The sequence below is a fragment of the Salinicola lusitanus genome, assembly GCF_003206045.1.
Taxonomy (GTDB): Bacteria; Pseudomonadota; Gammaproteobacteria; order Pseudomonadales; family Halomonadaceae; genus Salinicola; species Salinicola lusitanus.
The window spans coordinates 1-50,400 of record NZ_PZJM01000011.1 but is presented as its reverse complement, the minus strand read 5'-3'; the positions used below and the strand labels follow the sequence as shown (position 1 = coordinate 50,400).

The 50,400-nt window shown below is 64.1% G+C and carries 52 protein-coding genes and 1 other RNA gene; 18 read left to right on the top strand and 35 right to left on the bottom strand.

The features are described 5' to 3' along the window. Positions 1-11 precede the first annotated feature (11 nt). From DOM45_RS16785 to DOM45_RS16770, 4 genes are all read right to left on the bottom strand, one after another. Positions 12-965 carry a Nudix family hydrolase gene (locus DOM45_RS16785; RefSeq protein ID WP_110602384.1) on the bottom strand — a complete coding sequence of 318 codons (954 nt, stop codon included), beginning with the start codon at positions 963-965 and terminating at the stop codon, positions 12-14. Between the two features lie 78 nt (positions 966-1,043). Beyond that, on the bottom strand, positions 1,044-2,252 hold the full coding sequence (gene argJ, locus DOM45_RS16780; protein ID WP_110602383.1) for a bifunctional glutamate N-acetyltransferase/amino-acid acetyltransferase ArgJ: 1,209 nt from the start codon (positions 2,250-2,252) through the stop codon (positions 1,044-1,046). 48 nt (positions 2,253-2,300) lie between these two features. After that, positions 2,301-5,048 (bottom strand): preprotein translocase subunit SecA, encoded by a 2,748-nt coding sequence (secA, locus tag DOM45_RS16775; protein ID WP_110602381.1) that lies wholly within the window; start codon positions 5,046-5,048, stop codon positions 2,301-2,303. An 87-nt stretch (positions 5,049-5,135) separates the two neighbouring features. Next, a complete protein-coding gene (locus DOM45_RS16770) occupies positions 5,136-5,483 on the bottom strand; it encodes a hypothetical protein (protein WP_110602379.1) in 348 nt (115 codons plus the stop codon). A gap of 146 nt (positions 5,484-5,629) precedes the next feature. Here DOM45_RS16770 and DOM45_RS16765 point away from each other — a divergent pair, with 146 nt between their 5' ends. Beyond that, complete coding sequence (locus DOM45_RS16765; protein ID WP_342588728.1) at positions 5,630-6,031, top strand: DUF721 domain-containing protein; 402 nt, start codon at positions 5,630-5,632, stop codon at positions 6,029-6,031. Between the two features lie 133 nt (positions 6,032-6,164). On the opposite strand, the gene lpxC is transcribed toward DOM45_RS16765, so the two are convergent. The 16 genes from lpxC to rsmI form a co-directional block, all read right to left on the bottom strand. Continuing rightward, on the bottom strand, positions 6,165-7,076 hold the full coding sequence (lpxC, locus tag DOM45_RS16760) for a UDP-3-O-acyl-N-acetylglucosamine deacetylase (RefSeq protein ID WP_110602376.1): 912 nt from the start codon (positions 7,074-7,076) through the stop codon (positions 6,165-6,167). Between the two features lie 114 nt (positions 7,077-7,190). Then, entirely contained in the window at positions 7,191-8,360 is a 1,170-nt protein-coding gene (ftsZ, locus tag DOM45_RS16755; protein ID WP_110602374.1) for a cell division protein FtsZ, read from the bottom strand. 30 nt (positions 8,361-8,390) lie between these two features. Further along, positions 8,391-9,662, bottom strand: a complete 1,272-nt coding sequence (gene ftsA, locus DOM45_RS16750) for a cell division protein FtsA (protein WP_110602373.1) — start codon at positions 9,660-9,662, stop codon at positions 8,391-8,393. Between the two features lie 340 nt (positions 9,663-10,002). Further along, entirely contained in the window at positions 10,003-10,722 is a 720-nt protein-coding gene (locus DOM45_RS16745) for a cell division protein FtsQ/DivIB (RefSeq protein ID WP_110602372.1), read from the bottom strand. Positions 10,723-10,816: 94 nt separating this feature from the next. Further along, positions 10,817-12,226: a UDP-N-acetylmuramate--L-alanine ligase gene (gene murC, locus DOM45_RS16740; protein WP_110602394.1), complete on the bottom strand. Its 1,410-nt coding sequence runs from the start codon at positions 12,224-12,226 to the stop codon at positions 10,817-10,819. Between the two features lie 34 nt (positions 12,227-12,260). Beyond that, complete coding sequence (gene murG, locus DOM45_RS16735; protein ID WP_110602371.1) at positions 12,261-13,346, bottom strand: undecaprenyldiphospho-muramoylpentapeptide beta-N-acetylglucosaminyltransferase; 1,086 nt, start codon at positions 13,344-13,346, stop codon at positions 12,261-12,263. Further along, a complete protein-coding gene (gene ftsW, locus DOM45_RS16730) occupies positions 13,343-14,554 on the bottom strand; it encodes a putative lipid II flippase FtsW (RefSeq protein WP_240612436.1) in 1,212 nt (403 codons plus the stop codon). The genes murG and ftsW overlap by 4 nt, the downstream gene beginning before the upstream one ends. Then, a complete protein-coding gene (murD, locus tag DOM45_RS16725; protein ID WP_110602369.1) occupies positions 14,548-15,966 on the bottom strand; it encodes a UDP-N-acetylmuramoyl-L-alanine--D-glutamate ligase in 1,419 nt (472 codons plus the stop codon). The genes ftsW and murD overlap by 7 nt, the downstream gene beginning before the upstream one ends. A gap of 4 nt (positions 15,967-15,970) precedes the next feature. Continuing rightward, complete coding sequence (gene mraY, locus DOM45_RS16720; protein WP_110602368.1) at positions 15,971-17,053, bottom strand: phospho-N-acetylmuramoyl-pentapeptide-transferase; 1,083 nt, start codon at positions 17,051-17,053, stop codon at positions 15,971-15,973. A 9-nt stretch (positions 17,054-17,062) separates the two neighbouring features. Then, the gene (locus tag DOM45_RS16715) at positions 17,063-18,418 is read right to left on the bottom strand and encodes a UDP-N-acetylmuramoyl-tripeptide--D-alanyl-D-alanine ligase (protein WP_110602367.1); all 1,356 of its coding nucleotides are present in this window, start codon (positions 18,416-18,418) and stop codon (positions 17,063-17,065) included. After that, positions 18,415-19,968 carry a UDP-N-acetylmuramoyl-L-alanyl-D-glutamate--2,6-diaminopimelate ligase gene (locus tag DOM45_RS16710; RefSeq protein ID WP_110602365.1) on the bottom strand — a complete coding sequence of 518 codons (1,554 nt, stop codon included), beginning with the start codon at positions 19,966-19,968 and terminating at the stop codon, positions 18,415-18,417. Before DOM45_RS16710 ends, DOM45_RS16715 begins: the two co-directional genes overlap by 4 nt. Further along, a complete protein-coding gene (locus DOM45_RS16705; protein ID WP_110602364.1) occupies positions 19,965-21,683 on the bottom strand; it encodes a peptidoglycan D,D-transpeptidase FtsI family protein in 1,719 nt (572 codons plus the stop codon). Before DOM45_RS16705 ends, DOM45_RS16710 begins: the two co-directional genes overlap by 4 nt. Beyond that, positions 21,680-22,009 (bottom strand): cell division protein FtsL, encoded by a 330-nt coding sequence (gene ftsL, locus DOM45_RS16700; protein ID WP_110602363.1) that lies wholly within the window; start codon positions 22,007-22,009, stop codon positions 21,680-21,682. Before ftsL ends, DOM45_RS16705 begins: the two co-directional genes overlap by 4 nt. An 8-nt stretch (positions 22,010-22,017) precedes the next feature. Beyond that, positions 22,018-22,998 carry a 16S rRNA (cytosine(1402)-N(4))-methyltransferase RsmH gene (gene rsmH / locus DOM45_RS16695; RefSeq protein WP_110602390.1) on the bottom strand — a complete coding sequence of 327 codons (981 nt, stop codon included), beginning with the start codon at positions 22,996-22,998 and terminating at the stop codon, positions 22,018-22,020. 32 nt (positions 22,999-23,030) lie between these two features. Further along, positions 23,031-23,381, bottom strand: an RNA gene (rnpB, locus tag DOM45_RS16690) — RNase P RNA component class A. A gap of 166 nt (positions 23,382-23,547) precedes the next feature. After that, positions 23,548-24,402 (bottom strand): 16S rRNA (cytidine(1402)-2'-O)-methyltransferase, encoded by an 855-nt coding sequence (gene rsmI / locus DOM45_RS16685; RefSeq protein WP_110602361.1) that lies wholly within the window; start codon positions 24,400-24,402, stop codon positions 23,548-23,550. 240 nt (positions 24,403-24,642) lie between these two features. Between rsmI and DOM45_RS16680 the strand changes: the two genes are divergently transcribed. The 4 genes from DOM45_RS16680 to DOM45_RS16665 are packed head-to-tail and all read left to right on the top strand — an operon-like array spanning position 24,643 to position 28,035. After that, positions 24,643-26,511, top strand: coding sequence for a penicillin-binding protein activator (locus DOM45_RS16680; RefSeq protein WP_157958459.1), 1,869 nt, complete (start codon positions 24,643-24,645; stop codon positions 26,509-26,511). Next, the gene (locus tag DOM45_RS16675; protein WP_110602359.1) at positions 26,495-26,863 is read left to right on the top strand and encodes a YraN family protein; all 369 of its coding nucleotides are present in this window, start codon (positions 26,495-26,497) and stop codon (positions 26,861-26,863) included. Before DOM45_RS16680 ends, DOM45_RS16675 begins: the two co-directional genes overlap by 17 nt. An 18-nt stretch (positions 26,864-26,881) precedes the next feature. Beyond that, positions 26,882-27,475 (top strand): phosphoheptose isomerase, encoded by a 594-nt coding sequence (locus DOM45_RS16670; protein WP_110602357.1) that lies wholly within the window; start codon positions 26,882-26,884, stop codon positions 27,473-27,475. A gap of 5 nt (positions 27,476-27,480) precedes the next feature. After that, positions 27,481-28,035, top strand: coding sequence for a BON domain-containing protein (locus DOM45_RS16665; protein ID WP_110602356.1), 555 nt, complete (start codon positions 27,481-27,483; stop codon positions 28,033-28,035). Positions 28,036-28,125: 90 nt separating this feature from the next. Here the strand turns inward: DOM45_RS16665 and DOM45_RS16660 are convergent, their stop codons facing one another. From DOM45_RS16660 to zapE, 5 genes are all read right to left on the bottom strand, one after another. Beyond that, a complete protein-coding gene (locus tag DOM45_RS16660; protein ID WP_110602354.1) occupies positions 28,126-28,620 on the bottom strand; it encodes a ClpXP protease specificity-enhancing factor in 495 nt (164 codons plus the stop codon). A gap of 36 nt (positions 28,621-28,656) precedes the next feature. Further along, positions 28,657-29,283 (bottom strand): glutathione S-transferase N-terminal domain-containing protein, encoded by a 627-nt coding sequence (locus DOM45_RS16655; RefSeq protein ID WP_110602353.1) that lies wholly within the window; start codon positions 29,281-29,283, stop codon positions 28,657-28,659. Between the two features lie 166 nt (positions 29,284-29,449). Then, positions 29,450-29,839 carry a 30S ribosomal protein S9 gene (gene rpsI, locus DOM45_RS16650; RefSeq protein ID WP_087717922.1) on the bottom strand — a complete coding sequence of 130 codons (390 nt, stop codon included), beginning with the start codon at positions 29,837-29,839 and terminating at the stop codon, positions 29,450-29,452. A gap of 11 nt (positions 29,840-29,850) precedes the next feature. Continuing rightward, the gene (rplM, locus tag DOM45_RS16645; RefSeq protein ID WP_110602351.1) at positions 29,851-30,279 is read right to left on the bottom strand and encodes a 50S ribosomal protein L13; all 429 of its coding nucleotides are present in this window, start codon (positions 30,277-30,279) and stop codon (positions 29,851-29,853) included. A 211-nt stretch (positions 30,280-30,490) separates the two neighbouring features. Next, the gene (gene zapE, locus DOM45_RS16640) at positions 30,491-31,666 is read right to left on the bottom strand and encodes a cell division protein ZapE (RefSeq protein ID WP_110602348.1); all 1,176 of its coding nucleotides are present in this window, start codon (positions 31,664-31,666) and stop codon (positions 30,491-30,493) included. A gap of 188 nt (positions 31,667-31,854) precedes the next feature. On the opposite strand from zapE, the gene DOM45_RS16635 reads away from it, so the two are divergent. Further along, positions 31,855-32,307, top strand: coding sequence for a Z-ring associated ZapG family protein (locus DOM45_RS16635; RefSeq protein WP_110602347.1), 453 nt, complete (start codon positions 31,855-31,857; stop codon positions 32,305-32,307). A gap of 53 nt (positions 32,308-32,360) precedes the next feature. Here the strand turns inward: DOM45_RS16635 and DOM45_RS16630 are convergent, their stop codons facing one another. Continuing rightward, positions 32,361-33,119 (bottom strand): Nif3-like dinuclear metal center hexameric protein, encoded by a 759-nt coding sequence (locus tag DOM45_RS16630; protein ID WP_110602345.1) that lies wholly within the window; start codon positions 33,117-33,119, stop codon positions 32,361-32,363. A 207-nt stretch (positions 33,120-33,326) separates the two neighbouring features. Here DOM45_RS16630 and DOM45_RS16625 point away from each other — a divergent pair, with 207 nt between their 5' ends. Then, positions 33,327-34,610 (top strand): Do family serine endopeptidase, encoded by a 1,284-nt coding sequence (locus DOM45_RS16625; RefSeq protein WP_110602344.1) that lies wholly within the window; start codon positions 33,327-33,329, stop codon positions 34,608-34,610. Between the two features lie 75 nt (positions 34,611-34,685). On the opposite strand, the gene hisD is transcribed toward DOM45_RS16625, so the two are convergent. From hisD to DOM45_RS16580, 9 genes are all read right to left on the bottom strand, one after another. Then, positions 34,686-35,996, bottom strand: a complete 1,311-nt coding sequence (gene hisD / locus DOM45_RS16620) for a histidinol dehydrogenase (RefSeq protein ID WP_110602388.1) — start codon at positions 35,994-35,996, stop codon at positions 34,686-34,688. An 84-nt stretch (positions 35,997-36,080) separates the two neighbouring features. Then, on the bottom strand, positions 36,081-36,725 hold the full coding sequence (gene hisG / locus DOM45_RS16615) for an ATP phosphoribosyltransferase (protein WP_110602342.1): 645 nt from the start codon (positions 36,723-36,725) through the stop codon (positions 36,081-36,083). A gap of 17 nt (positions 36,726-36,742) precedes the next feature. Beyond that, on the bottom strand, positions 36,743-38,005 hold the full coding sequence (murA, locus tag DOM45_RS16610) for a UDP-N-acetylglucosamine 1-carboxyvinyltransferase (protein WP_110602340.1): 1,263 nt from the start codon (positions 38,003-38,005) through the stop codon (positions 36,743-36,745). A 55-nt stretch (positions 38,006-38,060) separates the two neighbouring features. Continuing rightward, a complete protein-coding gene (locus tag DOM45_RS16605; protein WP_110602339.1) occupies positions 38,061-38,315 on the bottom strand; it encodes a BolA family protein in 255 nt (84 codons plus the stop codon). 141 nt (positions 38,316-38,456) lie between these two features. Beyond that, complete coding sequence (locus tag DOM45_RS16600) at positions 38,457-38,819, bottom strand: STAS domain-containing protein (RefSeq protein ID WP_110602338.1); 363 nt, start codon at positions 38,817-38,819, stop codon at positions 38,457-38,459. Then, complete coding sequence (locus tag DOM45_RS16595) at positions 38,816-39,508, bottom strand: MlaC/ttg2D family ABC transporter substrate-binding protein (protein ID WP_425353340.1); 693 nt, start codon at positions 39,506-39,508, stop codon at positions 38,816-38,818. The genes DOM45_RS16600 and DOM45_RS16595 overlap by 4 nt, the downstream gene beginning before the upstream one ends. Positions 39,509-39,549: 41 nt before the next feature. Then, positions 39,550-40,011, bottom strand: a complete 462-nt coding sequence (mlaD, locus tag DOM45_RS16590) for an outer membrane lipid asymmetry maintenance protein MlaD (RefSeq protein WP_110602336.1) — start codon at positions 40,009-40,011, stop codon at positions 39,550-39,552. Then, a complete protein-coding gene (gene mlaE, locus DOM45_RS16585; RefSeq protein WP_110602334.1) occupies positions 40,008-40,790 on the bottom strand; it encodes a lipid asymmetry maintenance ABC transporter permease subunit MlaE in 783 nt (260 codons plus the stop codon). The genes mlaD and mlaE overlap by 4 nt, the downstream gene beginning before the upstream one ends. After that, positions 40,787-41,602, bottom strand: a complete 816-nt coding sequence (locus tag DOM45_RS16580) for an ATP-binding cassette domain-containing protein (RefSeq protein WP_110602332.1) — start codon at positions 41,600-41,602, stop codon at positions 40,787-40,789. The genes mlaE and DOM45_RS16580 overlap by 4 nt, the downstream gene beginning before the upstream one ends. A 252-nt stretch (positions 41,603-41,854) precedes the next feature. Here DOM45_RS16580 and DOM45_RS16575 point away from each other — a divergent pair, with 252 nt between their 5' ends. The 11 genes from DOM45_RS16575 to DOM45_RS16525 form a co-directional block, all read left to right on the top strand. After that, positions 41,855-42,832 carry a KpsF/GutQ family sugar-phosphate isomerase gene (locus DOM45_RS16575; protein WP_110602330.1) on the top strand — a complete coding sequence of 326 codons (978 nt, stop codon included), beginning with the start codon at positions 41,855-41,857 and terminating at the stop codon, positions 42,830-42,832. A 96-nt stretch (positions 42,833-42,928) separates the two neighbouring features. Beyond that, a complete protein-coding gene (gene lptC / locus DOM45_RS16570; protein ID WP_110602328.1) occupies positions 42,929-43,525 on the top strand; it encodes an LPS export ABC transporter periplasmic protein LptC in 597 nt (198 codons plus the stop codon). Then, the gene (gene lptA, locus DOM45_RS16565; protein WP_110602327.1) at positions 43,522-44,052 is read left to right on the top strand and encodes a lipopolysaccharide transport periplasmic protein LptA; all 531 of its coding nucleotides are present in this window, start codon (positions 43,522-43,524) and stop codon (positions 44,050-44,052) included. Before lptC ends, lptA begins: the two co-directional genes overlap by 4 nt. Positions 44,053-44,144: 92 nt before the next feature. Continuing rightward, complete coding sequence (gene lptB, locus DOM45_RS16560) at positions 44,145-44,870, top strand: LPS export ABC transporter ATP-binding protein (RefSeq protein WP_110602325.1); 726 nt, start codon at positions 44,145-44,147, stop codon at positions 44,868-44,870. Positions 44,871-45,009: 139 nt separating this feature from the next. After that, positions 45,010-46,437 carry an RNA polymerase factor sigma-54 gene (locus tag DOM45_RS16555; protein WP_110602324.1) on the top strand — a complete coding sequence of 476 codons (1,428 nt, stop codon included), beginning with the start codon at positions 45,010-45,012 and terminating at the stop codon, positions 46,435-46,437. A gap of 119 nt (positions 46,438-46,556) precedes the next feature. Further along, a complete protein-coding gene (gene hpf, locus DOM45_RS16550; RefSeq protein WP_071232900.1) occupies positions 46,557-46,865 on the top strand; it encodes a ribosome hibernation-promoting factor, HPF/YfiA family in 309 nt (102 codons plus the stop codon). Between the two features lie 9 nt (positions 46,866-46,874). After that, the gene (gene ptsN, locus DOM45_RS16545) at positions 46,875-47,354 is read left to right on the top strand and encodes a PTS IIA-like nitrogen regulatory protein PtsN (protein WP_110602385.1); all 480 of its coding nucleotides are present in this window, start codon (positions 46,875-46,877) and stop codon (positions 47,352-47,354) included. 3 nt (positions 47,355-47,357) lie between these two features. Beyond that, the gene (gene rapZ / locus DOM45_RS16540; RefSeq protein WP_110602322.1) at positions 47,358-48,302 is read left to right on the top strand and encodes an RNase adapter RapZ; all 945 of its coding nucleotides are present in this window, start codon (positions 47,358-47,360) and stop codon (positions 48,300-48,302) included. Next, positions 48,289-48,558 (top strand): HPr family phosphocarrier protein, encoded by a 270-nt coding sequence (locus DOM45_RS16535; RefSeq protein ID WP_110602320.1) that lies wholly within the window; start codon positions 48,289-48,291, stop codon positions 48,556-48,558. The genes rapZ and DOM45_RS16535 overlap by 14 nt, the downstream gene beginning before the upstream one ends. A gap of 100 nt (positions 48,559-48,658) precedes the next feature. After that, complete coding sequence (gene mgtE / locus DOM45_RS16530) at positions 48,659-50,014, top strand: magnesium transporter (RefSeq protein ID WP_110602318.1); 1,356 nt, start codon at positions 48,659-48,661, stop codon at positions 50,012-50,014. A 57-nt stretch (positions 50,015-50,071) separates the two neighbouring features. Continuing rightward, the coding region (locus tag DOM45_RS16525) for an acyl-CoA thioesterase (protein ID WP_110602317.1) at positions 50,072-50,400 on the top strand (329 nt) is incomplete at its 3' end.

The following is a 50,400-nucleotide window of genomic DNA, read 5'->3' as shown; positions in this document are numbered from 1 at the left end:
TGGCTCGTGGCTCAGGAGTCGTTACGCCAGAAATCGCGAATCGATGCGATGCCCTGGGCCCCGACGGCCCGCGCCTGATTCGCGTGGTGACGCGTCATCCCGCCCAACGCGAAGACCGGCATCGCCGCCATCTCCACCATCTGCTGGAAATCGTGCCACCCGATCGTCACCGCTTCCGGGTGCGACGGGGTCGGCGCCAGCGGCGAGAGAGTGACGAAGTCGCAGTCGATCTGCCCGGCCTGGGTCAGTTGCTCCTCACCATGCGTCGAGGCGCCCAGCCACTTGTCGCTGGGGACCGGGCGCCGCTTGAGCTCCATCAGCCTGGCACTGGTCAGATGGATACCGTCGGCATCGACCCGCTGCAGCCACTCGGGGTCGGCGTTGAGCAGCAACTTGGCACCATGGCGGCGGCAGAGCGCCAGGGTCTTCTCGGCGCGGGCCTGGTAGGCAGCATCATCGAGCCCCTTGGCACGCAACTGCACCAGACGAATATTGTCCTCTTTCAGAGCACGCTCGAGCCGGTCGAGAAAGACGGCGTCGTCCGCCTCCTCGGCGGTGATGAGATACTCCTGGGGCAGCGCCACCGCGCGCAGAATCGGCAGATTGGCCGCCGGAAAGGCGTAACTGGTCAGATCGTCGACCTCGACCCACCGCACCGGTTGCCCTTCTCTCCCGTACGGGTCGCCTTCGTACTCGCGCACCTGCCAGACATCCAGCAGGATGTGCTTGTCGGCATATTCGTGATGCACGCGAATCAGCGGCTGGGCGCGCAGGATCTGGATGCCGAGCTCTTCGCTCAGCTCCCGCTTGAGCGCCTCGAAGCCGGTCTCGTAGGGGGCAAGCTTGCCCCCCGGGAATTCCCACAGACCGCCCTGGTCGACCGTTGCCGGACGCCTGGCAATCAGCACTCGCCCGTCGCCTCGGATGACGGCGGCAGCCGCTACATGGACCCGTCTCTTGATCATCTTGCTAAGTCTCTCGCACCACTTCAGTGTTTGACGGCGATATCCGGCTTCGGGATAGCGCTCTCCGTCAGAAAGCGTTCAACTGCGGTAATCCGCGTTGATCGATACGTAATCGTGGGACAGGTCCGATGTCCAGATCGTGGCGCTGGCATCGCCGCGACCGAGGCGAATGCGAATGATGATCTCTTCCTGCGCCATCACCCGACTCCCCGCCTCTTCCGTGTAGCTGTCGGCGCGACCACCATGCTCCACCAGACGTTCTCCACCGAGATCGATGATGACGCGCTCGACATCCAGATCCTTCACCGGCGCACGCCCGACGGCAGCCAGGATTCGACCCCAGTTGGCATCGCTCGCGTAGAGCGCGGTCTTGACCAGCGGCGAATGGGCGACCGTGAACGCCACCGCCCGCGCCTCGTCGACGCTCTCCGCCTGCTCGACCTGCAGCGTGACGAACTTGGTCGCCCCTTCTCCATCGCGGATGATCGCCTGCGCCAGCTCGACGAGCACCGATGTCAGCGCATCGCGGAACCGGCGCTCATCGTCGGCCGACTCGATGCGCGGACCGCGACCGGTGGCGATCAGGGTGCAAGCGTCGTTGGTGGAGGTGTCCGAATCGACGGTGATCGAGTTGAAGGAGACCTGCACCGCCTCGCGCAGCCACTGCTGGAGCCGCTCCTGATCGATCGCCGCATCGCAGGCAACGAAACCGAGCATGGTCGCCATGTTGGGCTGGATCATGCCGGAGCCCTTGCTGATGCCATTTATAGTGACCGTGCCGCCACCGATCTCGACCTGGGCCGACGCGCCCTTGATGCGGGTATCGGTGGTCATGATGCCCTCGGCGGCGAGCGCCCAGCCATCGGCATCCCGCGCGGCCAACGCGGCGGACAGCGCGTCCGTGATCCGACTCACCGGCAGCGGCTCTCCGATCACCCCGGTCGAGAACGGCAGCACGTGCTGGCTCTCGACGCCGGCCAGCGCCGCCAGCGCGCGGCAGCAAGCCTCGGCATCGTCAAGCCCCTTCGCGCCGGTGCCCGCATTGGCATTGCCGGTATTGATCAGCAGGAAACGTGGCGTCGTCTGCTGCAGGTGATCCCGAGCGACGTGCACGGGTGCGGCGCAGAATGCGTTGCGGGTGAACGTGGCAGCGACGGAGGCGCCCTCGGGCACCTCGATCACGACCAGATCGCGCCGGTTCGGCTTCTTGATACCCGCCATCGCGGTACCCAGGCGCACACCCTCGAGCGCCGGCATCCGGGGAAACTGTGATTTACCTACAGCCATTCCATTCTCCTCGGCGAGCACGGACCCTGCCCGCGCCCTTGGCCATTCTCAGCTCAGCGCACCATGGCACTGCTTGTACTTCTTGCCGGAACCGCACGGGCAAGGATCGTTGCGCCCGACCTTCGGGCCTTCACGGCGAACCGGCTGGGCACCATCCTCGGCCGGCGCGGCTTCCGTTTCCGCTTCCGCCCCTTCGGCCGTCTGCTGGGCGGCGGCGACCGCGTCCTCATGGACGGACTGGCTGGCCGCCTTCTCCCGCTCGAGCGCTTCGCGACGCTGACGCTCCAGGTCCTCGACCTCTTCCTGGCGACGCACCTGCACGTGGCTCAGGATGCGGGTGACGTCATGCTTGATGTTGTAGAGCAGAGACTGGAACAGCTCGAAGGCTTCGCGCTTGTACTCCTGCTTCGGGTTTTTCTGGGCGTAGCCGCGCAGGTGGATACCCCGACGCAGATGATCCATCGACTGCAGATGCTCCTTCCAGCGCGTATCCAGCACCTGCAGCATGACCTGCTTCTCGAAGCGCTGCATCATGTCGACACCGATCGCGTCGACCTTGGCGCGATACTGCCCCCGATGCTGGTCCAGCAGGCGCTGGCGCAGCACCTCCTCGTTGAAGTTGTCGTCCTCTTCCGCCCACTGCACCAGCGGCAGGTCGATATTGAACTCCTGCTTGAGCTGATCCTGCAGCCCCGCCAGTTCCCACTGCTCCGGCAGGCTCTGCGGCGGCACGTAGTCGGAGATCGTCTGCTCGAGCACTTCGTCGCGGATGCTGGCGACATTGTCGGAGATCTCGTCGGCGGCGAGGATGTCGTCCCGCTGCTCGTAGATGACCCGGCGCTGGTCGTTGGAGACGTCGTCGTACTCCAGCAGCTGCTTACGGATGTCGAAGTTGCGGCCTTCGACCTTCTTCTGCGCCCGCTCGACCGCGTTGGAGACCATCTTGTGCTCGATGGCTTCGCCCTCCTCGAGCCCGAGCGCGCCCATCAGGCGTTGCACCCGGTCGGAACCGAACAGCCGCATGAGGCTGTCTTCCAGCGACAGGAAGAACCGCGTCGAGCCCGGATCCCCCTGACGCCCGGCGCGGCCACGCAGCTGGTTGTCGATCCGCCGCGATTCGTGCCGCTCGGAGCCGATCACGTGGAGGCCACCGGCCTCGAGCACGGCATCGTGGCGCTGCTGCCACTCAGCCTTGATCGATTCGATCTGCGCCTCGCTGGGGTCCTCGAGCCTGGCGACTTCCGCTTCCCAGTTGCCGCCGAGCACGATATCGGTGCCACGGCCCGCCATGTTGGTGGCCAGCGTGACGGCACCGGGGCGACCCGCCTGAGCGATGATCTCGGCCTCGCTGTCGTGCTGCTTGGCGTTGAGGACGTTGTGAGGAATCTGCTTCGCCTGCATCAGCTTGGAGAGATACTCCGAGGTCTCGATGGACGCGGTACCCACCAGCACCGGCCGCTTGGCCTCGCGCTGGGTGTTGACGTCCTCGATGATCGCGGCGTACTTCTCCTCGGCGCTCAGATAGACCAGATCGTTCAGATCCTGGCGCGCCAACGGACGGTTGGTGGGGATCACCAGCACGTCGAGGCCGTAGATATGGTTGAACTCGAAGGCCTCGGTATCGGCAGTACCGGTCATCCCGGCCAGTTTCTCGTAGAGGCGGAAATAGTTCTGGAAGGTGGTGGATGCCAGCGTCTGGCTCTCGCGCTGGATCGTCACCCCCTCCTTGGCCTCCACCGCCTGATGCAGACCTTCCGACCAACGGCGCCCTGGCATGGTACGACCGGTGTGCTCGTCGACGATCACCACGTTGCCGTCCGAGACGATGTAGTCGACATCGCGATGGTAGAGGCAACGAGCCCGCAACGCCGAATGGATATGCTGCAGCAGCCCGAGATTCTGGACGGCGTAAAGCGAGTCTTCCGACTTGAGCAGGCCCGCCTCCCGCATCAGCTGCTCGACCTGCTGGTGGCCTTCCTCGGTCAACTCCACCTGCTTCTGCTTCTCGTCGATCAGGAAATCGCCGGTGGTCGGGTCCTCTTCGTCGGTACACTGATTGAGCTGCTTGGAGAGCGCGTGAATCGTGCGGTAGAGCTCGACGTTCTCCTCCACCGGGCCGGAGATGATCAGCGGCGTGCGCGCTTCATCGATCAGGATCGAGTCGACCTCATCGATGATCGCGTAGTGGAGCGGTCGCTGGACCTTGTCCTGCAGCGAGAAGGCCATGTTGTCGCGCAGATAGTCGAAGCCGTACTCGTTGTTGGTCCCGTAGGTGATATCGCAGGCATAAGCCTGCTTCTTCTCCTCGTTCGGCTGGCCGGAGGCGATGACCCCGACACTCAGGCCGAGGAATTCGTAGAGCGGGCGCATCCAGTTGGCGTCGCGGCTGGCCAGATAGTCGTTGACCGTGACCACATGCACGCCTTTCTCCAGCAGCGCGTTGAAGTAGACCGACAACGTCCCGACCAGGGTCTTGCCCTCACCGGTCTTCATCTCGGCAATCCGGCCCTCGTGCAGCGCCATGCCGCCAACCATCTGGACATCGAAATGACGCATGCCGAGGACGCGCTTGCTCGCCTCGCGGACGGTAGCGAACGCTTCCGGCAGCAGGGATTCGTGCTTCTCGCCATCGGCCAGGCGTCGGCGAAACTCGGCGGTCTTGGCCTTGAGTGCCGTGTCATCGAGCGCTTCGAACTGGGCTTCCAGCTCGTTGATCGCCGCCACCTGCTTGCGCATGCGCTTGACGTCGCGGTCGTTCTTGGACCCGACCAGCTTGTGTAGTATTGCATTCAACATGATCTATTCCTGCGTGCCCCTGAGGCAGCCATGCGACGACGAGGTCGGCACCGGCTGCCAGTGATGATGAGATAGCGATAGCGGTCATCAGGCAGGCACGGGCGGGCCTCGGCGGGACAGGACGTCCAGGGCGGCGCTGGGGACAACCAGGGGTTCGAGGTGGGCTCGCTTCGGCTGCGGCAAAGGCGCCGTGGTGCGCGGATGCAGGGGACGCTTGGCGGCGATGCGCGCGACCCGCCGGGACTCGGCCCGAATGGCCTCCGGGGCCATCAGGTAGACTTGCGTCAGGCGCTCGGCCAGCCGCATCGCCTCGGCGTGCATCAAGCCCGCAGGCAGCAGGCAGCCGACCAGCACACTGGCCAGCCACCAATGGGCTCGCTGCCGGGGGCGCCAGATGGCGCCACGCTGACCGGACTGCGCTTTGACCGAAGTCATGCTGTCGACGAACTCCGCGCCGTGATAGGTTTAGCGGGTCTTTCCCCACCGCGTGCAAGCCGATGAGTATAAAGGCTAAGCGTTTACGAGCCCAGCCCGTTTCCCGACTCCTTGAGCAACCGGGGGGATTGGGCGACGTGATGCGCATGGCGACGTTGATCGAACGCGCCCAGAACCACCTGAGACGGCAACTCCCACCGGACGTGGCCGAGCATCTCTATGTCGGCGGCTACCGCAACGGCGTGCTGACGCTGATCACCGACCGCGCCGCCTGGTTGACGTGGCTGCGTTACGAACAGCCTCGCCTGCTGGCGTTGCTGCATCAACTGCCCGGCTTCGAGGCGGTCATGAAATTCTCGCTGAAGGTACGCCCGATCCGGCCGGTCAAGGCACTACCACGGCAGACGCGTCGACTGTCGCCGGCCGGCGCCGACGCCCTGTCCCACTGCGCGGAGGGCCTGGAAGACTCTCCGCTCAAGCGCTCGTTGAATCGCCTGGCCTCACACGCCCAGAGCGCACCGGAATCGGACGACGGCCCCGCGACCTGAACCGGGCCGCACGCTCATCCCCGCCATCACGCTGAGTGGCTAGGCACCGAAGGATTCGCCGTCCACAAACGACGACGCCGATCCTGGGATCGGCGTCTAATTCAGCGACAAGAGCCGAAGCTCTCGGGAAAGCTCAAGCCATGGCTGGGGCGGCGTAGGAGATCGGCGCCGATTGCGAGGTTTCCTCGAAAGTCACGATCTCGTAAGCCTCCGGGTGGGCCAGCAACTCACGGCAGAGCTGATTGTTGAGCCCGTGGCCGGACTTGTAGCCCCGGAACTCACCGATCAGACTGTAACCGAGCTGATAGAGGTCGCCGATCGCATCGAGCATCTTGTGCTTGACGAACTCATCGTCGTAGCGAAGGCCATCCTGGTTCACGATGCGGTAGTCGTCGACGACGATGGCGTTGTCGAGACTGCCCCCCAACGCCAGGTTCTGCGAGCGCAGGAACTCCAGGTCGCGCATGAAACCGAACGTGCGCGCTCGCGACACCTCCTTGACGAAGGAAGTCGTGGAGAAATCGACCGTCGCGGTCTGCTTCTGCTGCTCGAAGACGGGGTGATCGAAATCGATCGCGAAACTGACCTTGAATCCGTCGTGGGGCAGAAACGTCGCCTGCTTGCCATCGTCGTTGACGGTCACTTCGCGCTTGATACGGATGAACTGCTTCGGCGCCGACTGTTCGGCGATACCCGCCGACTGGATCAGAAAGACGAACGGACCGGCGCTGCCATCCATGATCGGCACTTCGGGGGCACTCAATTCAACGTAGGCGTTGTCGATACCCAGGCCGGCGAATGCCGACATCAGATGCTCGACCGTGGCGACCTTGACGCCATCCTTGGACAGCGCCGTGCAGAGATTGGTGTCGGTAACGCTTTCGGCGTGTGCCGGAATATGCACCATCGGATCGAGGTCGGTGCGCACGAAGACGATGCCCGTATTGGGCGCCGCGGGACGCAGTGTCAGATACACTTTTTCTCCGGAATGGAGTCCTACGCCAGTGGCGCGGATCGTGTTCTGCAGCGTTCGTTGTTTGATCATGGGCATCGACCTGACAGTCAAATGGTTTGGAAACGGTGTTCACTATAACACCAAACCATGGGCCCACCAACCATATCGATGTGACAAAATGATGATGGGCAGTCAATTAGTCTATCAATCCGCCTGACGACGCAAGAAAGCCGGGATGTCGAGATAGTCGTCCATATCCGACGTCTTGCGCTTCTCCTGCTGGGACTTCTTCGCGGCGGCCTCCTGCTCCGCGCGCGCGGCCTGCTGACGCATGACCGCCGGCTGCTGAAGCTTGCGGTAATCGGTCGTTTCCGGACGCGAAGCCGCCGTTTCACGGGGAACGGCTTTCTCCTTCTGGGCATCCAGTCCGGCAGCGACGACGGTTACCCGCAGTTCGTCGGACATCTCCATATCGATGGCGGTACCCACCACGATAGTGGCGTCCTGGGAAGCGAACTCCTGAACGGTCGCGCCCACATCGTTGAATTCACCGATGGAGAGATCCGGACCGGCGGTGATGTTGACCAGAATGCCTCGCGCACCGTGCAGATCGATATCTTCGAGAAGCGGGCTGCGAATGGCTTTCTCGGCGGCTTCCCGGGCGCGATTTTCCCCCGTCGCGGCACCGGTTCCCATCATCGCCATCCCCATCTCGGACATCACCGTGCGCACGTCGGCGAAGTCGACGTTGATGATACCCGGGCTGGTGATCAGCTCGGCGATACCCTGAACCGCCCCCAGCAGCACATCGTTGGCGGCACTGAAAGCGGTCAGCAGGCTGGCATTCTTGCCCAGCACCGACAGCAGCTTTTCGTTGGGGATGGTGATCAGCGAATCGACGTACTCGGAAAGTTCCTTCATCCCCTCTTCGGCCGCGCGCATGCGCTTCGGCCCTTCGAACGGGAACGGACGAGTGACGACGGCGACGGTCAGAATGCCGAGTTCCTTGGCCACCTGAGCGACCACGGGCGCTCCACCGGTACCGGTGCCGCCGCCCATGCCGGCGGTGATGAAGATCATGTCCGCGCCCTGGAGCATCTCGGCGATGCGGTCACGATCCTCCATGGCTGCCTGGCGGCCAACATCGGGGTTTGCCCCGGCCCCCAAGCCCTTGGTGATCTCGCCACCCAGTTGAAGAACGGTCTTGGCCGCCACGCGCTTGAGCGCCTGAGCATCGGTGTTGGCGCAGATGAACTCGACGCCTTCGATGTTACTCTCGACCATGTGGTTGACGGCGTTGCCGCCGCCGCCGCCGACACCGATGACTTTGATGACTGCACTACTAGAAGGTGCGTTATCTACCAGTTCGAACATTGCCCCGTCTCCAAGACCGCTTGCGGCCTGTCAGAAATTTCCTTTAAACCAGCCTTTGAGTCGCTCCAGCGTCGAAACCTCATCCCTGGTTGCGCGCCGGGGAAGTGAGTCTTCCCTTAGAGGCTGGGCTGATACTGCGCGAGAGTGCTTGGCGTCTTTCATTCCGTAGAGTAGCAAACCTACCCCCGTCGAATAAATCGGGTTGCGTACCACATCCGCCAAGCCACGGACGTTGTATGGGCAAGCGATGCGGACCGGCATGTGGAATATCTCTTCCGCCAGCTCGACCACCCCCTCCATTCGAGAGGTGCCCCCCGTCAATACGATCCCAGCTGCCACGAGGTCTTCGTAGCCACTGCGACGCAGCTCCTCGCGCACCAGCGTGAAGAGCTCTTCGTAACGTGGCTCCACGACTTCCGCCAGAGCCTGCCGGGAGAGATCCCGAGCCGGCCGGTCGCCAACGCTCGGGACCTTGATCATTTCGTCGCTGCTCGCCAGTTGCGTCAGCGCACAGGCGTATTTGACCTTGATGTCCTCGGCGTACTGAGTCGGCGTGCGAAGCGCCATGGCGATATCGTTGGTTACCTGATCGCCGGCGATCGGAATCACGGCGGTGTGCCGAATGGCGCCCTCGGTAAAGACGGCGATATCGGTCGTCCCGCCACCGATATCGACCATGCACACGCCGAGCTCCCGCTCGTCCTCGGTCAGCACCGCGTGGCTGGAGGCCAGCTGTTCGAGAATGATGTCATCCACTTCCAGGCCACAGCGGCGAACGCACTTCTCGATGTTCTGGACGGCGTTCATCGCGGCAGTCACCAGGTGAACGCGAGCTTCGAGGCGAACGCCAGACATCCCCAGCGGCTCGCGAATACCCTCCTGGGTATCGATGGCGAACTCCTGGGGGATCACGTGCAGCACGCGCTGCCCTTCGGAAATGGCGCGTGCACGGGCGGAATCGATGACACGATCGATGTCGGCAGGCGCGACTTCCCGCTCCTTGATCGCCACGACGCCATCGGAATTCATCGAACTGATGTGGCTGCCAGCGATACCGACGTAGACCGAATGGATGTCGCAGCCTGCCATCAGCTCGGCTTCTTCCACGGCGCGCTGAATCGACTGAACGGTTGATTCGATATTGATCACGACACCCTTTTTCATGCCACGCGAGGGGTGTGAACCAATCCCGGCAATTTCCAACCCGCCATCATCGGTGGGTTGCCCCACGATGGCGACCACCTTGGATGTTCCGATATCCAGCCCGACCACCATATTGGAAGCGTTGGATTGTCCTGCCATAGGTCGGGGTCGCTCCTCAAACTTCACCGATAAACCGGATAAAAATGGGCCAACAAAGATTCGTGCTTATTATAGGAACAAGACGACCCTTTTCACCAGCCCATTGCTGAAACAAAAGCCACATTAAGCCCTTTTTCTTTAAAAGGGAAATAAGGAAGGAGTGTGGCCGCTATTAACCCGGTGTGAAAACAGCGGCCCTTCGGCGATAGCAGGGGTTAAGCGCACAGTCCGGAGGGTAAGAAGCCATCGCTCGCGGCACCCTCATCTTCTCAGATCGCGATGCCGGAAGCGGCGCCAGCCGCGGGATCCAGCGCGACTTCCAGCCCCGGATGGCACCGACCTAGTGGTTGGAGTCGGCGGCCGTTTCACCGTGTCTCGCCACCGAGACGCCATTGGGATAACGAAGATCGATGTAGCGTATCTGCGACGCCTCCTGTCCCAACTGTCGTTTCCATGCGGCAATAAAACGAGCCAATCGCGCGTCCAAGTCCGTCCGACCGAGAATAACCCAGACACCATCATTGACCTGAAAGCGCCAGGCGCCCCGTGGCTCGAGCCTCAACTGCGTGATCGAGAGGCCAAGGTCGGAAAGCGTACGGCGCAGGGAGTCGTAGTAACCCAGGACTTCGCGCCCCGTCCCATCGGGCCCACCGAGATCGGGAAGACGACGCCCAAGATCGCTGACCGGCCCCGGCGAGAACGGCTGCCCACGGTTGTTCAGCAGCAGCTCGTCGTTCCAGCGCGCCACGGGATCCTGCTCGTAAAGCACGAAGCGCAGGGTGTTGGGCCACTCGCGAGAGACGGTGACTTCCCGCAGCCAGCCAATCTTGCGCGCTTCGGTGCGCAGGTCGCTCAAGGAGAGGGAGAGCCAGGTATGGCCGCGCACCAGAGGGGCCAGCTCTTTCTGCAAATAAGCGGCACTGACGTAGTTCAGGTCACCGCTGATCGAAACCCGGGCGATCGGCTTGTCCAGCCACAACCACAATGCCCTGCCGCCGGCACCGATGAGGACGACGATCATGAGTATGCCGAGCAGCGTACCCCGCGCGCTGGAGTTCATGACGCCCGCCCTGCCGAGGCCTCGGCCCCGCACCGCTCGCAACGCTCCGGTCGCGCCATGACGCACCCGCTCTCTTCCGGCAAGACCATTAGCCTCAAAGGACCACCTCGTCGAGCTTGAGCGCACAATGCGCGAGCCCTTGGGCAATACCGCCGATGTCACCGGCCCCCTGGGTGATCAGGATGTCGCCAGGGCGCAGCACGCGCGCGAGGATACCCGGCAACGCCGACTTCTCCTCGATGAATAACGGATCGACCTGACCACGCTGGCGAATCGAGCCCGCCAACATCTTCCCTTCCGCGCCGGGAATCGGTGCCTCGCCGGCGCTGTACACGTCGAGCAGCAACAGGGTATCGACACCGGAAAGCACCCTGACGAAGTCTTCGTAGAGGTCTCGCGTGCGGGTATAGCGATGAGGCTGATAGATCATCACCAGCCGACGCTGCGGCCAGCCGGCACGAACGGCGCGAATCACCATCTCGACTTCGCGCGGGTGGTGGCCGTAATCGTCCACCAGCATCACCTCGCCGCCCTGCGGCAACGGATAGTGACCGTGGACCTGGAAACGGCGACCGACCCCGCCGAACGAGGCAAGGCCCCTGACGATATCGTCGTCGCCGACACCGGCGTCGGTGGCCACCGCGATCGCCGCGAGCGCGTTCAGGGCGTTATGGGTACCCGGCATCGACAGGGTGATGGCCAGCGCCGCGAAATCGGCGGGACGTTCGGCGACGAACCGGATGGTATCGGCGGTCTGTTCGAAGTCCCGAATACGATAATCGGCGTCTTCGCTGAACCCGTAAGTGACGAATTGGCGCTGAACCTGCGGCAGCAATTCCCGTACGTTGTCATCGTCGAGGCAGAGCACGGCCCGACCGTAGAAGGGCAGATTGTGCAGGAATTCGATGAAGGTCGTCTTCAACCGGGAAAAATCGCCGTCGTAAGTCGCCATATGGTCGGCGTCGATATTCGTCACGATCGCCGTCATCGGCTGCAGGTGCAGGAACGAAGCATCGGACTCGTCGGCCTCGGCAACGAGGAAGTCCCCGGCGCCCAGGCGGGCGTTGGTTCCCGCGCTGGTCAGCTTGCCGCCGATGACGAACGTCGGGTCGAGCCCCGCCTCGGCGAACAGCGTCGACAGCAGGCTCGTGGTCGTGGTCTTGCCGTGGGTGCCGGCAACGGCGATACCGTGACGGAAGCGCATCAGCTCGGCGAGCATCTCGGCACGACGCACCACCGGCACGCGGTGCTCGCGCGCCCACTGGATTTCGGGGTTGGTCGGATCGACCGCCGTCGATACCACGATCACGTTGGCACCTTCGGCGTTGACCGCCGCATGGCCGATGGCGACACGGATGCCACAGTCGCGCAGATGGTGGGTGACCGCCGACTCCCTCAGATCACTGCCACTGACTTCGTAGCCTTCGTTGGCCAGCACCTCGGCGATGCCGCACATCCCAGCCCCGCCGATGCCGACGAAATGGATGCCTCGGATGCGTCGCATGCCGAGATGCGATCGCGCCGGACGCGTCTGAATGCTATCGCTCAAAACCGATCTCCATGCAGCCGTCTACCAGGCGCTCGACGGCATCGAGGTGGGCAACCCGACGTGCCTGAACCGCCATTCTCGCCAGCACGACAGGCTGCAAAAGTGACTCGAGCACCGCCTGTAAGCGTTCAGGGGTGAGCTCGGCCTGCTGTATCAATTCCGCGCCACCGGCTTCGACGAGGTGACGCGCGTTATGGGTCTGGTGATCATCGACGGCGTGCGGGAACGGCACCAGCAAGGCGGGCTTGGCCGCCGCGGAGAGTTCGGCGATGGTCAGGGCGCCCGCTCGACAGACGATGACGTCCGCCCAGTCGTAGGCGACAGCCATGTCGTCGATGAAAGCGCTCACCTCGGCCTCGACGCCCGCCGCTCGATAGGCCTCCCGCGTCACGTCATCCTTGTCGCGCCCTGCCTGATGACGCACCTGCGGGCGCCGTGCGGGATCCAGCCCCGCCAACGCGACGGGCAGCTTCTGATTGAGGGACTGTGCCCCGAGGGACCCCCCCAGGACCAGCAGTCGCAACGGCCGGTCGGCCATCTGCTCGTCCGTCCGGGGCGTCTCCCCCAGCTGTGCGATGTCGTCGCGCACCGGGTTGCCGACCACCTCGGCCTTGGCCGACGGGAAGGCACCAGGGAAGGCGGCGTAGACTCGCGTCGCCAGATGCGCCAAGGATCGATTGGTCAATCCGGCAATGGCGTTCTGCTCGTGCACCACCAGCGGCTTCCCGCTCAGACGCGCAGCCAGGCCTCCGGGGCCACTGGCGAAACCGCCAAGTCCGACGACGAGCTGCGGGTCGAAGCGCTGTATCACCCGCCGGGCCTGCCAGATCGCGCGGCTCAACCGCCACGGGATCGCCAGCCAGCCACTCAGGCCATTGCCTCGCAACCCGGAAACCGCAATGCGATGCAACGGGATGTCGGCGGCGGGAACGAGACGATTCTCGATGCCTCGGGGGCTCCCCAGCCACTCGACCGTCACTCCACGCTCACGCAAGGCCTTGGCCAGCGAGAGCGCGGGCACGACGTGCCCACCGGTACCGCCCGCCATGATCAGAACGCGCCGTGCAGCACTCATGAGGTCGACTCCTCGGCCTGGGGGCCTGGCTGTGCAGCGGGCCCGGCCTTGGCCTCCGCTCGGCGCTGCAGCCGCCTGACCTCCGCGTCGACGCGAAACAGGATGGCCATCATGACGCCGCTGATGATGAGACTCGACCCGCCGTAACTCAGGAGTGGCAGCGTCAACCCTTTCGTCGGCAACATACCCGAGCTCACGGAGATGTTGATGAATGCCTGGGCGCCGATGACCAACGCAATGCCGTAACACAGGTAGGCCGCGAACGGGATACCGATCAATTCCGCCTTGCGCCCGATCCTGAAGGCTCGAAAGACCAGCAGGGCGAAAAGCAGGATCACCGCCATGGCACCGAACAGACCCAGCTCCTCGGCCAGCACGGCAAACACGAAGTCGGTGTGAGCCTCCGGCAGGTAGAACAGTTTCTGGACACTGTTACCCAGCCCCAGACCGAACCAGTGCCCGCGCCCGAAGGCGATCAGCGCCTGGGTCAGCTGATAGCCTGTGTTGTACTGATCCGCCCAGGGGTTGGCAAAGCTGGTGATACGCTGCAAACGATAGGGTTCCGCCACCGCCAGCATGACGGCACCCGACCCCACCACGGCCAGAATCAGCAGAAATCGCCACAGCGGCGCGCCGGAGAGCAGCAGCATGCCCATGACGCAGCCGGTCAACACGACGACGGCGCCATAGTCCGGCTCGAGGATCAGCAGAAAGCCGATCAGCGCCATCACCGCCAGCGGCCGCATGAAGGCGCCCCAGGTGCGACGCACGTCCGGCAGGTAACGCTCCAGATAGCCGGCGATATAGACGATCAGGCACAGCTTGGCGACTTCCGAGGCCTGGATATTGATGATGCCGAGCGGAATCCAGCGCCGGCTGCCGTTGATTTCACGGCCGACGATCAGCACGACGAACAGCAGCAGCAGCGCCACGATCAGCATCATCGGGCCTTTTTGCCGCCACCAGTCCAGAGGCAGGCGCACGGCGACGAGGCCGACACCGATCGCGGCGAGCACGAAGATGCCGTGACGAATACTGAAATAGTAGGGGTTGCCGGTCAGGCTCGCGGCGATCTCGGTGGATGCCGAGGTCACCATCACCCAGCCGATCAGCATCAGCGACAGCGTCGCCAGCAGCAGCCAGCCGTCGAACGACTGATGCTTGGTGGTCAATCGCGCCTGGGACGTCTTCATCATGGCCTTCAGCATGCGGCTTCCTGCCCTTGTCCGAGCGATCCTTGATCCAGCAGGGCGCGGAACGCCTCGCCGCGCGCCAGGTAGTTGGGGAACTGGTCGAGACTCGCGCAGGCGGGCGACAGCAGTACGCAGTCCCCCGGCTCGGCGATCGCCGCTGCGCGCCGCATGGCTTCTGCCAGCGTGCCGACCCGCCAGATGGCGACTCGCGGTTCGAGCGCGGCCGCCAACTGCGACGCATCCTGACCGAAGACGATCGCTTCCCGCGCGTAGTGCGCCAACGGTTCGGCCAGCGGCGTGAAGTCGGCGCCCTTGCCGACCCCACCGCCCAACCAGACCAGCTTGCCGGTCAGCGTCTGCCCGACGCCGGCGATCGCCGCCAGGGTCGCGCCCACGTTAGTGCCTTTGGAGTCGTTGATCCAGCACACCCCATTGCGCTCGGCGACGATCTCGCCACGGTGCGGCAGGCCGGCGAAACCGGTAAGGACGCTCCGCATCACCTCCCGGGAGATCCCGATGACATGCCCGATCGCCATCGCTGCCAGCGCATTGGCCTGGTTGTGACGCCCCGCCAGACGCAATTCGCCGACCGGCATCAGCGGTTCGCGGCCGTGGCAAAGCCACTCGCCGGCCTCGCCCGCCACCGCCGAGATCCCCCACTCGCCTTCATTGGGAGAATGCGTGGTGAAACGCTCGCAGCTCAACGACGCCTGCTCCGGCCAGGTGGCCGCATCATCCGCGTTGACGACGGCATGCGCGGCGCCCTCGAAGATCCGCGCCTTGGCCCGGCGGTAGCCAGCCATGTCGCCATGGCGATCGAGGTGATCCGCCGAGAGATTCAGAAACGCCGCGCAGGCCGCCCCCAATCCGGCGAGCGTTTCCAGTTGAAAGCTCGACAGCTCCAGCACGAACAGCTCCGCCTCCTGGTGATCGATCAGCAGATCCAGCGCGGCATCCCCGAGATTGCCACCGACCGCGACGCGCCTGCCCGCCTGCCGCGCCATCTCGCCCACCAGCGTGGTCACGGTCGACTTGGCATTCGAGCCGGTGATGGCGACGATCGGCGCCTCGCAGTGCCGTGCGAAGAGAGAGATCTCACCGACGACACGATCCCGGACGGCACCCAGGCCGGCACGCTCGAGATCGACGCCGGGACTGACGACGATTTCGGCGAATGCCTCCAGGTCCAGCGACTCGAGGCTACCCAGGTGAAGCTCGACCGCCGGATGGGCCGCGCGGAAAGCCTCGAGTCCCGGCGGCGCGGCGCGGGTATCGGCGACCATGAATCGCTCGCCACGGCGAGCCAGGAATCGGGCGATCGCACGACCGGAGATCCCCAGCCCGACCACTAGGGTCGACGGCCTCCCCGCGGTGGAAGGGGCTCCCGGAGCAGAGCCAGCCGGGTCGACAGAGAGCGGATCGGTCATGGCTTCAACGCAGCTTCAATGTCGCCAGCCCCAGCAGGACCAGCATGACGGTGACGATCCAGAAACGCACGATGACCCGGGGCTCCGGCCATCCCTTCAGCTCGAAATGGTGGTGCAGCGGCGCCATGCGGAAGATGCGCCGACCGGTGAGCTTGTAGGACCCCACCTGCAGGATGACCGACACCGTCTCCATGACGAAGACGCCCCCCATGATGAACAGGACGATCTCCTGGCGCACGATGACGGCAACGATGCCCAGCGCCGCGCCCAATGCCAGCGCACCGACGTCACCCATGAACACCTGGGCGGGATAGGTGTTGAACCACAGAAACCCGAGGCCGGCCCCGGCGATGGTGCCGCAGAACACGGCCAGTTCGCCGGCCCCCGGCACCTCGGGTATATGCAGGTAGTTGGCGAAGAGCGCGTTGCCGCTGGCGTAGGCGAAGACCGCCAGCCCCATGGAAACCAGTACCGTCGGCATGATCGCCAAGCCATCGAGACCATCGGTCAGGTTGACCGCATTGGAGCTGCCGACGATGACCAGATAGCTCAACACGATGTAGAACAGGCCCAGCGGGATCACCACGTCCTTGAACAGCGGCACGATCAGACTGGTCTCCACCGGACTCGCCGCGGTGAAATAGAGGACCAGGGACGCGCCGAGACCGATCACCGACTGCCAGAAATATTTCCAGCGGGCCGGCAGGCCGCGCGGATTCTTCTCCACCACCTTGCGAAAATCGTCGACCCAGCCGATCGCGCCAAAACCCAGCGTGACCGCCAGTACCAGCCACACGTAATGGTTGGTCAGGTCGCCCCACAGCAGCGTGCTGATCGCGATGGAGATCAGGATCAACGCCCCGCCCATGGTCGGTGTTCCCGCCTTGGACAGGTGGGACTGGGGACCATCGTCCCTCACTGCCTGGCCGATCTGGCGTTCGACCAGGCGACGAATCATCTGCGGTCCCATCCACAGACTGAGAAACAACGCCGTCAACGTGCCCAGGATCACGCGCAGGGTCAGATAGCCAAAAACATTGAAAGCACTTTGAAAATGGGTAAGCAGTTCAGCCAGAAAAAGCAGCATGAGTCAGATTCACCTTGAGGCATCATCACGCAGTACGGCAACGAGTCGTTCCATGCCGGCACTGCGAGAACCCTTGACCAGTACGCTGGCCCGGGAAGGAAGCTGATCCTGGGCGAAACGCTCTAGCGTCGCCCAGTCATCGAAATGACGGCCTTCGTTGCCGAAAGCCTCCGTTGCGGCACGGGCGGGTTCGCCGTACGTGCCGAGAAAATCGAGTCCGAGCTCGCTCGCCAACTGACCGATCTCGGCGTGCAGACGCTCGCTCTCGGCGCCCATCTCGCCCATGGGGCCGAGGAAACACCAGCGCGGCGCCGGCAGTGATGCCAGGGTCTCGAGTGCCGCGCGCATGGCGCCGGGGTTGGCGTTGTAGGTGTCGTCGATCAGGCGACTATCACGCACCCCATCGATCACCTGCATGCGCCCCGGCATGCTCCGACACGCCTCGAGCCCGGCCACGATCTCCGCGGCATGGAGCCCCAGCGCCTGTGCCGCGGCTGCCGCGGCCAGCGCGTTGCGCACATTGTGTCGCCCCATCAGGGCCAGCGAGACGCGTACCGATGTCTCGCCCGGCAGAGAAAGCGTGAAAGCATAACGCCCACCCGCATCGCACACCAGATCACGGGCGGTGACGCTGGCGTCGCTCTCGATGCCGAAGTCGATCACTCGGGCACGTCCCGCCAGGGCTCGCCATACCGGAAAATAGCGCTCCTCCCGATCGAGGACCGCGCAGCCATCCGCGGCCAGGCCAGCGAGAATCTCTCCCTTGGCCTGAGCGATCTGGCCCATGCCGCCAAATTCGCCGACATGGGCTCCGGTGACATTGGTAATGATCGCCACCTGCGGCTTGGCCAGCGCGGTGGTCCAGGCAATCTCGCCGAGATGATTGGCACCCAGCTCGACGGCCGCGTAGCGGTGTTCGGCGCCAAGTTCGAGCAGCGTCAGCGGCGCGCCGATGTCATTGTTGAGATTGCCGCGGGTGGCCAGCGTCGGCGCTCGTCGCGACAGAATCGATGCCAGCATCTCCTTGACCGTGGTCTTGCCGCTGTTGCCGGTCACCGCAACCAGCTTGCCACCCCACTCGAGCCGGTGCGCCCGCGCCAGCAACCCCAACGCGAGCCGAGTATCGGGCACCTGAATCTGGGCCAGGGGATCGGCGACCGGACGTGAGACGACAGCCCCCACCGCCCCTTTTTCACGCGCCTGGGCAAGAAAATCATGGGCATCGAAACGGTCACCCTGCAGCGCCACCAGCAGATCGCCAGGTAGCAGCGCGCGGGTGTCGGTGACGACCCGGAGCACCTCGGCGTCGACGCCCACCAGATCGGCACCGAGGCGCGCCGCAATGCCACTGAGTCTATCGCTCATGCGGACGTCTCCCGCAGGCGAAGGCAACGGCTCGCCACCTCGACATCGCTGAACGGCTGGCGGATACCGGCGATCTCCTGATAATCCTCGTGGCCCTTGCCCGCGATCAGCACGATGTCCTCGTCTCCCGCCGCCGCGACAACCCGCTCGATCGCCGCTTCCCGCCCCTCGACCGACCAGCTCTCCGCCCGAGCTTCCGGCGATAGCCCGGCCGCAATCTGGTCGCGAATGGCTTGCGGGTCTTCGCTCCGAGGATTGTCGTCGGTGACGACGATGCGATCGGCCAGCTTCTCGGCGATGGCCGCCATCAGGGGACGCTTGCCGCTGTCACGGTCCCCGCCACAACCGAACACGCACCACAAGGCGCTGCCTTGGCGGCCCGGCAGATGGTCACGCAGCGCGGAAAGCGCATTCTCCAGCGCAGCCGGCGTGTGAGCATAATCCACGACCACCACCGGCGCCTTGCCGGCGTCGTCCCGCGGCAACCGTTGCATACGCCCCGGCACCGGCTGGAGCCCGGAGGCGGCTTGCCAGAGAGATGCCAGGGGATAGCCCAGGCCATGGAGCGTGGCGATCGCCAGCAGCGCGTTGTCGAGGTTGAAGCGCCCCATCAACGCCAGTTCGAGGACGCCTTCATTCTCCGGCGTGGCGACAATGGCGCGCAGACCGTTGGGAAGCGCTTCGCAATCGACGACGCGCAACGTGGTGGCCTCGCCGCCGCCGGTCGCCAGGACCCGAGTACCGTCCGGCAGCCCCGCCAGCATCAGGCGAGCCAAGGGATCGTCACCATTGACGACGGCCAGTCGAACCGAGCCCCGCCTGAACAGCCGGGCCTTGGCGGCGGCGTAGGCCGCCATGCTGCCGTGATAGTCCAGGTGATCGCGACTCAGGTTGGTGAAGACCGCGGCATCCACTCGGGTATCACCGAGTCGCTCTTGGGCCAGCGCGTGCGATGACACCTCCATGGCAACGATCTCGACCCCGTCGCTGGCCAGCTCGCCGAGCATCTGCTGCAGGACCAGCGGGCCTGGGGTGGTCTGCACCGCGGCGCGAACGTCGCCGGGCCGGCCGTATCCCAGCGTACCGATCACCGCAGCCGGAGTGCCGAGAGCTTCCAGCAGCGTCGCGATGTAATACGTGACCGAGCTCTTGCCGTTGGTACCGGTGACACCAATCAGTTGCAGCGACTCCGGCACCGCGAAAAGCCGTCGGCCCAGCGCGGCCAGCCGAGACGTCAATCCGGGCAGGGCGAGAACGCGCTCGTCGGCGGCCCACTCTTCCGCCAGCCCTTCGGCCTCGCAGAGCACGCCGGTGGCCCCGGCATCGAGCGCCCTGGAGATGAACTCGCGTCCATCGACACTGACACCCGGCACCGCCAGGAACAGGTCACCCTTCTCGACCTGACGACTATCCTGCGTCAGCGTCACTTCGGCTGTCGCCGAGAGCCAGGCGGCGAGTCGCTCGGGCGGCGCAGGTCTGTCCGAAGGCGCGGCGACATCGGGCCAGAGTTCGGTCAGCGCGGTCGCGAGCCGCGCGGCATCGATTCTCATGGCGCGGTTTCCTCCTGCGGCGCATCGGGCGGCACGTCGAGCAGACGCAAGGCGCTGCCAACGACGCGGCTGAAGACGGGAGCGGCGACCAGGCCACCGTAGTAGTCGCCCTTCTTGGGATTGTCGATCATCACCACGGTGACGATACGCGGATTCGAGGCCGGGGCAATACCGGCAAACAGCCCCCGGTACTCGGTCTCCTGATAGCCGGTACTGGTAACCTTGCGCACGGTGCCGGTCTTGCCCGCGATCTGGTAGCCGGGAACCATCGCCAGGTGGCCACCGGCGTTGGGCTGCACGATCTTTTCCATCATCGCCAGTAGCTCGTGCGCCACCGTGGCCGAGATCACCTGCTCGCTCTCCGGCTCGCCGTTGAGCTTGAGCAGCGAGGGAGAAAGCCGCTTGCCATCGTTGGCGATAGCGGTATAGGCGCTGGCCAGCTGCAGCGGCGTCACGGCAACGCCGTAGCCGTAGGCCATCGCCGCCTGGGCGCTGCGCGGCAGATTGGTCGGCGATGGCAGGCTACCGCTATTTTCGCCAGGAAATCCGGTGCCGGGCGACTGGCCCAGGCCGAGTTCGCGATAGCGATTCCAGATCGCGTCCTTGGGCAACTCCAGCGCGATGTGGGACATGCCGATGTTCGATGAGTGAAGCAGGATGCCGGCTGGTGACAACTTGCCGTAGTTACGGAAATCGCGAATGGTATAGCCATCCACCACCATCCAGCCCGGCGAGGTGTCGATGATGCTCTCCGGCGTGAACTTGTCGGAAGCGAGTGCCGCCGACATGGCGAGCGGCTTCATCACCGACCCAGGCTCGATCGCATCGGTGATGGCCTGGTTGCGCAGCCCACGGACGTCGACGTCACTGCGATTGTTGGGGTTATAGGAGGGCAGGTTGGCCATCGCCAGCACTTCGCCGGTACGCGCATCCAGCATGACCAACGAACCGCCATCGGCGTCGTTGTTGCGGATTCCCGCCGCCAGTTCACGATAAGCCATGTACTGCAGGCGCAGGTCGATCGACAGCGTCAGGTCGCCCCCCGGCTTGGCCTCGTCAATCAGGTGGAGATCACGAACCAGATGCCCCTTGCGATCCTTCAGCACCCGACGCTTGCCCGGCTGGCCGGTCAGATAGCGGTTGTAGGCGAGCTCGAGCCCTTCCTGTCCCTTGTCGTCGACATTGGTCACGCCGACGAGCTGCGCCGCCACTTCCCCCGCCGGGTAATAGCGCTTGTACTCGTCACGCGAATAGACCCCAGGCATCTGCAGATCCAGCGCCGGCTTGGCAGCGGCGGGCGTCAGCTGGCGACGCAGGTACATGAATTCGTGGTCCGAGTAGCGGGAAATGCGATCCTGCAACTGCCCGGGATCCACCTTGAGCGCCTTGGCCAACAGCGTCTGCTGGATCGGATCCTTCGGCAGCTCCTGAGGGTTCGCCCACAGCGTGATCACCGGTGTGGAAATGGCCAGAGGATCGCCGTTGCGGTCGCTGATCATGCCGCGGTGAGCGCCGATGGTCTCGACGCGCAGGGTCCGAGCATCCCCCTGGTTCTGGAGGAAACTGCGATCGATGACCTGGAGATAGACCACTCGGCCGACAAGCGCGGATAGCGCGACGAGGATGACCAACAGCATGAACCAGTAGCGCCCGGCGCCCAGGGGGGCATCCGGCCGGCGAGTCCTGGCTGTCGCAGCGCGTCTGGACGCACTCATGGATGAATCACCTTCACTTCATCGACACTGGGGACACGCATGTCCAGCCGTTTACTGGCCAGTGACTCGATCCGGGCCGGAGAGGACCAGGTACTCTCCTCGAGCAGCAGCCGTCCCCATTCGGTCTGTAGCGAGTCGCGCTGGTTCTCCAGCTTCTGCAGTCGCGCGTACTGGACCCGGGTCAGGTGAGAGGTGCTGATGATGGCCAGCGCCGTTATCAGCAGCGCGATGATGACCATGCCCAGCAAAGCGGAACGCAGGTCCAGGCGTCGAGCGAATGGCCAGTTGCCCACTCCCAACCCATTGCGTCGTCCTTGAACGGCCATGTTGCTCCCTATTCCAGCTTCTCGGCGACGCGCATGACGGCGCTGCGTGCGCGAGGATTGGCGTCGACCTCGCTATCGCTGGCACGCATCGCCTTGCCTACCGGCTTGAGCCGCTTGTGAAGTTGATCCTCGCGTACCGGCATGCCGCGGGGCAAGTGCGTATCGCCTCTCGACTGATCCCGGATGAACCGCTTGACCAGTCGATCCTCCAGCGAATGGAAACTGATGACGACCAGCCGCCCTCCCACCGCCAGCGACTCAAGGGCCACATCCAGCGCGCGGGTCAGTTGCTCCAGCTCGTCGTTGAGATGAATGCGAATGGCCTGGAACACGCGGGTCGCGGGGTGCTTCCCCTTCTCCCATGCGGGATGGGCCGCCTTGACGATTTCGGCCAGTTGGTGGGTGCCGACGATCGGCGTCTCCTGACGCGCGGCGACGATGGCGCGCGCGATTCGTTTGGCGAAACGCTCTTCGCCGTAGGTCTTGAAGACCCGCGCCATCTCCTGGTCGTTGGTACGCGCGATCCACTCGGCCGCGCTGGTTCCCGAGGTCGGATCCATGCGCATATCCAGCGGCCCGTCGCGCAGAAAGCTGAATCCGCGACCGGGGTCGTCCAGTTGGGGAGAGGAGACGCCGACATCGAGCAGAATACCGTTCAACTGGCCTGAAACGCCGCACGCCTCGGCATGCCTGTCCAGTTCGGCGAACACGCCACGACACACCGTCAGGCGTGAGTCGTCGATTTCGGCGGCGACGGCCAGCGCGGCGGGATCGCGATCGATCGCGATCAGCCGACCCTGGTCATCGAGTCGCGAGAGAATCGCTCGGGAGTGTCCTCCACGCCCGAAGGTACCATCGAGATAGACACCAGAGGATGACTGCACGAGTGCGTCCACCGCACCGTCGAGCAACACGCTGGTGTGGCGAAAGTCGGAACGATTCGCCGCACCGCCCTGGGGTGCCTGTGGAGCCTTGTCGCGGTGCAGCATGCGTGTCTCGGTGTTGAACGGCAAAAAATCGGAGAGGGAGTCGGCCGATAAGCCGGGTTCTGTCTAAGACAGTCATTCATCTAGGAAACGCGTCGCCACGTTTCTCGAGCAACCTACCCGGATCCAGCGCGGGCCGCGCCAAAGGATCCCTATTTGGTCTTGCTCCAGGTGGGGTTTACCATGCCACGCACTGTTGCCAGGCGCGCGGTGCGCTCTTACCGCACCCTTTCACCCTTACCGGCAGCGAATCGCTGCTTAGGCGGTCTACTCTCTGCTGCACTAGCCGTCGGCTTGCGCCGCCCAGGCGTTACCTGGCACCTCGCCCTATGGAGCCCGGACTTTCCTCCCCCGGACATGCCGGCGGCGACTGTCTGGCCGACTCCCAAGCGCGCAAGAATAACAGCCCCCCGAGACCCTCTCAAGGCAGCATTGACGAGTCGTGCAAAAGCTTTTGTCACCGCCGACAAACCGTCTCCAGACACCGACACCGATTCGGCGCTGGCGACAACGAGATCGACGCCCGAATCCCGGCAACGGGACGGTGCTGGCTCAGGCCTCCGACTTGATCGACAGCGCCATCTGGTACCAGTGCTTGCGCCGCCCGCCCAGCAACCGGACCGCGATCGCCGCCGCGCTCTTGACCGCCACTTCTTCCGCCAGCAATGCGCGAAGCAGGACCTCGCCCTCGGCATCGTCGGCGGACGCCTCCTTCGGCGGCGACCCCGCCAGCATCACCACGAACTCGCCCCGCGCCTGGTCGGGATCGGCATCCATGATCGCCAGCAACTCGCTGGCCGACCCCTCCAGCAGGGTCTCGAAGGTCTTGGTCAGCTCACGCGCCAGCACCACCTGGCGCTCGCCGACCACCGCGGCAAGATCATCCAGCAGATCGCGAATCCGGTGAGGGGATTCGTAGAACACACGCGTCTCTTCCCGCCAGGCGCCCGCCTCCAGCCGCTTCCGGCGCGCCCCGGACTTGGCCGGCAGAAACCCCTCGAAGGTGAACCTGTCCGTGGGCAGACCGGCAGCACTCAGCGCGGCAACCAGCGCGCAGGGACCGGGGACCGGCACGACCCGGCAGCCGGAACGGCGAAGTTCCCTGACCAGCACGAACCCCGGATCGGAGATCAGCGGCGTCCCAGCATCGCTCACCAGCGCCAATTGCTCGCCGCGGAGAAGACGTCTTCGCAGCTGATCCACACGAGCCGTCTCGTTGTGCTCGTGCAGCGAAATCAGCGGACGCTCGACGCCCAGGTGCCGAAGCAGACGCTGGGTGTGACGCGTGTCTTCTGCGGCAATCGCATCGACCTCCGCCAGGACGCGCCCGGCCCTCGCGCTCAGATCCTCGAGATTCCCAATCGGCGTGGCGACCACGTACAATACGCCTTCCTTTGTCTCGCTCATTCGGTACCATCCGGATTAACGTGCATTCAGAGATCGATGACCGCCAGCGGTGGCGTCGGTGCTCAACTCATCAAGGAAGCCTCCGCAAGGCAGCGGCGGGCGGTCACCGGCCGCCGGACTGCAGCAGCCTCCAGCGGAACGGGAACGGGTCGGCGCCTCGAAACCCGGTCATCGACGACCGGAGCATCCAGAATCGCTATCGATCGCGCGCGACCACTCACACGTAAAGGGAACGACACTATGCGTTACGCGCTGCGGCGACTTCTACTGCCACTGATGGCAACCCTGATACTGGCAGGCTGTGCGGGCCAGAGCATGATGCAAGGCGTCAGCGGCCCCAGCGCGCAGGAGCTGCTCGAGCAAGCCAACAGCCAGAGCGGCCCTCAGGCCGCCGCGTCCCGGCTCGAGGCGGCGGATATCCTAGCACGCCAGGGCGATACGGCGCAGGCGCTCGAGATCGCCGGCCAGATCGACAGCACCCAGCTCGATGACGCGCAACGCACCCGCTGGGCACTGGTACTATCCGACAGCGCACTGGCCGAGGAGGATGGCTGGAGCGCGATCCGGGCAACCGACATTCTCGATACCCAGGCCAATCTCTCCACCGACGACCGCCAGACGCTACGCTACCGCCGCGGCCTCGCGCTGGAGATGATCGGCGAACCCGAGGCCTCGGCCCGGCTGTTGATCGATCTGCAGCGGGAGAACGCGCCCTACGAGCTGAATGATGACATCTGGAAGCCCCTCTCGAGCCTGAGCCCCACGGCACTCGATGCACTGGCCGCGACGAATGGCGATCCGATCACCCAGGGCTGGGTCGATCTCGCTCGGCTCTATCGCACCAGCGGCGGTGACATCTCCAATCTGTTCGACCGCCTGGATCAGTGGCGCAGCCGCTACCCGGACCACCCTGCCAATCGGCGACTCCCGCAGGACCTGTCGGCACTACGCCAGATCGAAGGCAATGAAATCAGTCAGATCGCCGTGTTCCTGCCGGACAGCGGCCCGCTGGCCAACATCGCATCGGCCATTCGCCAGGGCCTGGAGACTCGCGCCAGCGATGCCCAAAACCAGGGAGAGCGAACCCCGCGCCTGACCTTCGTCGACTCCAGCCAGCAGAACATCGATGCCCTCTACGCTCAGGCCACCATGAGCGGCGCCCAGGCGGTCATCGGCCCACTCGACAAGGACAAGGTGAGCGAACTCGAAACCCGCAGCAGCGTTCCGCTCCCCACCCTCGCACTGAATTACGGCGAACATCCCCGGGATCAGGCGACCAACCTGTTCCAGTACGGCCTGTCCGCCGAGGACGAGGCGCGCCAGGTCGCTCACCGCGCCCATCTCGACGGACGCCGTCGCGCTGGCATCATGATCCCCGACAACGAATGGGGGTCGCGGGTACTGGCGGCGTTTCGCAACAACTGGGAGGGTGAAGGCGGAACGGTGGCCTCGGTGGTCAGTTACGACCCTTCGGGCTCCGTCGCCACCGCGGTCCGCAAGCTCCTGAACAGCGATCCCTCGAGCATGGACATGCTGTTCCTGCTCGCACTGCCCAGCTACGCTCGCCAGGTCCCGCCGACGCTGGATTTCTACTACGCCGGCGACCTTCCGGTATATGCCACGTCACATCTCTATGAAGGCATCCCGCAGCCGCGCGCCGATCACGATCTCGACGGCGTGCAGTTTGTCGATATCCCGTGGATGATCCCGGATGCCGCCGTGGGCGGCACCGATGCGCTACCGTTCGTCTCCACCTACCAGCAACTGGCAGGCGAGAACGATCCGGGCCTGCTCAAGCTCAACGCCATGGGCGTCGACGCCTACGAGCTGGCCCGCCGCCTGCCGCTGATTCAGGCGCTGCCGAACACGCAGATCTTCGGTGCGACGGGTACGCTGCAGGCGCGCGACGACGGCCGCATCCAGCGCACGCTGCCGTGGGCGGTGTTCCAGTCCGGCACGCCGCAGCCCCTGCTGACGGCACCCGCCTCAGCCCCGACCCGCTCTCCCTCGACTTCCAACGACAGCGGGCCGTCGCAGGGAAGCCAAGGGGCCTCCAACGCCGACCTCAACGGTTTCGCGCTGGACGCCGAAGATGACGGCACCCAATAACCGGCGTCAACTCGGGCAGCAGGTCGAACAGGCCGCTGCCCGCTGGCTCGAAACGCGCGGGCTGACACTGGTCGCCAGCAACCAGCATGCCAAAGGCGGCGAGATCGACCTCATCATGCGCGACGGCGAAAATCTGGTATTCGTGGAGGTCCGCCATCGCCGCAGGTCCGACTACGGCCACCCAGCCGAGACGATCACTCCCGCCAAGCAGCGGCGCATCATCAAGGCCGCGCGTTTTTATCTTCATGCACACGGGCTATCATGCCCCTGCCGCTTCGACGTCGTCGGCGTGACCGGAAGCCTGCCCGCACTCGAATTCGACTGGATTCGGGCCGCCTTCGACGCATATTGACCGCTCAATAGGCATCTCATGGATTTTCAAGCACGCATACTCGACCTGTTCAACGCCAGCATCGACACCAAGACTTACGCCAGCGAAGTCCTGCCGCCCTTCATCGAGGTCGCCAGCCAGATGATGGTCCAGTGCCTGGTCAGCGAAGGCAAGATCCTGGCCTGCGGCAACGGGGGCAGCGCCGGCGACAGCCAGCACTTCTCCTCGGAGCTCCTCAACCGCTTCGAACGGGAACGCCCCAGCCTGCCGGCACTGGCGCTGACCACCGACACCTCGACGCTGACCTCGATCGCCAACGACTACAGCTACAATGATGTCTTCTCGAAGCAGATTCGTGCCCTCGGCCAGCCGGGCGATATCCTGCTGGCCATCTCCACCAGCGGCAACTCCGCCAACGTGGTGCAGGCGATCCAAGCCGCGCACGATCGCGAGATGAGCGTCGTCGCGTTGACCGGGAGGGATGGCGGCGACATGGCGTCCCTGCTGGGGCAGGAGGATTGCGAAATTCGCGTTCCCGCCACTTCTACCGCACGCATTCAGGAGGTCCACCTCTTGGTCATCCACTGTTTGTGTGATCTGATCGACCAACAGCTTTTTGGCAGCAACGAGTGAGCCTTATGAAGAAGACACTGATCGTTTCCTCATGCCTGATCGGCCTGCTGACACTGGGCGGATGCGCCACCGGCGGCCAGCAGGAGAACTACGCCGAGCGCACCCCTGGCGCCAAGGTCGAAGACAGCAACATCCAGAGCAAGATCTTCAATGCCCTCAACGCGGCGGATGCACGGTATGGTGATGCCCACGTCAACGTGGACAGCTATAACAGCAACGTCCTCCTGACCGGCCAGGTGCCCAGCGAGGAACTCAAGCAGCGCGCCACCGAGATCGCCCGCAACGTGCGTAGCGTGCGGCAAGTGCACAATGAACTGATGGTGTCCGCCAACACGCCGGTCAGCCAGCGCATGACCGACACCTGGATCACTGGGCGCATCAAGGCCAATCTGGTCGCCAACGAGGATCTCGATGCCAATCTGATTCGCGTGATCACCGAGAACGGAACGGTCTACATGATGGGGCTGGTGACCCAGCAGCAGGCTAGCGAAGCCACCGCCGCTGCGTCCGGCGTGGGCGGTGTCCAGCGCATCGTCAAGGTCTTCGAATACCTCAACTGACCCTCACTCCAGGCGTAAAAAAGCCGCTGCCGAGGGATCTCCGGCAGCGGCTCTACGGTACCCAAGTGGGCCCGTCGAACAAGGGTTCCGCTACTTGACGATGCGCAGTGACGGCTTGCCTTTCTCGGGACGACCGGGTGCATCGTCATCCTTGGTGGCGGCCGGCTCTGGTGATGTGGCGGTATCGTCATCAGAGCGACTCTCGACGCTCTCGAGCGTCGGCCGCCCCTCCTCTTCCAGTGCCGCCTCCTCCTCGCTGGAGAAGCTCGGCATGACCGGCTCCTGACCAAACACCATGCCGACGCCATTTTCACGCGCATAGATCGCGATCAGAGCATCCATGGGCACCACGACCTGCATCGGCTGTCCGCTGAAGCGCGCCCCGAAAGTGACTGCCGCATTATCGATCGCCAGGTCGCGCACGGCGGCCGGTGCGATGTTCAGCACAATCTGACCATTCTGCACGAACTGCTGCGGCACCCGGACATCGGGCTTTCCAGCATCCACCACGATATAGGGGGTCTGCTCGTTGTCCAGCAGCCATTCATAAAGGGCTCTCGCCAGATAGGGACGGCTAGTCAGCATGTCAACTCCTCTCGGGCAGCTTGCGGCGGAGTCGCCTCAGCTACGCATCTCACGTTCGGTTTCGGACAGCGCCACCTTGAAGGCATCCCGCGCGAAGACACGTTCCATGTAGCTTATCAACGGGGCGATCTGCTTCTCCGGCAGCTCGACACCCAGCGCCGGGAGACGCCAGAGAATCGGCGCGATGCAGCAATCCACCAGCGTGAACTCTTCACTCATGAAATATGGCATGTCTTCGAAAATTGGTGAAATCCCGGTCAGGCTCTCACGCAACTCCTTACGAGCCTTGTCGGCGTCCTTCTTGGGCCCCTGCTGAATCTGCTCGACCAGCGGGCACCACTCGCGCTCGATGCGATGCATCCAGAGGCGGCTCTGCGCACGCGCCACCGGGTAGACCGGCAATAGGGGCGGATGCGGGAAACGCTCATCCAGGTACTCCATCATGACCTTGGATTCGTACAGCACCAGGTCACGATCGAGCAGCGTGGGCACGCTGTTGTACGGATTCAGATCGGCCAATTCGGCGTTATGCTCATCGGCCGAGACGTCCAGGATATCGACGGCCACGCCCTTTTCCGCCAGCACGATTCTGACGCGATGGCTGAAATGATCATCACTACCGGAGTAAAAGATCATCGACGATCGCTTGGCCACTACACCCATGAAACTTTCCTCGCATTAATTCAACGACCAATGGTAACACGACGGGCAACCCCGCTGGGCGCCAACCATCGCCACGGAGAGCCACAACACCCCTGCACCACGTACCAACAGCAAAACGCCCGACTGGATAAGCCGGGCGCTGTGCGCAGACGCGAATCCCGTGGGATCAGCGCTTGGAGAACTGCGGACGACGACGTGCTTTGCGCAGACCCACTTTCTTACGCTCGACTTCACGAGCGTCACGGGTCACGTAACCCGCCGCACGCAGCGGACGGCGCAGCTCTTCGTTGTACTCCATCAGCGCGCGCGTGATGCCGTGGCGAATCGCGCCGGCCTGAGCGGAGCCACCGCCACCCTTGACCGTGACGTAGACGTCGAACTGGCCAGTGGTCTCGGTCAGCTCCAGCGGCTGGCGCACGACCATCTGTGCGGTGACGCGGCCGAAGAACTCACCCAGCTCGCGGTCGTTGACGGTGATCTTGCCGGTGCCCGGCTTGAGAAACACGCGAGCGGTAGAAGTCTTGCGACGCCCGGTGCCGTAATACTGTTGTGCCATGACGGTTACCCTCAGATGTTCAGTTCTTGCGGCTGCTGCGCGGCGTGCGGATGCTCGGTACCGGCATACACCTTGAGCTTGGCGTGCATGGCACGACCCAGCGGCCCCTTGGGCAGCATGCCCTTGACGGCGCCTTCGATGATGCGCTCCGGCGCGTGGTCGATCAGTTTCTCGAACGACATGGTGCGCAGACCGCCCGGGTAACCGGTGTGACGGTAGTAGTTCTTGGCTTGCGCCTTGTTGCCGGTGACGTGCACCTTCTCGGCGTTGACGACGACGATGTAATCGCCGGTATCGACGTGCGGGGTGTATTCCGGCTTGTGTTTGCCACGCAGGCGGCGCGCGATTTCCGTCGCCAGACGACCGAGCGTCTTGCCCGAAGCATCAACGACATACCAGTCGCGCTGCACGGTGTGCGGCTTGGCACTGAACGTCTTCATGAGTGTTTCACCAAATAAGCGTATTTGGGCGTCGAAGCACAGGCTTCTCGGCCATCCCTATTTTTCTTGGGTTGCCACCACGATCGAAAGCCGATGAACGACTGCCGACAGAAGGACAACGGATCGAAGAGCGCGCATTGTACACGCACACAATGTGCGAGGAAAGACCAGTATCGTCGCGACATTGGCGCTCGCCCGCGGCGCGCGCCATTCAGGGCTTGTGCGCCAGCGCCAGGTAGTCCCGGGACTGCATCTCCTGAAGGCGCGACAGCGTGCGCTCGAACTCGAAGCTCAGATTGCCCCCGGTGTAGAGCGACTCGACCTCGGTCTCGGCGGAGAGCAGCAGCTTGACCGCGCGGTCATAGAACTCGTCGACCATGCTGATGAACCGCCGCGCCTGATCGTCGGTTCCGGCCCCCATGCGCGGCACGTCGGAAACCAGCACGGTATGGAACTCCCGCGACAACTCGATATAGTCGTTCTGGCTGCGAGGCCCATCGCAGAGCACCTTGAAATCGAACCACACCACGCCCTCGTGCAGACGACGGGTCTTGAGCTCCCGGTGGTTGATCGCCAGCGTGGCATTCTCGCGCCCTTCGCTGCCGGCAACCGAGCGGAAGCTCTTCGCCAGCAGCTCCTCGGCCTCGGCGTCGAGCGGCGAGTGGAATATCTCCACCTGCTCCAGGGTGCGAAGGCGGTAATCCACCCCGGAATCGACGTTGACCACCTCGCAATGACGCTTGAGCAGATCGATCGCCGGCAGGAAGCGCGCTCGCTGCAGGCCATCCTTGTAGAGATCGTCCGGCACGATGTTGGAGGTCGCCACCAGCACGACCCCCTGCGCGAACAACGCCTCCATCAAGTTGCCGAGGATCATCGCATCGGTGATGTCCTTGACGTAGAACTCATCGAAGCAGATGACCCGAGCCTCGCTGGCGAAGGTGGCCGCGATCTGGGTCAACGGGTTCTTCTCCCCCTTGTGGATCTCGAGTTCGCGATGCACTCGCTGCATGAAGCGGTTGAAATGCGTGCGCATCTTGCGCTCGAAAGGCAACGACTCGTAGAACACGTCGACCAGGTAGGTCTTGCCACGACCGACGCCGCCCCAGAAGTAGAGCCCCATGACCGCAGGCCTGGCGGGCGCCTCGGGTTCGGCGGCCTTGCGCTTGCCGAACAGTCCCGCCACCTTCGAGAGCTTGGACTCTCCGGGGGCGGCGGGCTTGGGCGCCGGGGTCCGCTGCAGATCGTCGTACAGACGCTGCAGATGCTTGACGGCGTTTTCCTGCGCGGCGTCGTGACTGAAGTCATCGCGCTCCAGATCCGCGCGATAACGCGACATTGGCGTCATGGCGCCTTGATGGGACGTCGCGGCATGGGATGAACTCATGGCGGTATCGTGACCTCGGTTCGAAACAAGTGGCGGGATTATACTCTCCGACGAAAGTCTTGACAGTGCCGGGCAGACAGGCAAGGTTTGACCCGAGAGCCGAGCGGGTCGATATAATGGCACCGCACCGACCTTAAGCAAGGGTCTTTGAGACAGGTCGTGCCGGGCACGACGACGAGGAGCGCACTGTGAACGAAAGCAATATCGACTGGATCCTGGCAATCGCCTGCTTCCTGGCGGGCATCGGTATCGGCGCCCTTTGTTACCACCTGCTGAACGCCAATGTCGCCCGCAACCAGAAAGTGCGTCAGCGTCTGGCCGAGACGGAGCTGGAGCTCAATCAGGTCAAGGATGCGCTGAACGATCACTTCGCCAAAGTCGCCGATCTGGCCTCGAGCATTCAGCGCCAGAGCCATGATCTCGAACAGCACCTGATCCAGGGTGCGGACAAGCTGGTCGACGACCTCAAGCTGAAACGTCGATTGCATGGCAGCCAGGAAGAGGCCGAAGAGGTCGACCTGCCCCAGGTGCCGCGCGACTACGCCGATGGTACCGGCGGCACGCTGGCCGAAGATTATGGCGTCCGACAGCGCAGAACCACCGAACAGCAGGATATCGCTCCGCAGCCTCCCCGCTACTGAACGGTCGAAGACCCGCCGGAACCCAAGGGGTTCCGGCGACTGCCCCCCTCCCCTCAAGCCGGATTGTCGATGTCCACGAACCGGTGCTCGATACCGAAACGTTCCGCCAGCCAGTTGCCGAGCGCCTGGATACCATCGCGCTCGGTGGCGTGGTGGCCTGCTGCCACATAGGTCACCCCCATCTCTCTCGCCATGTGCGTGGTGCGCTCGGATATCTCACCGGAGATGAAGGCATCGGCACCCGCCTCGGCGGCCATCGGCAACATGTCCTGAGCGCCTCCCGTACACCAGGCCACCCGTCTTATGACGCCGGAACACCCCTCTATCAGGGTTGGCGTCCGACCCAGAGCGCGCTCGACGAGCCCCGCCAGAGCGCCACTGTCCAGCTCAACTTGCGGCACGCCCATCCACAGCAGCCCCCGGCCCAGCTCTCCATCGAGACAGCGTTCCACCTCGAACCCCAGACGCTGCCCCAGGCAAGCGTTGTTGCCCATCGAGACATGGGCGTCCAGCGGCAGGTGGTAAGCCAACAGATTGATGTCGTTATTCAACAAGGTAGCCAGACGCCGATGTTTCATGCCGGTCACGCTCACCGGCTCGTTTTTCCAGAAATAGCCGTGATGGACCAGCACGGCATCGGCGTTCCAGGCCACCGCCTCGTCGAGTAACGCCTGGCACGCCGTGACGCCGGTCAGGACACGCTCGATCCGGTCCCGCCCCTCGACCTGCAATCCATTGACGGTGTAATCCTTGAACGCGTCGATATCCAGCTCCGTATCGACCGCCTCCAGGAGAATCTGCCGCGAAATCATACTGTCTCCCAGCGCAAAGCCTTGGTGAATGTTACACTTTTAGTCCGTACCGCCATCGTGCCAGGCACTGCGCACCGCGCCATCGAGCGTATCGTACTTTCATCGATCCCGCTCCGGCTCCCTCGGCGCAGCCACGGCCGCCTCGATCACTGCAGCGCTGCCAGATGTGGCGAAGTCGCTCTGATTTTCAGTCTAAGGACCCAGCACATGCGCCGCCACCTAGCCGCCTATCTGTGGCCCGCCCTATGCGGCATTCTGATCGCCGTCGTCCTGCTCTACGCCTTTCCGTCGCTGCTGGGTCGAGACCGAACCGCCAGCGATATGTCAGCCGGTACGGCGAGCGTCAAATCCGCGACCTCGGAACGCGCCCGGCCGGGTGTCATCGATGCGCCATCGCTCAATCGCCAGGAAGGGCCCGTCAGCTACTCCCAGGCCGTCAATCGCGCCGCCCCGGCCGTCGTCAACGTCTATTCGTCGCGCGTCGTCGACACCGGCCAGCACCCGCTGATGTCGGACCCGTTCTTCCGCCAGTTCTATGGCAAGAACGTGCCGCAGCGCCAGCGCATGCTGTCGAGTCTCGGCTCGGGGGTGGTGGTCAGCGAAGAGGGCTATATCCTCACCAACAATCACGTCATCAACGACGCGGACGAGATCCAGGTGGCCCTCCGCGATGGCCGTGAAGCCATCGCCCAGGTGATCGGCACCGACCCCGATAGCGATCTGGCGGTCCTCAAGATCGACCTCGACAACCTGCCTGTCATCAAGCTGAGCGATTCGGAGAAGATCGCCATTGGCGACGTCACCCTGGCCATCGGCAACCCCTTCGGTGTCGGCCAGACGGTGACCATGGGGATCATCAGCGCGACCGGACGCGATCATCTCGGCCTCAGCCGCTACGAGGACTTCATTCAGACCGATGCCGCGATCAACCCGGGCAACTCAGGCGGCGCGCTGGTGGACACCAACGGCTCGCTGATCGGCATCAACACGGCAATATTTTCCCGCTCCGGGGGCTCCCAGGGCATCGGTTTCGCGATACCTGCCAATCTGGCACGCAGCATTCTGAACGACATCGTGACCCAGGGCCGCGTCATCCGGGGCTGGCTGGGGATCGACGCCCAACAGATGACGCCTGATCTGGCGTCCTCGTTCGGCCTCAAGACCCTGAGCGGCGTCATCGTGGCCAACGTCGTATCGGGCGGGCCCGGCGACGAGGCCGGGCTGCGCCCCGGAGACATCCTGCTCGCCATCGACGGCAAGCCGATTCTCGATCCGCGGGAGACCCAGGTGGATATCGCCGAGATCCCCCCCGGCACGGAGCTGCCATTGACCATCGTGCGGGGGGGCGAGAAACGCCAGGTGACGCTGAAGGTCGGCGAGCGCCCGCCACCGACCCAGGGCAACGACGACGCAGCCAAAAGGGCCCAGGCCACCCAGGATTCGGGCGCATCCGAGACGCCCGGCGCCGACGGCGATTCCGGCGCCCGCTAGCCGCCACCCAACGACGATCGCCGCCCAAGGGGCGGCGATCGTCTCTCTCCACGGACCCGATCCGATGCCCGCTCTTCAGCGCTTGAGGCGGTTCTCCGCCGAGCGGGCGTGGGCCGTCAAGGACTCGCCCCGCGCCAAGACCGATGCGGTCCGGCCCAGCGTATCGGCGCCCGCTGGAGAACACTGGATCAGCGACGAGCGCTTCTGGAAGTCGTAGACACCCAGCGGAGAGGAGAAACGCGCCGTGCCGGAGGTCGGCAGCACATGGTTGGGGCCGGCGCAGTAGTCACCGAGCACCTCCGCCGTGTGGCGCCCCATGAAGATGGCACCGGCGTGACGCACGCCCTCCACCATCTCCTCGGGGGACTCCACGGACAGCTCCAGATGTTCGGGCGCGATGCGGTTGATCAGCTCGACCGCCTGGTCGGGCCCCTCACAGAGGATCAGCGCTCCCCGCCTCGCCAGCGACTCGCGAATGATCGCCTCCCGCTCCATGGTCGGCAGCAGCCGCTCGATGGAAGCCAGGACAGCCTCGAGGTGTCCGGCATCCCAGGCCACCAGAATGGCCTGGGCATCTTCGTCGTGCTCGGCCTGGGAAAACAGATCCATCGCCAGCCAGTCCGGATCGGTACCGGCGTCGGAAACCACCAGTATCTCGGAGGGTCCGGCGATCATGTCGATGCCGACCTGACCGAAGACGGCCCGCTTGGCGGTCGCCACGTAGATGTTGCCGGGCCCGACGATCTTGTCGACCCTGGGCACGCTCTCGGTACCGTAAGCCAGGGCGGCAACGGCCTGGGCGCCGCCCAGCGTGAAGACCCGGTCGACGCCAGCGAGATGGGCAGCAGCCAGCACCAGCTCATTGACCACGCCGTCCGGCGTCGGCACGACCATCACGATCTCGCGCACGCCGGCCACATGGGCCGGCAGCGCATTCATCAGCACCGAGGAGGGATAGGCCGCTTTGCCGCCCGGCACGTAGATGCCGACGCGATCGAGCGCCGACACTTTCTGACCCAGCATGGTGCCGTCCGACTCATGGTACTGCCAGGATTCCGGCTTCTGGCGCTCGTGATAGCTCCGAATGCGCTCCGCCGCGTGTTGCAGCGCCTCGCGCTGGTCCGCAGGGATCGACGCGAACGCCGCCTCCAGACGCTCGGCCCCGATCGTCAGTTCGGACATGGCCGTGGCGGCGAGCCGGTCGAAGCGATTGGTATATTCGATCAACGCCGCATCGCCGCGCCGACGAACGGCGTCGATGATCTCCGCGACGCGGGCCGAGATTTCATGATCGGAAACCCCTTCCCAGGCCAGTAGCGCATCGAGGCGCGCGTCGAAGTCAGCGTCCCGAGTGGCGAGGCGGGCAATGGTAGTCGTTTGGCTCATCATTGGTTCTCTCTACGTGCGATCGCGACCGTGACGCCGCCGACGGCGTTCATGCGGCCCAGGACTCGCTCACGGAGCCGCAGCTCAAGCGGCGGTCCGTGCGCTCACCGCGTGACGCAGACGCTCGATCAGCGGCTTGAGTCGCTCGTGCTTCATCGTCATCGACGCCTTGTTGACCACCAGCCTGGTGCTGATGCTCTCGATCAGCTCGCGGGGTTCCATGCCGTTGGCGCGCAGGGTGTTGCCGGTGTCGACGATATCGACGATCTCGTCGGCCAGGTTCATCAGCGGCGCCAGCTCCATCGCACCGTACAGCTTGATCACCTCGGCCTGGATGCCCTGCTCCGCGTAGTAACGACGCGCCACGTTGACGAACTTGGTCGCCACACGACGCCTGGCCCGCGCGGGCTGGGCGCCCACGATACCCGCCGTCATCAGCCGGCAGCGCGAGATCCCCAGGTCGAGTGGCTCGTAAAGCCCCTCGGCGCCGTGCTCGAGCAGTACGTCCTTGCCGGCGACACCGAGATCGGCTGCCCCCAGTTGCACATAGGTCGGCACGTCCACCGCCCGGATGACCACCAGCTTGACGTCGGGCAGATTGGTGTCGAACAGCAGCTTGCGACTCTTGCCGAAATCGTCCGCCGGCGTGATGCCCGCGTCCGCCAGCAGTGGCAAGGTCTCTTCGAGGATACGGCCCTTGGATAGCGCCAGGATCAGTTGATTGCTCATGGTATCTCTACACCCGGCTAGCCCGGCACGCGACGAATGCGCGCACCCAGGAGCTGCAGTTTCTCTTCGATACACTCGTAGCCACGATCGATATGGTAGATCCGGTCCACCATCGTCTCGCCCTGGGCCACCATCGCCGCCACCACCAGGCTCGCCGACGCCCGCAGGTCGGTCGCCATCACCGGCGCGCCGGACAGCTTCTCGACGCCGGTCACCACGGCGGTGTTGCCCTCGAGCGCGATATGCGCCCCCATCCGATTGAGCTCCTGCACGTGCATGAAGCGGTTTTCGAAGATGGTCTCGACGACCGTGCCGGTGCCCTCGGCTACCGCGTTCAGCGCCACGAACTGGGCCTGCATGTCGGTCGGGAAGGCCGGGTACGGCGCGGTGCGCAGATTCACGGCCCTGGGCCGGCGTCCGCCCATGTCGAGCTCGATCCAGTCGTCTCCCGTGGTCAGGGTGGCGCCGGCCTCCTCGAGCTTGGCCAGCACGGCCTCCATGATGTCGGCCCGTGTCTTGCGCACCCGCACGCGCCCGCCGGTGGCAGCGGCAGCGACCAGGAAGGTGCCGGTTTCGATGCGGTCCGGCATCACGTCGTAGTGACAGCCGTGGAGACGCTCGACGCCCTCGACCGTAATGGTATCGGTCCCCTGGCCGCGGATATTGGCGCCCATGGCGATCAGGCACTCGGCCAGATCGACGACTTCCGGCTCACGGGCGGCGTTTTCCAGCACCGTGGTCCCTTCGGCCAGCGTGGCGGCCATCAGCAGGTTCTCGGTACCGGTCACCGTCACGGTATCGAAGAAGATCGTGGCGCCCTTGAGACGACCATCGACGCGGGCGCGAATGTACCCCCCTTCGACGGTGATCTCCGCGCCCATCGCCTCGAGCCCACGGATGTGCAGATCGACCGGGCGGGAGCCGATGGCACAGCCGCCGGGCAGCGACACGTCGGCCTTGCCGAAGTGGGCCAGCAGCGGCCCGAGCACCAAGATCGAGGCGCGCATCTTCTTGACCAGCTCGTAGGGGGCATGACAATCGCGCACCTGCGAGCCATCGATCTGGATACTCATTTTCTCGCCCATGACCGGCTCGATGCCCATGCGGCCGAGCAGCTCGAGTGTCGTGGTGATGTCCTGAAGATGCGGCAGGTTGCCGATGGTGACGGGTTCGTCGGCGAGCAGCGTCGCCGCCAGTATCGGCAGCGCCGAGTTCTTGGCACCACTGGCCCAGACTTCGCCGTCCAGCGGCCCGTTACCGGTAATGATCAGCTTGTCCATGAAGGTTCGCTATAGAATCGAGAGAGACGACCGGCCCGAGAGGCCGGACAGGAGCTCAGGCACCGAGGTTTTCCGGCGCCGACTCCCACTGGGCGGGAGTGAACGTCTTGATGCTGATGGCGTGGAGTGCGCCGGAGGCGATCTCGTCCGACAGCGCGCCGTAGATCAGCTGCTGACGCTTGACCGGGCTCATGCCATCGAAGACGTCGCCCACGGCGATCACCTGGAAGTTGCAGCCTTCGCCCTGGATATGGAATTCACAGCCGTCGATCTGACTCTCGAGGCGGCTTTTGACATCGCTGGGTTGCATGACATCGGGCTCCCTTGTGACTGCTGCGCAGGATGCGCAGGGAAAGCGCCACATGGTAGCGGAAAGCGCCCCGTCTTGGCGATCTTGGCGATGGGCAAAAACGTCGCAAGTCGATCGCGGCCGGCGAGGCGCCTCGAGGGGTCAGTGCCGCGCCGGGGCCGGCTCGACACAGGTCGTTTCGGTGGTCGCCAGCAGCGGCGCCAGTTCGGTGATGTCCACCAGTCGCTGCAGCGGCAGGGAGAGCGCCACGCGCCTGAGGTTCAACGAGTGCCGGCTGACGCTGCGCATCCAGACCAACAGCACGCTGAGAACGGCGCTGCTGGCCACCTGCACGCCCGTCAGGTCGAAGGAGACCTCGGCTTGGGCCGGCAGCTCCGCCAGCCAGTGCCGGCCCGCCTGAGCAAGCGGGCCGGCACTGTCGAAATCCGCTTCGCCACGGATCGTCAGCGCGTTACCGTCGACGACCTCGAGCGTGGCGTCCTCGCGCTCCAGCAGGACACTCACGCGTCGCCGCCCTGCTCCAGCTCGTCGGTCCCGACTGCCGGCGCCCAGTTGTTGATCACGGTATCGATGTCCCGATTGTTGTCGCGCATCGCCTGATCGAACTGGTTGCGGAACGTCAGCCCCAGATTGATGCCGTTGACGATGACGTTGATCACCTTCCACTGGCCATCGCTCTGACGCAGTGTGAAGTTGACCGGATAGCTCTGGCCATTGGTGGAAATCACCTCCATGGGCACCGAGGCCTGATCGTCGTAACGGCCCGCGTCTTCGCTATCTTTCACGCGCAGTGTCTGATAATCGAAGGTGACCAGCCCCTTGGCGTAAGTGTCGATCAGGGTCTTGCGGAACACCGTGACGAACCGTGAGCGCTGCTCCGGCGTTGCGGCGCGGAAGTAGCGCCCCATCACGCTGGCGCCGATGTAACGGAAATCCGCCACTTCCGCCATGTTGGTGTCGACGAGCTTGGCCAACTCGCCCTCATGCTGGGCGTAGTAGTCCTTCTTGCCCTCGAGCTCGGACATCAGGGAGTCGACACTCTGCTGGATCACCTGGGTCGGCGACTGCTGGGCCTGGGCCGGGGTGGCGATGCTCGCCAGACACATAGCGACGATCGTCAGCGCCGCCATCCAGACACCGCGCATCCCGGTATCACGCCCTGGAGCACTCGAGGCGTTACGTGCGAAGGTCATTTTCATCATCGACTCCTTGTCTGCGATTACGTTCTTCCGGCTCACTTGGCCATGTTCGACACGAACTGTTGAATGAGATCCTCCAGCACCAGTGCCTGCTGGGTATCGTGAATGACGTCACCGTCATGGAGCATGTCGGGCGCGCCCCCCACGGTCAGACCGATATACTGCTCGCCCAGCAGCCCGGACGTCAGGATGGCTGCCGTGGTGTCATCGGAGAGCTTGCCATCGTACTGCGAATCCAGCTCCATGGTGACCTTGGCATCGAACCACTTGGGGTCGAGCTGGATGTCGGTGACCTGCCCCACGCGCACCCCGGACATGGTGACCTTGGCCTGGGGACGCAGCCCGCCGATGTTGGCAAAATTCGCGGTCAACGTGAAAGTGTTGCTGGGGACGCCCACCCCCAGCCCGCTCACCCGAAGCCCGAGAAACACCAGACCGAGAATGCCTGCCAGCATGAAAATGCCGACGCCCAGTTCCAACCAGCTGTTGCGCTTCATCCGAGATCTCCAAACATCAGCGCGGTGAGCACGAAATCGAGGCCCAATACCGCCAACGAGGCGTAGACCACCGTGCGGGTGGTCGCGCGCGAAATACCTTCCGAGGTGGGGATCAGGTCATAACCCTGGAATACCGCAATCCAGGTCACGACCAGCCCGAACACCAGACTCTTGACCATGCCGTTGAGCACATCATCGAAGAAATTGACGCTGTCCTGCATGTTGCTCCAGTAGGAGCCGGCGTAGACGCCAAGCCATTCGACACCGACCAGATAGCCACCCCAGATACCGACCACACCGAAGATCACCGTGAGTATCGGCAGCGAGACGAAGCCGGCCCAGAGTCGGGGCGCGACGATCCGGCGCAACGGATCGACACCGATCATCTCCATGCTGGTGAGCTGCTCGGTCGCTTTCATCAGACCGATCTCGGCGGTGAGCGCCGAGCCGGCACGGCCGGCAAACAGCAATGCCGCCACGACCGGCGCCAGCTCGCGGACGAGGGAGAGCGCCACCATCTGGCCCAGCGCCTCGTCGGCGCCGAACCCGACCAGGATGGTGAACCCCTGCAGCGCCAGCACCATGCCGATGAACAGCCCGGACACCAGCACGATCGCCACCGACATCACGCCGACGAAGTGCATCTGACGAAGCCAGAGGTGGAACCCCTCGCGAGAGGGCAGGCAGAAGATCGACTGGACCAGGAACAGACCCGCTCTTCCTATCGAGCTCAGGGTATCGAGCGTGGCGCGGCCCAGCGCCGTGAGATATCGCGTCATGAGAACTGTCCCGCCGGCGCCAGGATGTCATCGAAGAAGTCCGGCGCAGGATAGTGGAACGGTACCGGACCGTCGGGCTCGCCATGCACGAACTGCTTCACGTGAGCGTCGTCGTTGACGTCCAGCGTCTGCGGCGTGCCATGCGCCATGACCCGCCCATCGGCGATGATATAGACGTAATCCGCAATCGACAGCGTCTCCTTGATATCGTGAGAGACCACGATAGCCGTCAACCCCAGCGCCAGGTTGACCTTCTTGATCAACTGCACCAGCACACCCATCGAGATCGGGTCCTGCCCCACGAACGGTTCGTCGTAGAGCACCAGGTCCGGATCCAGCGCCACCGCCCGCGCCAGTGCCACACGTCTGGCCATCCCGCCGGACAGCTCCGACGGCATCAGGTGCCTGGCACCACGCAAACCCACTGCCTGGAGCTTCATCAGCACGATGTCGCGGATCATGGCATTCGGGAGTTCGGTATGGATGCGCAGCGGAAAGGCGACATTCTCGAAAACGTCGAGATCCGAGAACAGCGCGCCACTCTGAAACAGCATGCCCATTCGACGACGCAGCTTGAAGAGCGAGCGCCGGGACAGCTTGTGTACGTCCTGGCCGTCGATGAGGATCTGGCCACGATCCGGCGCCAGCTGGCCGCCGATCAGTTTCAGCAGGGTCGTCTTGCCGGTCCCGCTGGGCCCCATGATGGCGGTAATCTTGCCGAGCGGAATCTGCAGATCGACACCGCGGAAGATGTCGGTGTTGCCGCGAGAGAAGTGCAGATCCTTGACCTCGACCATAATCGGATCGTCCATGCAGCATCCACCAAGCTAATGAGATCAATTATCGAACATTGTATCCTAACCTTGGCGTCAGCGACCAGCAATCACTCTCGGGCGGTGAAAATCACCCGCGTGGGAGGGACGAATCACCGACCGATCAAAGGTATACTGCCGTTACTGCAGGCGTTTCGGACATCCGACGCCCACTAGCGGTCAGACGGAGTCCGAGGCCATGAACGATTTCTCCGTCTCTTTCATCACCATCGGGGAGCCATTGCCGAGACCATGAGCGACATCGCCGCGCTAGATTTCCGCGCCAGCGCCAGGCGCACCTTGACCCTGGAGCAACAAGCCATCGGGGAGCTCGTGGCGAAGCTCGACGACTGCTTCGATGACGCCTGCAAGCTGCTGCTCGCCTGTCGCGGCCGGTTGATCGTCACCGGCATGGGCAAGTCGGGGCACATCGCACGCAAGCTGGCAGCGACCTTCGCCAGCACCGGCTCGCCCTCTTTCTACGTCCATCCGGGCGAAGCCAGCCACGGCGATCTCGGCATGATCACCGGCGACGATGTCGTCATCGCCCTCTCCAACTCGGGCGAGACTCAGGAGATCACCGACCTGCTTCCGCTGTTCAAGCGTCTCGGCGCGCCGCTGGTCAGCCTCACCGGACGACCCGGCTCCACGCTGGCCCGCTACAGCGACGTCCATATCGATGTCGGCGTCTCTCGCGAAGCCTGTCCCCACGACCTGGCACCGACCTCCTCCACCACCGCCGCGCTGGCGATGGGAGATGCGCTGGCGCTGGCGCTGCTGGAAGCACGGGGCTTCAGCGCCGAGGACTTCGCGCTGTCGCACCCTGGCGGCACCCTTGGCAAGCGGCTGCTGCTGCGCGTCGCGGATCTCATGCACGAGGGTCACCGGCTCCCCAGCGTACCGACCGGCAGCCCATTGCGAGAGGCGCTGCTGGAGATGACTCTCAAGGGAATGGGGTTTACCTGCGTCGTCGATGAACGCGGCATGCTGGTCGGTGTCTATACCGATGGCGATTTGCGCCGAACCCTGGACCAGCGCGGCGATTTCGCGCTGCTGCGTGTGGATGACGTCATGACCCGCGGCGGCAAGACGGCCTCGCCCGACATGCTGGCGGCGGAGGCCGTGAGGATCATGGAGGATAACCGGATTACCGCCCTGGCGGTGGTCGAGAACGGCGCCCCCGTCGGCGCCCTGCACATGCATGACCTGCTGCGAAGCGGCGTCATTTGAGACCCCGGCCGAGGCCGGCTCCACCGAGACTCGAGCCCAACCCCAGCCGATGGCGGACATGGGCCCCGATCACCACACTCACCACGAGGAGATAACGTGGCCAAGACAGTCAGATTCCAGTCTCCCTGGTGGCGCCGCCTCGGCCTGCTGGTCCTGTTGCTGGTCCTGGGGGGCGGTCTGACCTACCTGGACCAGCGCGGCGAAAACGGTCAGGAGCCCGTCATCGGCAACACGGTCGGCGAGCCCGACTACTATCTCGAGGATGCCAGCATGACGCGCTTCGACGAACGGGGGCGCGCCTATCAGCGGCTGGAAACGCCACGCCTGGTGCACACGCCCTCCGACGACATCATCCGCACCGAGGCACCCCACGGTTACCTGACCGACGACCAGCAACGCCAGTGGCAGGTGACCAGTCAGACGGGGCAACTGAGCCGCAGCGGAGAGCAGTTGACGCTCGAGGGCGACGCCCGCCTGGTTCAGCCGGAGCAGGCGTGGAGCCTGGAAACGCAGACGCTGCACTACGACAACCGCGAGGCCCACGCCTGGAGTGACACGCCCTCCGTGTTGCGCCAGCATAATCAGACCATGCGCGGGGATCGCTTCGATGCCTGGATCAACGAAGATCGTATGCGTTTGACCGACAACGTGCAGGGGCGCCTGCCACAGCAATCTGAGGATCAAGGATCATGAGGCGAGAAATCGGCCAACTCCTGGTGCTGACCGCGCTGGGTTTCACCAGTTTTCCAACTATCGCACTGGAAAGCGATGCCAGTGCACCGATCGAGATCGCCGCCGATCAACTCGAGCTGGACGACCGCCAGGGCACTGCCGTCTATACGGGTGGCGTCGACCTGCAGCAAGGCAGCATGCATCTCAAGGCCGCACGCGTCGACATCCAGCGCGGCAACAACGGCCAGGTCAGCCTGGTCACCGCCAAGGGCGGCGGCGGCGAGCGCGCCTACCTCGAACAGAAGCCGTCCCCCGACCAGGAGATCGTCAAGGGCTGGGGCGATACCGTGGTCTATCACGCGGCCCAACGACGCGTGGAACTGATCGGTAACGCGGAGCTTCATCAGGCCGGCGACACCTTCGACGGTGCCTATGTCGAGTATTATCTCGACTCGCGACGCGTCCAGGCCCGTTCCGCCCAGAACAGCGACGGGAGCGGTGACGGCCGCGTCCGCATGACCCTCACGCCGCGTGACTCGTCCCAGTAACGCTCAAACCCTGACCCGGCACGGCCTCGAGCCGCCGCGTGGGGCGTGATCGCCGACACCATATCCGGCGCGCAGCCACAAGGATCGTATTCATGAAAACGCTAACGGCCGCCAACCTTGCCAAGAGCTACAAGGGACGCCGAGTCGTCCACGACTTCAGCCTGACGCTGCGGCAAGGCAGCATTGTCGGCCTGCTGGGGCCGAATGGCGCCGGCAAGACCACCTCCTTCTACATGATCGTCGGCCTGGTCAAGTCCGATGCCGGCAGCGTCCATATCGACGACATGGATCTCAGCCGCGCACCGATGCACGACCGGGCGCGAGCCGGTATCGGCTATCTGCCGCAGGAAGCCTCGATCTTCCGCAAGCTGAGCGTTGCCGACAACATCATGGCCATCCTCGAGACGCGCAAGGACCTGGATCGTGCCGGGCGACGCGAGCGGCTGGAACAGCTGCTCGGCGACTTCCACGTCGATCACATTCGCGACAACCTGGGCATGAGCCTGTCCGGCGGCGAGCGGCGACGGGTCGAGATCGCCCGCGCCCTGGCCACCGAGCCGGCATTCGTGCTGCTCGACGAACCGTTCGCCGGTGTCGACCCCATCTCGGTCGGTGACATCAAGAGCATCATCCGCCAGCTGCGCGACCGTGAGATCGGCGTCCTGATCACCGATCACAACGTGCGCGAGACGCTCGACATCTGCGATAATGCCTACATCGTCGGCGACGGCCAGATCATCGCCGAGGGCCGGCCCCAGGCCATTCTCGAAAACCAGCGCGTCCGCGAGGTCTATCTCGGCCACGAGTTTCGCCTGTAGTCGCCTCTCCCCCGTCATGCCATCGGCAGCCATACCAGGCATCCGCACCGATGGCATGTTTCTTGCATGAAACGTTGCATCTCGTCACCGCAGCCAGTAACGTAAGCCTTCCACCGTTGATTGTGACGATCGTTTCTCCATGTCCATGAAGCCCTCGCTGCAACTCAGGGTCGGCACGCAGTTGACCATGACGCCTCAGCTCCAGCAGGCCATTCAACTGCTCCAGCTGTCGACGCTCGACCTCCGCCAGGAAATCCAGCAGGCGCTCGAATCCAACCCCATGCTGGAGATGGAAGAGCCCTACTCGGAGCAGGAAACTCAGGACGCCACGGAAGACGAGTGGGCCAGTGACATTCCCGACGAACTGGCCCTCGACAGCGACTGGAGCGATACCTACCAGGACGCCCATGCCAGCTCGTCGGGCAGCGCCAGCGAAGAAGCGCCGGACTTCGACCGCAACGCCGCCGTGACCACCCTCCAGGATCATCTCCTCTGGCAACTGGCCATGGGAGATTTCGACGAGCGCGAGCGCGCGCTCGGGGAGTGCCTGATCGACGCCGTCAACGACGACGGCTACCTGGTGGGCTCGCTGGACGAGCTGGCGACGAGTCTGCGCGAGCAGCGCAGGGAGAGCGTCAGCATGGCCGATCTCGAGCACATGCTCATGCGCCTGCAGCAGTTCGATCCGACCGGCGTCGGCGCTCGCAATCTGCGCGAGTGCCTGCTGCTTCAACTCGGCACGCTGGACGACGACACGCCGCTGCTACCCCAGGCCAAGCGCCTGGTGCGCCAGTTCCTCGAGGCGCTGGCCGGCAACGACCGGCGACTGCTCAAGCGTCGCCTGCGCCTCGAGGAGAACGAACTCGACAGCGTCATCGCCCTGATCCGGACGCTGGAGCCGCGCCCGGGGCAGCGCTTTGATACCAGTCACGACGATTATGTGGTTCCCGATCTGGTTGCCACCCCCTCTCGCGATGGCTGGCGTATCGAACTCAATGCCGAAACCCTGCCGCGCCTGCGCATTCAGCCCGACTACGCCGCCCTGATCAAACGGGCAGACAAGAGCGATGACAACACCTTCCTGCGCCAGCACCTGCAGGAAGCCCGCTGGCTGATCAAGAGTCTCTCCAGTCGCAACGATACCCTGCTCAAGGTGGGTCGAGAGATCATGTCGCGCCAGATCGGGTTCCTCGAGCGCGGTGAAGAAGCGATGAAACCCCTGATCCTGGCCGATATCGCCCGCAGCGTCGACATGCATGAATCGACGATCTCCCGCGTCACGACCCAGAAGTACATTCACACGCCACGCGGCGTATTCGAGCTGAAATATTTTTTCTCGAGCCAGGTCGGCGGCCAGGGCGGCGAAGGCGATAGCTATTCGAGTACCGCCATCCGCGCTCGCATCAAGAAATTCATTGGCGACGAATCCCCTCGCAAGCCGCTGTCGGACAGCAAACTGGTCGAATTGCTGGCCCAGTCCGATATCAGCGTGGCCAGACGCACCGTGGCCAAATATCGCGAAGCCATGGGCATTCCGTCCTCCAGCGAGCGCAAGCGTCTGGCCTGATACAGGGCTCCGAAACCAGTCAAGACTCGCCATTCCGAATCAGATCGATCACGATGCCTTTGCAGTCCCCTGAAAAGGGTTACAATCAGAAGTGCCATCTGCCGCAACAGGAGTGTGTCATGCAAGTGAACGTTACCGGCCACCATGTCGAGCTGACCGACGCCCTCCGGGACTACGTCGGAGAGAAACTCGTTCGTTTGGAGCGTCACTACGACAACATCACCAATGTCCAGGTCACCCTGAGTGTCGAGAAGGAACGCCAGCAGGCAGCCTGTACCCTGCACGCAGCAGGCGGTGATCTACACGCCGAAGCCAGCGACACCGACATGTATGCCGCCATCGATTCACTGGCCGACAAACTCGACCGCCAACTGGTCAAACACAAAGAGAAGGCACAAGCCCGCGCCCAAGGCGCTGGCGCCCGCTGACGCCTGATGATGACACTGGAAAGCATTCTGCCCCCCGAGCGAACTCTGTTCGAGGTCACGGGGGGCAGCAAAAAACGTCTGCTGGAATTCTTCAGCACCTTCATCGCCCAGAATACACCCAGTCTGGATAGCCATGAGGTCTTCAGCCGCCTGATCGGCCGCGAGCGACTGGGCAGCACGGGGATCGGCAACGGCGTTGCCATCCCCCATGCCCGCAGTCCGCATTGCAAAGGGCCGATCGCGGGATTCATGCGCCTGGAAGACGCCATCGACTTCGATGCCATCGACGGCGAGCCGGTGGATCTGGTTTTCGTGCTGCTGGTGCCGGAAGAGGCGGATGATGCGCATCTGTCGCTGCTGGCGGAAGTTGCCGGCATCATGAATCAGAGCAGCGTTCGGCAGCAGTTGCGTCAGGCCGACTCGCAGCGGGCGTTGTACGACGCGCTTGTCGATGCCATCCGCCATCACCGTGACAGCGACGACGGATAAGCGATGCAACTCGTCATCATCAGCGGCCGCTCGGGCTCGGGGAAATCGATCGCACTGCAGGCGCTCGAGGATCTTGGCTACTATGCCATCGACAACCTCCCGGCCAACCTGCTGGCACCGCTGATCGACGAGCTGCGCAGCGCGCCGCCCTCCCGCCCCAACGTGGCGGTCAGCATCGACGCACGCAACCTGCCGGAGTCGCTGGAGCGTTTCCCCATCCTGCTGGAGGCGGTACGCGAGCGCGGCATCGATACTCAAGTCGTCTATCTCACCGCCGACGCCAAGATCCTGCTCGAGCGCTACTCGGCCACTCGCCGACGTCACCCGCTGACCCGCGGCAATGACATGACCCTGGCCGAGGCCATCGATCACGAGCAAAGCTATCTCGCGCCGATTCGCCGCGTGGCCGACCTGGTCATCGACACCCAGGGGCTCTCGGTGCACGACCTCCGGGCCCGGATCGGCGAACAGGTGGCCAGGCATACCGGCGGCCGCCTGACCCTGACCTTCGAGTCGTTCGGCTTCAAACGGGGTGTGCCGCTGGACGCCGACATGGTGTTCGACGCCCGCTGCCTGCCCAACCCGTTCTGGGACCCCGGGCTGCGCGCCTACGACGGCCGCGATGCCTCGATCATCGAGTTCCTGGAGTCTTACCCCGATGTCCATGCCCTGGCGGAGGATATCCATGGCTGGCTCGATCGCTGGTTGCCATCCTACCTGGCCAGTCATCGCAGCTACCTGACGGTCGCCATCGGCTGTACCGGCGGCCAACACCGCTCGGTCTATCTGATCGAGCGACTGGCACGCCATTTTCACCACGACGACGCCGATATTCGACTGCGCCATCGTGAGCTGGGCATTCATACCGCTCTCTCGAGCGACTCAGCAGCGCAGCCATCGGCACCAACAGGAAACGCAGGATCCCCAGAGCGCGATGCCGACACGTGAACTTCGCCTGACCAACCGCCGCGGGCTGCATGCCCGTGCCGCCACCAAGCTGGTGCAGTGCTGCCAACCCTTCGACGTACGCGTCGCGATCTATCACGGTAACCGCCAGGCAGACGCCGCCAACATCATGTCGCTGCTGATGCTCGCCGCCCCTTGTGGCACCGAGCTGGTGGTCGTTACCGAAGGCGCAGACGAGGAGATCGCCATGGATGCCATCGTCGGGCTGTTCGACGCTCGTTTTCACGAGGACGAGTAACCCGCCTCATTTGTGAACAGCGTTTTCCATCCTCGTCATGCGTCTCGACGATGGTAGAATGCTCACCCTATCGCCAGTCGTTCAAGGATGACCGTTCAGGATGAGCAACAATCCCGAAAAACTGCAGCCACGGCTGGCCAAGCTCAACCAAGCCCTCGAGAGCGGCGCGCTGGATCAGGCGCGGCGCATGCTCAACCGTGGCTTGGCGCCGGTGGATGTCGCCCACCTGCTCGAATCCACGCCACCCAAGGAGCGCGAGATCCTGTGGGGCTTGCTGGACCCCGAGCTACACGGCGACGTGCTGCAGTATCTGGGCGACGACGTCCAGCTCGAATTCCTCAACCGCATGGATGCGGAAGAGCTGCTGACAGCGACCGAGGGGCTCGACGTCGACGACCTCGCCGACCTGCTCCAGCAGCTGCCCAACACCGTCATTCAGGAAGTCCTCCAGTCCATGGAGGCGCAGGAGCGTCAACGCGTCGAAGCGGTGCTCTCCTATCCGGAAGACACCGCCGGCGGCCTGATGAACCCGGATGCGATCACCATCCGCCCGGATATCACGCTGGACGTCGTTCTCCGCTACCTGCGTCGCCACGAGCGCTTGCCGGATGCCACCGACACCCTGCTGGTGGTCACGCGTCGCGACGAGCTGATCGGGATCCTGTCGATCAACCGCCTGCTGGTATCGGATGTCTCGGTCCTGGTTCGCGAAGTGATGCAGACCGACTTCCACGCCATTCAGGCGACCGCCTCGGACAGCGACGTGGCGACGCTGTTCCAGAAGCACGACTTGATCTCGGCACCGGTCGTCGGCATCGATGGCAAGCTGCTCGGCCGCATCACCATCGACGACGTGGTCGATGTGATCCGGGAGGATGCCCAGCACCAGGTCATGAGCATGGCCGGTCTCGACGAGGACGAAGACACCTTCGCCCCCGCGCTGAGGACGAGCCGCCGCCGTGCGGTATGGCTCGGCATCAACCTGGTCGCGGCGACGATCGTCTCCATCGCCATCGGTTTCTTCGAGGACACCATCCAGCAGATCGCCGCGCTGGCCGTGTTGATGCCGATCGTTTCCAGCATGGGCGGTATCGCCGGCTCTCAGACCCTGACCGTCCTGATTCGGGGTATTGCGCTGGGCCACGTCTCGGGCGCCAATGTCCGTTGGCTGCTGATTCGCGAACTGCTCGTTGGCATGACCAACGGACTGATCTGGGCCGTCGTCGTGGGCGCGATGTCGGTGTTCCGCTTCGATGACATTCGGCTCGGCGAGATCATCGCCATGGCGATGGTCATCAACCTGACCGTCGCCACGCTCGCAGGCACCCTGATCCCGGTGATGCTGAAAAAGTTCAAGATCGATCCGGCCCTGTCCGGCGGCGTGCTGTTGACGACCATCACCGACGTGGTCGGCTTCGTCGCCTTCCTCGGATTGGCGACGGCGTTCTATCTGTAACGACACCGTGGCAACGTATCCCCAAGGCGCGAGCGCCCGCCCGCCAAGGAGCAGCAGATGAACTTCCATACCCGCAAGTGGATCAAGCCCGAGGATCTCAACCCCAACGGGTCACTCTTCGGTGGCAGCCTGTTGCGCTGGATCGACGAGGAGGCGGCCATCTACGCCATCATTCAGTTGGGCAACGCCCAGGTGGTGACGAAATACATCTCCGAGATCAACTTCGTCTCCAGTGCCCGGCAGGGCGACATCATCGAGCTGGGCATCACCGCCACCCGCTTCGGCACCAGCTCCATCACCCTGGAGTGCCACGTCCGCAACAAGATAACCCGCAAGAGCATCCTGACGATCGACAGGATGATCTTCGTGAATCTCGGCGAGGATGG

Bases quoted from the DNA above. Each gene is read 5' to 3' on its own strand.
- DOM45_RS16785 (WP_110602384.1), bottom strand. From the start codon at position 965: ATGATCAAGAGACGGGTCCATGTAGCGGCTGCCGCCGTCATCCGAGGC.
- argJ (WP_110602383.1), bottom strand. From the start codon at position 2,252: ATGGCTGTAGGTAAATCACAGTTTCCCCGGATGCCGGCGCTCGAGGGT.
- secA (WP_110602381.1), bottom strand. From the start codon at position 5,048: ATGTTGAATGCAATACTACACAAGCTGGTCGGGTCCAAGAACGACCGC.
- DOM45_RS16770 (WP_110602379.1), bottom strand. From the start codon at position 5,483: ATGACTTCGGTCAAAGCGCAGTCCGGTCAGCGTGGCGCCATCTGGCGC.
- DOM45_RS16765 (WP_342588728.1), top strand. From the start codon at position 5,630: ATGGCGACGTTGATCGAACGCGCCCAGAACCACCTGAGACGGCAACTC.
- lpxC (WP_110602376.1), bottom strand. From the start codon at position 7,076: ATGATCAAACAACGAACGCTGCAGAACACGATCCGCGCCACTGGCGTA.
- ftsZ (WP_110602374.1), bottom strand. From the start codon at position 8,360: ATGTTCGAACTGGTAGATAACGCACCTTCTAGTAGTGCAGTCATCAAA.
- ftsA (WP_110602373.1), bottom strand. From the start codon at position 9,662: ATGGCAGGACAATCCAACGCTTCCAATATGGTGGTCGGGCTGGATATC.
- DOM45_RS16745 (WP_110602372.1), bottom strand. From the start codon at position 10,722: ATGAACTCCAGCGCGCGGGGTACGCTGCTCGGCATACTCATGATCGTC.
- murC (WP_110602394.1), bottom strand. From the start codon at position 12,226: ATGCGACGCATCCGAGGCATCCATTTCGTCGGCATCGGCGGGGCTGGG.
- murG (WP_110602371.1), bottom strand. From the start codon at position 13,346: ATGAGTGCTGCACGGCGCGTTCTGATCATGGCGGGCGGTACCGGTGGG.
- ftsW (WP_240612436.1), bottom strand. From the start codon at position 14,554: ATGCTGAAGGCCATGATGAAGACGTCCCAGGCGCGATTGACCACCAAG.
- murD (WP_110602369.1), bottom strand. From the start codon at position 15,966: ATGACCGATCCGCTCTCTGTCGACCCGGCTGGCTCTGCTCCGGGAGCC.
- mraY (WP_110602368.1), bottom strand. From the start codon at position 17,053: ATGCTGCTTTTTCTGGCTGAACTGCTTACCCATTTTCAAAGTGCTTTC.
- DOM45_RS16715 (WP_110602367.1), bottom strand. From the start codon at position 18,418: ATGAGCGATAGACTCAGTGGCATTGCGGCGCGCCTCGGTGCCGATCTG.
- DOM45_RS16710 (WP_110602365.1), bottom strand. From the start codon at position 19,968: ATGAGAATCGATGCCGCGCGGCTCGCGACCGCGCTGACCGAACTCTGG.
- DOM45_RS16705 (WP_110602364.1), bottom strand. From the start codon at position 21,683: ATGAGTGCGTCCAGACGCGCTGCGACAGCCAGGACTCGCCGGCCGGAT.
- ftsL (WP_110602363.1), bottom strand. From the start codon at position 22,009: ATGGCCGTTCAAGGACGACGCAATGGGTTGGGAGTGGGCAACTGGCCA.
- rsmH (WP_110602390.1), bottom strand. From the start codon at position 22,998: ATGCTGCACCGCGACAAGGCTCCACAGGCACCCCAGGGCGGTGCGGCG.
- rsmI (WP_110602361.1), bottom strand. From the start codon at position 24,402: ATGAGCGAGACAAAGGAAGGCGTATTGTACGTGGTCGCCACGCCGATT.
- DOM45_RS16680 (WP_157958459.1), top strand. From the start codon at position 24,643: ATGCGTTACGCGCTGCGGCGACTTCTACTGCCACTGATGGCAACCCTG.
- DOM45_RS16675 (WP_110602359.1), top strand. From the start codon at position 26,495: ATGACGGCACCCAATAACCGGCGTCAACTCGGGCAGCAGGTCGAACAG.
- DOM45_RS16670 (WP_110602357.1), top strand. From the start codon at position 26,882: ATGGATTTTCAAGCACGCATACTCGACCTGTTCAACGCCAGCATCGAC.
- DOM45_RS16665 (WP_110602356.1), top strand. From the start codon at position 27,481: ATGAAGAAGACACTGATCGTTTCCTCATGCCTGATCGGCCTGCTGACA.
- DOM45_RS16660 (WP_110602354.1), bottom strand. From the start codon at position 28,620: ATGCTGACTAGCCGTCCCTATCTGGCGAGAGCCCTTTATGAATGGCTG.
- DOM45_RS16655 (WP_110602353.1), bottom strand. From the start codon at position 29,283: ATGGGTGTAGTGGCCAAGCGATCGTCGATGATCTTTTACTCCGGTAGT.
- rpsI (WP_087717922.1), bottom strand. From the start codon at position 29,839: ATGGCACAACAGTATTACGGCACCGGGCGTCGCAAGACTTCTACCGCT.
- rplM (WP_110602351.1), bottom strand. From the start codon at position 30,279: ATGAAGACGTTCAGTGCCAAGCCGCACACCGTGCAGCGCGACTGGTAT.
- zapE (WP_110602348.1), bottom strand. From the start codon at position 31,666: ATGAGTTCATCCCATGCCGCGACGTCCCATCAAGGCGCCATGACGCCA.
- DOM45_RS16630 (WP_110602345.1), bottom strand. From the start codon at position 33,119: ATGATTTCGCGGCAGATTCTCCTGGAGGCGGTCGATACGGAGCTGGAT.
- DOM45_RS16625 (WP_110602344.1), top strand. From the start codon at position 33,327: ATGCGCCGCCACCTAGCCGCCTATCTGTGGCCCGCCCTATGCGGCATT.
- hisD (WP_110602388.1), bottom strand. From the start codon at position 35,996: ATGAGCCAAACGACTACCATTGCCCGCCTCGCCACTCGGGACGCTGAC.
- hisG (WP_110602342.1), bottom strand. From the start codon at position 36,725: ATGAGCAATCAACTGATCCTGGCGCTATCCAAGGGCCGTATCCTCGAA.
- murA (WP_110602340.1), bottom strand. From the start codon at position 38,005: ATGGACAAGCTGATCATTACCGGTAACGGGCCGCTGGACGGCGAAGTC.
- DOM45_RS16605 (WP_110602339.1), bottom strand. From the start codon at position 38,315: ATGCAACCCAGCGATGTCAAAAGCCGCCTCGAGAGTCAGATCGACGGC.
- DOM45_RS16595 (WP_425353340.1), bottom strand. From the start codon at position 39,508: ATGACCTTCGCACGTAACGCCTCGAGTGCTCCAGGGCGTGATACCGGG.
- mlaD (WP_110602336.1), bottom strand. From the start codon at position 40,011: ATGAAGCGCAACAGCTGGTTGGAACTGGGCGTCGGCATTTTCATGCTG.
- mlaE (WP_110602334.1), bottom strand. From the start codon at position 40,790: ATGACGCGATATCTCACGGCGCTGGGCCGCGCCACGCTCGATACCCTG.
- DOM45_RS16580 (WP_110602332.1), bottom strand. From the start codon at position 41,602: ATGGACGATCCGATTATGGTCGAGGTCAAGGATCTGCACTTCTCTCGC.
- DOM45_RS16575 (WP_110602330.1), top strand. From the start codon at position 41,855: ATGAGCGACATCGCCGCGCTAGATTTCCGCGCCAGCGCCAGGCGCACC.
- lptA (WP_110602327.1), top strand. From the start codon at position 43,522: ATGAGGCGAGAAATCGGCCAACTCCTGGTGCTGACCGCGCTGGGTTTC.
- lptB (WP_110602325.1), top strand. From the start codon at position 44,145: ATGAAAACGCTAACGGCCGCCAACCTTGCCAAGAGCTACAAGGGACGC.
- DOM45_RS16555 (WP_110602324.1), top strand. From the start codon at position 45,010: ATGTCCATGAAGCCCTCGCTGCAACTCAGGGTCGGCACGCAGTTGACC.
- hpf (WP_071232900.1), top strand. From the start codon at position 46,557: ATGCAAGTGAACGTTACCGGCCACCATGTCGAGCTGACCGACGCCCTC.
- ptsN (WP_110602385.1), top strand. From the start codon at position 46,875: ATGACACTGGAAAGCATTCTGCCCCCCGAGCGAACTCTGTTCGAGGTC.
- rapZ (WP_110602322.1), top strand. From the start codon at position 47,358: ATGCAACTCGTCATCATCAGCGGCCGCTCGGGCTCGGGGAAATCGATC.
- DOM45_RS16535 (WP_110602320.1), top strand. From the start codon at position 48,289: ATGCCGACACGTGAACTTCGCCTGACCAACCGCCGCGGGCTGCATGCC.
- mgtE (WP_110602318.1), top strand. From the start codon at position 48,659: ATGAGCAACAATCCCGAAAAACTGCAGCCACGGCTGGCCAAGCTCAAC.